The sequence below is a fragment of the Halopseudomonas laoshanensis genome (genome assembly GCF_008365385.1).
GTDB classification, from domain to species: Bacteria; Pseudomonadota; Gammaproteobacteria; order Pseudomonadales; family Pseudomonadaceae; genus Halopseudomonas; species Halopseudomonas laoshanensis.
This window is the reverse complement of record NZ_QOVF01000009.1, coordinates 1-57,671: the sequence shown is the minus strand read 5'-3', so window position 1 is coordinate 57,671 and position 57,671 is coordinate 1. Positions and strand designations below refer to the sequence as shown.

The 57,671-nt window shown below is 52.6% G+C and carries 50 protein-coding genes and 2 pseudogenes (1 of these 52 running past the window's edge); 9 read left to right on the top strand and 43 right to left on the bottom strand.

Features of this window, described 5'->3' with window-relative positions:
* From DT594_RS17690 to DT594_RS17555, 28 genes are all read right to left on the bottom strand, one after another.
* Positions 1 to 1,385, bottom strand: the 5' portion of a protein-coding gene (locus DT594_RS17690; protein ID WP_281290930.1) for a polysaccharide biosynthesis protein. Its footprint begins 595 nt before the window's first position; the window shows 1,385 of its 1,980 coding nt (coding positions 1–1,385); it begins with the start codon at positions 1,383 to 1,385; its stop codon lies beyond the left edge, outside the window.
* Between the two features lie 87 nt (positions 1,386 to 1,472).
* Positions 1,473 to 2,486, bottom strand: a complete 1,014-nt coding sequence (gene galE, locus DT594_RS17685) for a UDP-glucose 4-epimerase GalE (protein ID WP_149334356.1) — start codon at positions 2,484 to 2,486, stop codon at positions 1,473 to 1,475.
* 156 nt (positions 2,487 to 2,642) lie between these two features.
* Positions 2,643 to 3,389, bottom strand: coding sequence for a YdcF family protein (locus tag DT594_RS17680; protein WP_218574552.1), 747 nt, complete (start codon positions 3,387 to 3,389; stop codon positions 2,643 to 2,645).
* Between the two features lie 76 nt (positions 3,390 to 3,465).
* Complete coding sequence (locus tag DT594_RS17675) at positions 3,466 to 4,860, bottom strand: phosphohexomutase domain-containing protein (protein ID WP_149334354.1); 1,395 nt, start codon at positions 4,858 to 4,860, stop codon at positions 3,466 to 3,468.
* 608 nt (positions 4,861 to 5,468) lie between these two features.
* The gene (gene pgi / locus DT594_RS17670) at positions 5,469 to 7,115 is read right to left on the bottom strand and encodes a glucose-6-phosphate isomerase (RefSeq protein ID WP_149334353.1); all 1,647 of its coding nucleotides are present in this window, start codon (positions 7,113 to 7,115) and stop codon (positions 5,469 to 5,471) included.
* A gap of 2 nt (positions 7,116 to 7,117) precedes the next feature.
* Positions 7,118 to 8,413 (bottom strand): UDP-glucose dehydrogenase family protein, encoded by a 1,296-nt coding sequence (locus DT594_RS17665; protein ID WP_149334351.1) that lies wholly within the window; start codon positions 8,411 to 8,413, stop codon positions 7,118 to 7,120.
* An 11-nt stretch (positions 8,414 to 8,424) separates the two neighbouring features.
* On the bottom strand, positions 8,425 to 9,306 hold the full coding sequence (gene galU / locus DT594_RS17660; protein ID WP_096347511.1) for a UTP--glucose-1-phosphate uridylyltransferase GalU: 882 nt from the start codon (positions 9,304 to 9,306) through the stop codon (positions 8,425 to 8,427).
* Positions 9,307 to 9,488: 182 nt separating this feature from the next.
* Complete coding sequence (locus DT594_RS17655) at positions 9,489 to 10,064, bottom strand: acetyltransferase (protein ID WP_149334349.1); 576 nt, start codon at positions 10,062 to 10,064, stop codon at positions 9,489 to 9,491.
* Entirely contained in the window at positions 10,061 to 11,080 is a 1,020-nt protein-coding gene (locus tag DT594_RS17650; protein WP_149334348.1) for an MraY family glycosyltransferase, read from the bottom strand. The genes DT594_RS17655 and DT594_RS17650 overlap by 4 nt, the downstream gene beginning before the upstream one ends.
* Before the next feature lie 57 nt (positions 11,081 to 11,137).
* Complete coding sequence (locus tag DT594_RS17645; protein ID WP_178091575.1) at positions 11,138 to 12,094, bottom strand: UDP-glucose 4-epimerase family protein; 957 nt, start codon at positions 12,092 to 12,094, stop codon at positions 11,138 to 11,140.
* Positions 12,091 to 13,338 (bottom strand): glycosyltransferase family 4 protein, encoded by a 1,248-nt coding sequence (locus tag DT594_RS17640; RefSeq protein WP_149334344.1) that lies wholly within the window; start codon positions 13,336 to 13,338, stop codon positions 12,091 to 12,093. The genes DT594_RS17645 and DT594_RS17640 overlap by 4 nt, the downstream gene beginning before the upstream one ends.
* A gap of 55 nt (positions 13,339 to 13,393) precedes the next feature.
* Entirely contained in the window at positions 13,394 to 14,524 is a 1,131-nt protein-coding gene (gene wecB, locus DT594_RS17635) for a non-hydrolyzing UDP-N-acetylglucosamine 2-epimerase (RefSeq protein ID WP_149334342.1), read from the bottom strand.
* 12 nt (positions 14,525 to 14,536) lie between these two features.
* Positions 14,537 to 15,673 carry a UDP-2-acetamido-2,6-beta-L-arabino-hexul-4-ose reductase gene (gene wbjC / locus DT594_RS17630; protein ID WP_149334340.1) on the bottom strand — a complete coding sequence of 379 codons (1,137 nt, stop codon included), beginning with the start codon at positions 15,671 to 15,673 and terminating at the stop codon, positions 14,537 to 14,539.
* A 3-nt stretch (positions 15,674 to 15,676) separates the two neighbouring features.
* On the bottom strand, positions 15,677 to 16,711 hold the full coding sequence (locus DT594_RS17625) for a polysaccharide biosynthesis protein (protein ID WP_149334338.1): 1,035 nt from the start codon (positions 16,709 to 16,711) through the stop codon (positions 15,677 to 15,679).
* 9 nt (positions 16,712 to 16,720) lie between these two features.
* Positions 16,721 to 17,518, bottom strand: a complete 798-nt coding sequence (locus DT594_RS17620) for an AglZ/HisF2 family acetamidino modification protein (protein ID WP_149334337.1) — start codon at positions 17,516 to 17,518, stop codon at positions 16,721 to 16,723.
* A 3-nt stretch (positions 17,519 to 17,521) separates the two neighbouring features.
* Positions 17,522 to 18,136 (bottom strand): imidazole glycerol phosphate synthase subunit HisH, encoded by a 615-nt coding sequence (gene hisH, locus DT594_RS17615; protein WP_149334335.1) that lies wholly within the window; start codon positions 18,134 to 18,136, stop codon positions 17,522 to 17,524.
* Complete coding sequence (locus DT594_RS17610) at positions 18,133 to 19,278, bottom strand: N-acetyl sugar amidotransferase (RefSeq protein WP_149334333.1); 1,146 nt, start codon at positions 19,276 to 19,278, stop codon at positions 18,133 to 18,135. The genes hisH and DT594_RS17610 overlap by 4 nt, the downstream gene beginning before the upstream one ends.
* A 30-nt stretch (positions 19,279 to 19,308) precedes the next feature.
* On the bottom strand, positions 19,309 to 19,935 hold the full coding sequence (locus DT594_RS19165; protein ID WP_281290928.1) for a CatB-related O-acetyltransferase: 627 nt from the start codon (positions 19,933 to 19,935) through the stop codon (positions 19,309 to 19,311).
* Between the two features lie 13 nt (positions 19,936 to 19,948).
* The gene (locus DT594_RS17600; RefSeq protein ID WP_149334329.1) at positions 19,949 to 20,752 is read right to left on the bottom strand and encodes a hypothetical protein; all 804 of its coding nucleotides are present in this window, start codon (positions 20,750 to 20,752) and stop codon (positions 19,949 to 19,951) included.
* A 342-nt stretch (positions 20,753 to 21,094) separates the two neighbouring features.
* A complete protein-coding gene (locus DT594_RS17595) occupies positions 21,095 to 21,931 on the bottom strand; it encodes a 6-hydroxymethylpterin diphosphokinase MptE-like protein (protein ID WP_149334327.1) in 837 nt (278 codons plus the stop codon).
* 35 nt (positions 21,932 to 21,966) lie between these two features.
* Positions 21,967 to 23,028: a pseudaminic acid synthase gene (gene pseI, locus DT594_RS17590; RefSeq protein ID WP_149334325.1), complete on the bottom strand. Its 1,062-nt coding sequence runs from the start codon at positions 23,026 to 23,028 to the stop codon at positions 21,967 to 21,969.
* A gap of 5 nt (positions 23,029 to 23,033) precedes the next feature.
* Entirely contained in the window at positions 23,034 to 23,522 is a 489-nt protein-coding gene (gene pseH, locus DT594_RS17585; RefSeq protein ID WP_149334385.1) for a UDP-4-amino-4,6-dideoxy-N-acetyl-beta-L-altrosamine N-acetyltransferase, read from the bottom strand.
* A 35-nt stretch (positions 23,523 to 23,557) separates the two neighbouring features.
* Entirely contained in the window at positions 23,558 to 24,652 is a 1,095-nt protein-coding gene (pseG, locus tag DT594_RS17580; protein WP_149334323.1) for a UDP-2,4-diacetamido-2,4,6-trideoxy-beta-L-altropyranose hydrolase, read from the bottom strand.
* A gap of 5 nt (positions 24,653 to 24,657) precedes the next feature.
* Entirely contained in the window at positions 24,658 to 26,685 is a 2,028-nt protein-coding gene (locus DT594_RS17575; RefSeq protein WP_149334321.1) for an aminotransferase class III-fold pyridoxal phosphate-dependent enzyme, read from the bottom strand.
* A complete protein-coding gene (locus DT594_RS17570; protein WP_149334319.1) occupies positions 26,682 to 27,569 on the bottom strand; it encodes an aldo/keto reductase in 888 nt (295 codons plus the stop codon). The genes DT594_RS17575 and DT594_RS17570 overlap by 4 nt, the downstream gene beginning before the upstream one ends.
* A complete protein-coding gene (locus DT594_RS17565) occupies positions 27,547 to 28,089 on the bottom strand; it encodes a GNAT family N-acetyltransferase (RefSeq protein ID WP_149334317.1) in 543 nt (180 codons plus the stop codon). The genes DT594_RS17570 and DT594_RS17565 overlap by 23 nt, the downstream gene beginning before the upstream one ends.
* On the bottom strand, positions 28,082 to 29,242 hold the full coding sequence (gene pseC, locus DT594_RS17560) for a UDP-4-amino-4,6-dideoxy-N-acetyl-beta-L-altrosamine transaminase (protein WP_149334315.1): 1,161 nt from the start codon (positions 29,240 to 29,242) through the stop codon (positions 28,082 to 28,084). Before pseC ends, DT594_RS17565 begins: the two co-directional genes overlap by 8 nt.
* A gap of 30 nt (positions 29,243 to 29,272) precedes the next feature.
* Positions 29,273 to 30,517: a lipopolysaccharide biosynthesis protein gene (locus DT594_RS17555; RefSeq protein ID WP_149334313.1), complete on the bottom strand. Its 1,245-nt coding sequence runs from the start codon at positions 30,515 to 30,517 to the stop codon at positions 29,273 to 29,275.
* A gap of 268 nt (positions 30,518 to 30,785) precedes the next feature.
* Between DT594_RS17555 and DT594_RS17550 the strand changes: the two genes are divergently transcribed.
* Positions 30,786 to 31,043 (top strand): hypothetical protein, encoded by a 258-nt coding sequence (locus DT594_RS17550; RefSeq protein WP_149334311.1) that lies wholly within the window; start codon positions 30,786 to 30,788, stop codon positions 31,041 to 31,043.
* On the opposite strand, the pseudogene DT594_RS17545 reads toward DT594_RS17550, so the two are convergent.
* The 3 genes and pseudogenes from DT594_RS17545 to DT594_RS17535 form a co-directional block, all read right to left on the bottom strand.
* Positions 30,948 to 31,402: pseudogene (locus tag DT594_RS17545) on the bottom strand (glutamine--fructose-6-phosphate transaminase (isomerizing)); the annotation flags it as partial. The gene DT594_RS17550 and the pseudogene DT594_RS17545 sit on opposite strands and share 96 nt — an antisense overlap.
* 247 nt (positions 31,403 to 31,649) lie before the next feature.
* Positions 31,650 to 32,156 carry a transcription/translation regulatory transformer protein RfaH gene (rfaH, locus tag DT594_RS17540; RefSeq protein WP_149334308.1) on the bottom strand — a complete coding sequence of 169 codons (507 nt, stop codon included), beginning with the start codon at positions 32,154 to 32,156 and terminating at the stop codon, positions 31,650 to 31,652.
* 249 nt (positions 32,157 to 32,405) lie between these two features.
* On the bottom strand, positions 32,406 to 33,881 hold the full coding sequence (locus DT594_RS17535) for an MBL fold metallo-hydrolase RNA specificity domain-containing protein (RefSeq protein WP_149334306.1): 1,476 nt from the start codon (positions 33,879 to 33,881) through the stop codon (positions 32,406 to 32,408).
* Positions 33,882 to 34,144: 263 nt separating this feature from the next.
* Between DT594_RS17535 and DT594_RS17530 the strand changes: the two genes are divergently transcribed.
* The 7 genes from DT594_RS17530 (at position 34,145) to DT594_RS17500 (ending at position 42,038) form a co-directional block, all read left to right on the top strand.
* Positions 34,145 to 34,579: a low molecular weight protein-tyrosine-phosphatase gene (locus DT594_RS17530; RefSeq protein WP_149334304.1), complete on the top strand. Its 435-nt coding sequence runs from the start codon at positions 34,145 to 34,147 to the stop codon at positions 34,577 to 34,579.
* Between the two features lie 51 nt (positions 34,580 to 34,630).
* Positions 34,631 to 36,859, top strand: coding sequence for a polysaccharide biosynthesis tyrosine autokinase (locus DT594_RS17525; protein WP_149334302.1), 2,229 nt, complete (start codon positions 34,631 to 34,633; stop codon positions 36,857 to 36,859).
* Positions 36,860 to 36,965: 106 nt separating this feature from the next.
* Entirely contained in the window at positions 36,966 to 37,238 is a 273-nt protein-coding gene (locus DT594_RS17520; protein ID WP_149334300.1) for a hypothetical protein, read from the top strand.
* 89 nt (positions 37,239 to 37,327) lie between these two features.
* Complete coding sequence (locus DT594_RS17515) at positions 37,328 to 38,434, top strand: polysaccharide biosynthesis/export family protein (protein WP_149334298.1); 1,107 nt, start codon at positions 37,328 to 37,330, stop codon at positions 38,432 to 38,434.
* A gap of 19 nt (positions 38,435 to 38,453) precedes the next feature.
* A complete protein-coding gene (locus tag DT594_RS17510; protein ID WP_149334296.1) occupies positions 38,454 to 39,110 on the top strand; it encodes a YjbF family lipoprotein in 657 nt (218 codons plus the stop codon).
* On the top strand, positions 39,107 to 39,919 hold the full coding sequence (locus DT594_RS17505; protein ID WP_149334294.1) for a capsule biosynthesis GfcC family protein: 813 nt from the start codon (positions 39,107 to 39,109) through the stop codon (positions 39,917 to 39,919). The genes DT594_RS17510 and DT594_RS17505 overlap by 4 nt, the downstream gene beginning before the upstream one ends.
* Positions 39,912 to 42,038: a YjbH domain-containing protein gene (locus DT594_RS17500; protein WP_149334292.1), complete on the top strand. Its 2,127-nt coding sequence runs from the start codon at positions 39,912 to 39,914 to the stop codon at positions 42,036 to 42,038. The genes DT594_RS17505 and DT594_RS17500 overlap by 8 nt, the downstream gene beginning before the upstream one ends.
* Before the next feature lie 66 nt (positions 42,039 to 42,104).
* Here DT594_RS17500 and DT594_RS17495 read toward each other — a convergent pair whose 3' ends face one another.
* From DT594_RS17495 to DT594_RS17445, 11 genes and pseudogenes are all read right to left on the bottom strand, one after another.
* A complete protein-coding gene (locus DT594_RS17495; protein WP_149334290.1) occupies positions 42,105 to 43,025 on the bottom strand; it encodes a glycosyltransferase in 921 nt (306 codons plus the stop codon).
* Positions 43,026 to 43,033: 8 nt separating this feature from the next.
* Entirely contained in the window at positions 43,034 to 43,927 is an 894-nt protein-coding gene (locus DT594_RS17490) for a glycosyltransferase family 2 protein (protein WP_149334289.1), read from the bottom strand.
* A 114-nt stretch (positions 43,928 to 44,041) separates the two neighbouring features.
* The gene (locus tag DT594_RS17485) at positions 44,042 to 45,331 is read right to left on the bottom strand and encodes a rhamnosyltransferase WsaF family glycosyltransferase (protein ID WP_149334287.1); all 1,290 of its coding nucleotides are present in this window, start codon (positions 45,329 to 45,331) and stop codon (positions 44,042 to 44,044) included.
* A 4-nt stretch (positions 45,332 to 45,335) separates the two neighbouring features.
* Positions 45,336 to 48,308 carry a glycosyltransferase gene (locus DT594_RS17480; RefSeq protein ID WP_149334285.1) on the bottom strand — a complete coding sequence of 991 codons (2,973 nt, stop codon included), beginning with the start codon at positions 48,306 to 48,308 and terminating at the stop codon, positions 45,336 to 45,338.
* Positions 48,305 to 49,627, bottom strand: a complete 1,323-nt coding sequence (locus DT594_RS17475; RefSeq protein ID WP_342780312.1) for an ABC transporter ATP-binding protein — start codon at positions 49,625 to 49,627, stop codon at positions 48,305 to 48,307. Before DT594_RS17475 ends, DT594_RS17480 begins: the two co-directional genes overlap by 4 nt.
* 1 nt (position 49,628) lies before the next feature.
* On the bottom strand, positions 49,629 to 50,450 hold the full coding sequence (locus DT594_RS17470) for an ABC transporter permease (RefSeq protein ID WP_149334282.1): 822 nt from the start codon (positions 50,448 to 50,450) through the stop codon (positions 49,629 to 49,631).
* 2 nt (positions 50,451 to 50,452) lie between these two features.
* Complete coding sequence (gene rfbB / locus DT594_RS17465; protein WP_149334280.1) at positions 50,453 to 51,529, bottom strand: dTDP-glucose 4,6-dehydratase; 1,077 nt, start codon at positions 51,527 to 51,529, stop codon at positions 50,453 to 50,455.
* Entirely contained in the window at positions 51,522 to 52,406 is an 885-nt protein-coding gene (rfbD, locus tag DT594_RS17460; RefSeq protein WP_149334278.1) for a dTDP-4-dehydrorhamnose reductase, read from the bottom strand. The genes rfbB and rfbD overlap by 8 nt, the downstream gene beginning before the upstream one ends.
* Positions 52,399 to 52,974 carry a dTDP-4-dehydrorhamnose 3,5-epimerase gene (gene rfbC / locus DT594_RS17455; RefSeq protein WP_149334276.1) on the bottom strand — a complete coding sequence of 192 codons (576 nt, stop codon included), beginning with the start codon at positions 52,972 to 52,974 and terminating at the stop codon, positions 52,399 to 52,401. The genes rfbD and rfbC overlap by 8 nt, the downstream gene beginning before the upstream one ends.
* Positions 52,971 to 53,858, bottom strand: a complete 888-nt coding sequence (rfbA, locus tag DT594_RS17450; RefSeq protein WP_149334274.1) for a glucose-1-phosphate thymidylyltransferase RfbA — start codon at positions 53,856 to 53,858, stop codon at positions 52,971 to 52,973. Before rfbA ends, rfbC begins: the two co-directional genes overlap by 4 nt.
* A gap of 394 nt (positions 53,859 to 54,252) precedes the next feature.
* A pseudogene (locus DT594_RS17445) lies at positions 54,253 to 55,209 on the bottom strand (UDP-glucose 4-epimerase family protein).
* 306 nt (positions 55,210 to 55,515) lie between these two features.
* Here DT594_RS17445 and DT594_RS17440 point away from each other — a divergent pair.
* On the top strand, positions 55,516 to 55,896 hold the full coding sequence (locus DT594_RS17440; protein WP_149334272.1) for a VanZ family protein: 381 nt from the start codon (positions 55,516 to 55,518) through the stop codon (positions 55,894 to 55,896).
* Positions 55,897 to 56,052: 156 nt separating this feature from the next.
* On the opposite strand, the gene DT594_RS17435 is transcribed toward DT594_RS17440, so the two are convergent.
* Positions 56,053 to 57,372: a DEAD/DEAH box helicase gene (locus tag DT594_RS17435; protein ID WP_149334271.1), complete on the bottom strand. Its 1,320-nt coding sequence runs from the start codon at positions 57,370 to 57,372 to the stop codon at positions 56,053 to 56,055.
* Between the last annotated feature and the right edge of the window lie 299 nt (positions 57,373 to 57,671).

Here is a 57,671-nt window from a genome sequence, read left to right as displayed (position 1 = left end):
TGATTGACCGGCGCTTGCTCGCCCCACAAGTGTGGCGCCTGCTCGGCACTTAAAGCCTGTAATACCAATTCCGCCATGCGCTTAGTTGAACCCATCACGTTGGTTGGGCGCACGGCTTTGTCAGTCGAAATAAGTACGAAATTCTCAACGCGACATTTGATCGCGGCCTGGGCTGTGTTCAAGGTACCGAACACATTGTTCATGATGCCTTCAGCCACATTGTGTTCAACCATCGGCACGTGTTTGTAAGCTGCAGCGTGGTAGATCGTATTAATATCCCAGGCGTTAATCACATCCTGCAGCCGGCGATAGTTCCGGATAGACCCCAGGATAGGAATCAGCACCGTACTCAGGTTCTGCGTACGCAGGTACCCCGTCAGCTCGGAATGAATTTCATAGAGCGCGAATTCGCTATGCTCAAATAGCACCAGCGTTTTCGGGTTGGAAAGGATAATCTGCCGGCAGAGTTCGCTGCCAATGGAGCCACCCGCGCCAGTCACCATCACCGCCTTGTCTTTGATGCAACGCTCGAACAGCGACTGATCTGGCGGTACGGAATCACGGCCCAGCAGATCGGCAATATCAACCTCCTGCAGGTCATCAACCTTGACTTTGCCGCTTGCCAGGTCCATCAAACCAGGGATGGTACGCACATGCAGCGCATAAGCCTGCAGGGTGCTAAGCACTTCTTGACGACGAGCACGGGTGGCGGAGGGAATGGCCATAAATAGCTCTTTCACCCCTTTGTCGGCCATCATTATCCCGACCTGATCGGGCGAGTACACCGGCAAACCTGCGATCATGCGGCCAATGACACTCTCATCATCATCGACAAATGCTACCGGCCGGTATAGTTGACCTACACGCAACGACGCCAGCAGTTGATTACCTGCAGCGCCGGCACCATAAATCGCCACCGGCTTACCGCCGGGAGACTCATCGGCCTGTTGTTTCGAGGCGCCGGAGCCAAACCAGTCACCCATAAAATATTGCCGAGCCAGCAAGCGCAAACCGCCCACCAACATCAAGCACAGACTCCAATAAGAGAAGAACACCGAGCGAGGAAATAACACCTCAAATCCAGAATCCCGCAGCACCATCAACACCAGCATATACGCCAGAAAACCCAAGGTCACAGCCTTGAAAATCACCATTAGAGCATCGTTGCCGAAGTGCCGCATAACAGCGCGATACATACCCAGCCTGATATAAATCGGAATGGCTACAGCTGGAGCGATTAAAAACAGCCAGAGCTGATCACCTACAGGCAATACCCACCCTGCCTGGCTAAGGCGCAAATACAGCGCCGCCCACATAGCGATAGAGAGCAACACAAAATCTGCTGCGATCTGAATAATCCGCTTATGGCGGTAACTCAAATTAATTAATCGGTCCTTGACCACATCATACTCCTATCGTTATGTCAAAATGACATTATACCCTTAACCATCACCCAGTTGAGCAATGGCAGGTCAGTAACCGTCCGGGTTTTCGGACTGCCAGCGCCATGCATCGGCACACATGGCTTTGACGTTCAACTCAGCCCTCCAGTTCAATTCGTCCGCCGCTAATTGCGGGTCAGCGTAGCAACTGGCCACATCGCCTGGGCGGCGTTCGGCCAATTGATATGGCAACGACTTACCACAGGCCTGCTCGAAGGTCTTGAGCATATCCAACACCGAATAGCCCTGACCCGTGCCCAGATTAAACGCCTTGATCCCGCGCTGATGTTCCAACCACAGCAGCGCCTGCACATGACCGGCCGCCAGATCCATTACGTGAATATAATCTCGCACGCCAGTACCGTCTGGGGTGGGGTAATCACCGCCAAATACCGTCAAATATTCAAGCCGCCCGACCGCTACCTGTGCGATGTAGGGCATAAGGTTATTCGGAATGCCGGCTGGATCCTCACCGATCAGCCCGCTCGGGTGCGCGCCTACAGGGTTGAAATAACGCAGCAACGCGACATTCCACTCCGGATCAGCCCGGTGCAGATCCGTCAGCAGCTCTTCAATCATCAACTTGGAGCGGCCATATGGATTGGTCGCGCTGGTCGGAAAATCTTCGCGGATCGGCAGGCTCGCAGGATCACCATAAACTGTCGCGGAAGAGCTGAACACCAGGTTCTTGAGGCCCGCGCGCTGCATGGCGTCACACAGCACCAGCGTGCCACTGACGTTATTTTGATAGTAACGAAGCGGCTGCTGCACCGACTCGCCAACGGACTTCAGACCGGCGAAGTGGATCACTGCATCAATTGCGTGTTCAGCGAAAACCCGATCTAACAGATCACCATCGTTGATATTGCCTTCAACACAGACAGCCCTGTGCCCGCTAATCTGTTCCACTCGCCGGAGCGCTTCCGGCGAGCTGTTGCTGAAATTATCCAGCACCACCACCTGATATCCCGCTTCGAACAGCTTGAGGCAGGTATGAGTACCGATATAACCGGCACCGCCGGTTACCAAAATGGTTTGGCTCATAGGAAGGTCACCCATAAAAGCTGAAGGCTAGATCAAACAGATCTGGAATAGGACTGAGAGAGGAGATTGTAACACTGGGCAAGGTACAGGAGCATTGCGAAAGTCTCGCATTCCCTCGGGAAACATACAGCGCCTGAAAAACACTATCAGGACGTATCAACGGCCTGACCAACGTCCGACTAACTCTTTGAACACGTTGCCGCTGATATCCAAGGCTTTTGTATCCGGCAACCATAACCGCCAGGGTGGCATCGCAACGCTCTGGTAATCGGTAGCTGCAGCAACCACCTGCAAACCTTCCGACTCGAAAAGCGCCTTTGCCCGCGGCATGTGATATGCCGAAGTAATTAATACGATCTCCGAGACACCTCGCTTTCGTAGCAGAGCGGCAGTATTGACTGCATTTTCAGTGGTATTCAGGCTGCGGTCTTCCAGCAAGAGATAGCTATCAGGCACACCCAGATCCCACAAAAAGCCCTGCATAGCCTGCGCTTCAGATTCAACGGTACCCGCCGGCCGGCCGCCACTCAGGACGATAAGACCGGCTTTACCAGCGTGATAGAGACGCGCCGCGTGCCATATGCGATCCGCACCGGATTGCAGATTGGCAAAATCAGTCTGGCTCTCGGCAGGTGATATACCACCGCCCAGCACCACCACCGCACCGCTATTCGGAAGCGTTTGAATATCGACGCTAACGTAATCGGACTCCAACAAGCCTATCAACCAGAAACTGCTGGCGGGCAGCGACCAAACCCCGAGCCACACCAATGCCAGTGCGCCACTTACCGCCGCCAGACGTCTTCTACCAAAGCAGGCCAGCAACAACGCAAAGGTGCCAACGGCTAGCGACGTGCCCAGAGGAGAAATGAGCGCGATAATGAGTTTGGACAGAATAAACAAGTTTCTAACTACTCGCGGTCAATAGCTGAAGCTGCCTGGTTTAGCATGCGGGTGGCCTATCTGCCACGGGTAACGCCTATATCGACTTGATCGCGTCCAACAGCTTTTGCGTTTCCCGCTCCATCAGCGCCTGATCGCCCCGGCTCTCGACGTTCAGGCGGATCACCGGCTCGGTATTTGACGCCCGCAGGTTAAAGCGCCAGTCAGCAAAGCAAATGCTTACCCCATCTGTATGATCTACATCCAATGCATCTGGTGCGTATCTACCTTCAATCGCGTCAAGCACTGCAGGTGCGTCTGAGACGGTCAAATTGATCTCGCCCGAAGACGGATAACGCGCAATACGCTCGTCGACCAGTTCTGACATCGGCTTGCCCTTCACGCACAGCAGCTCGGCCACCAGTAGCCAGGGGATCATGCCGCTATCGCAGTAGGCGAAGTCGCGGAAGTAGTGGTGAGCGCTCATCTCGCCGCCGTATACCGCGTCTTCAGCGCGCATGCGTTCCTTGATAAAGGCATGCCCGGCCTTGGTCTGAATTGCTACGCCGCCGCCCTCTTCCACCTGTTCCACCGTGTTCCAGACCAGACGTGGGTCGTGGATGATCTTGGCGCCGGGTTCTTTCTGCAAAAAGGCTTCAGCCAGCAGGCCGACGATGTAATACCCCTCAATAAACCGGCCCTGCTCATCAAACAGAAAGCAACGGTCAAAATCGCCATCCCAGGCAATGCCCATATCCGCCTTGTGTTCCAGTACCGCATCGCGCGTCATGCCGCGGTTTTCGGTGAGGATCGGGTTGGGAATGCCGTTGGGGAAGCTGCCGTCAGGTTCGTGACAGATCTTGATCAATTCAACCGGAATCGCAAGCCGCTTGAACGCCGCTTCCAGCGCATCAATCGCCGGGCCGGCAGCACCATTGCCGGCATTGACTAGCAACTTTAGTGGCGTGAAATTGGCTGGTTCGATATAGCCCAGCAGGTGCTCAATATAGGCTTCGCGGGTATCAACCCGCTCATAGTTGCCGCGTTCTGCGTCTGGCACCGTTGGGTCACGACCGTCTACCAGATCATAGACATTGGCTTCAGCCAGCTCACGAATCTGCACCAAACCGGTATCGGCAGAGATAGGCCGCGAGCCTTCGCGCACCAACTTGAGGCCGTTGTAATCGATCGGGTTGTGTGAGGCTGTCACTTCGATACCGCCCTCTACACCCAGGTGGAAGGTGGCGAAATACACTTCTTCGGTGCCGGCCAGGCCGAGGTCCAGGACGTTAACGCCTTCATCGCGCAGGCCGTTGGCCAGGGCCATTTTCAATGCTTCGGAGGTGTCACGCACGTCGCCGCCGAGCACGATGCGGTCGGGCTTGAGCCACTGGGCGAAGGCCCGGGCGATACGGTAGGCGATATCTTCGTTGAGCTGCGTACCGAGCTGGCCACGGATGTCGTAGGCTTTGAAACAGGTGATCTCAGACATGGTCTTCCCCAGTTAAAAGAATTCGTGGCGCTTGAATGCAGTCCATGGCGCTAATTGATACAGACCGCAAAGGTCAAAATGGATTCCCGCTTTCGCGGGAATGACGGGAGTGAGTGACACCCCGCGACGTCCCCCTCACCCTCGCTCGCTCTGTCATCCCTCCGCCTCTTCTGCCATCCCCACGCCCTTCTGTCATCCCCGCGCGCCTTCTGTCATCTCCCCGCCCCTTCCGTCATCCCCGCGAAGGCGGGGATCCATGCGGTGGTTCGGTTGCCATGAAGGCCGAAGTAGACCCCCAAGTCCGATTGGATTCCCGCCTTCGCGGGAATGACGACGTTGTGGGGCGGGAATGACGAGGTGGACGGGAATGAGCAAGTGGGTGGACCTGACCGTGTAGGGGCCGGAATGAGGAAATGTGGGCGAGACTGGCGGCGCTATATGACCAGCACGGAAACCGGCAGGAAATACACCGCGCATCCCTACTCCTCCGTCATCCTCGCGCAGGCGGGGATCCATTTTTGCGATGCCCGTGTGCAACACCTCTCCACACCTCCAAGCCCGAAAGTCAAAATGGATTCCCGCCTGCGCGGGAATGACGGGAGTGTGTGTCACCCCCGCAGAATCTTCTCCAACAACCCCGCAGTTGACCCATCCGTGCTAGAAAACGCCGCACCCTCACCGCGGATCTGATCCAGCGTATCCACTGCAATCTTCTTACCCATCTCAACCCCCCACTGATCAAAGGGGTTGATATCCCAAATAACCGACTGCACAAACACCTTATGTTCATAGAGCGCGATCAGCGCACCCAAGCTATAGGGCGTCAGCTCATCTAGCAGCAAGGTAGAGCTCGGCTGGTTACCGCGGTAGCGTTTGCTACGCGGCATGTCATCCGCGCCTTTCACGGCGGCATCGCCCAAGGCAAGCAACCGGGATTGAGCCAAACAGTTGGCCAGGGCCAACTCATGCTGCGCCAGCAATTCGGGTGCGGCTTCGTCATGCTGCGCTTCAAGATAACGCCGTGCCGGCACGATAAAGTCGCAGGTCACGGCCTCAGTGCCCTGATGCAGCAACTGATAAAACGCATGCTGCGCGTTTGGCCCTACGTTGCCCCAGATAATGGGGCAGGTTGCGTACTCAACCGGTTCACCGGCGCGGTTAACGCTCTTGCCGTTAGACTCCATCTCCAACTGCTCAAAATAGTTCGGTAGCTCTTTCAAGCGGCCGTCATAGGGCAGGATGGCGTGGGCATTGATGTTCAGAATATTGGTATTCCACACGCCGATCATGCCCAGCAGTACCGGCAAGTTATCCATCCAGGGCGTGGTGCGGAAATGCTCGTCCATGTCATAGGCGCCAGCCAGCAGCTCGCGGAAGCCTTGCATACCGATGTTCAGCGCAACCGGCAGGCCGATGGCCGACCACAGCGAGTAACGTCCACCTACCCAGTCCCATAGATGCATCTGGTTCTGCGATGGGATCCCCCACTCGGTCATCTTACCCAGCGCTGAAGACACCCCGAGAAAATGGCAGTCCAGCAGTCCGGCCCGCGCCTCGCCCAATCCGCGCTGCAACCAATGCCGCGCGGTGGCTGCGTTGGTCAGCGTATCGATAGTGGAGAAGGATTTTGACGAGATGATGAACAGCGTCGAATGCGGACTGAGATTACCCAGCAACTGGGACAGCTGGCTGCCATCCATGGTGGAAGCGAAGTGGATGCTCAGCGGGGACGCAGATGGCAGGCGTGAATCGGTTAACGCGCCGTGGACCATCAATGGGCCTAGATCAGACCCGCCAACGCCGATGTTCACCACATCAGTGATCGCTTCCCCAGTCGCGCCACGCCACTGCCCGGCGCGGATCTGGCGGACTATCTGCTCCATGTGCTCTATCTGGGCATGCACCTTACCGGTGATGTCTTCGCCATCGACCTTACAGATCGCAGTAGCGGGCAAACGTAACGCCCAATGCATTGCCGCGCGGTCTTCGCTGTTATTGATGCGCTCGCCGGCGAACAGCGAATCAATCCAGCCCTGCAATCCTTGCGCTTCGGCCAGCTCCATCAGGTGGGTCAACGTTTGCTGCTCAACACGCTGTTTGGAAAAATCGAACAGAATCGGGCCCCACTGCCGGTGCAGTGTTTCGAAACGCTGGCTGTCCTGTGCAAACATGTCGGCCAGATGCTTGCCCTGCATTGCCTCGCCATGGCGGATCAACGCCTGCCAGCTGGCACCTTGAGGTTTAATGGTCTGCATGACTAGCGTCGCCCTATGCCGTAGTATTCAAATCCGCTTTGCTTGATAAAAGCAGGGTCCCAGACGTTCCTTCCGTCCAACAATAAGGGGCTGCTCATGTTCATCTTCAAACGCAGCAGGTCTGGGCTCCAGTAGGTTTTCCACTCGGTCACCAGCATCAGGGCATCTGCGCCAACTACTGCTTCGTAAGGGTCGGTGTGCAGTACCAGGTCTTCACGCTCGCCGGCCCAGTCTGCCAGCGCGCGCAGAGCGCGTGGATCATGCACATGCACCTCCACGCCTTGGGCCCAAAGAGCTTCAAGCAGTTTCAATACCGGGGAGTTATCAATTCGGGAGGATTCAGGTTTGAACGCCGCACCCCAGATCGCGACCCTACGACCGCGCAGGCTGGTGCCGTAATGCCGCCAAAGCTTGCGGAAAAGTGCCTCTTTCTGCCGCTCGTTGATATGCAGCACTTCATCCAGCAATTGTGCCTGCATGCCGCTGACCTGCAGCGTGGATGCCAGGCTCATTACGTCGCGGGAAAAACTCAGGCCGCCGAAACCGCAGCCCGGATACAGATAGGCCTCGCCAATTCGCTTGTCCGCGCCCATACCAAAGCGCACACGTTCAATATCCACGTCCAGGCTGTCGGCCAGGTTGGCCATGTCGTTCATATAGCTAAGCCGAGTAGCGAGCATGCCGGTGATTGCCAGCTTGGTGAATTCCGCTTCGCGGGGGCGCATATGCTGAATGCTGTCCTTGCGGCGGTTGAACGGTCGCAGCAGCTCGGCAACAAGGAGCCGCGCCCATTCCACATCAGCGCCCAGCAACCAGCTGCCCGCGCGCATAAAGCCTTGCAGCGCATCGCCTTCAGTCAGCAAATCAGGCAGGCTTACCACCGCGCTGCCGGTCGAACCTTCAGCTTCGTGGGTGGCCAATGCCTGCTGCAGTTCTTCACTACTGCCTACGGGGAAAGTCGACTGGTTGACTACCAGCCATTGGTGGGCTTTGTTGCTCGGGAGCGAGGAAACGATACTGTGTGCAAGGTAGATTGCATCGGGGCTTAACGCCAGCCAGATCACCTTGCTCTGCTGCGCCGGCGGTACATCCATCGCGGACAGTACCAAGCGCCCTTCCTGGCTTTGCTCAGCCATCATGTCGGCCAGGCCAGGCTCGCGATAGGGACACTCGCCCCGGGCCAACTGCTTGCCGATTGTGCCTTCCGGCACATGCAAAAAGACCTGATTGCCCGCGGAGGCAAGCGCAGTGGCGCTGACCAGCGCGCACAGGGTATCGCCATAAACGTCCAAGTACATAGCCGCTTCCTTTAACGCTGGTATCGAGCCAGCATAGCTTGAAAGTCAGCACCCAGCTGCGGGTGCTGCAGCCCGTAAGCGATAGTTGCTTCTAAATAGCCTAGCTTATTCCCGCAATCATAGGAGCGGCCACGAACATGATAGGCCTCTACGCCGGACTGCTGCATAAGTGCGGCAATGGCGTCGGTCAGCTGGATCTCGCCACCGGCGCCCGGGCGCGTTTTGGCCAGTAAGTCAAAAATACCGGCGGGCAATATATAGCGACCGACGATTGACAGGTTGGAGGGCGCATCTTCCCGCGCTGGCTTTTCTACCACGCTCATCATCGCAGCGTGCTTGCCGGGCTTAAGCTCAACGCCATTCAAATCCACCACACCGTATTGATGCACGCTGGCATAGGGTACCGGTTCGACCATGATCTGCGCGTGCCCGGTTTCAGCAAAACGCTCATTCATCAGATTCAGGTCACCAATACTGCCGGCCTGCTCCACCAGTACATCAGGGAGCATCACCGCGAACGGAGCATCGCCCACTACCTGGCGAGCACAAGCTACTGCATGCCCCAGCCCCAGCGCTTTACCTTGGCGCACAGCCGTGACCTTCAAACCGGAGGGTGCGGTATCCCTCAGAATCTCAAGCAGCTCATGCTTGCCACGGCGCTCAAGCTCGGCCTCCAGCTCGTAGTTCACATCAAAATGATCTTCAATGGCTTTCTTGCTGGAATGGGTTACCAACACGATCTCATTGATGCCGGCGGCCAGAGCCTCTTCCACCACGTACTGGATGACCGGCTTATCAACGACGGTCACCATTTCCTTGGGTATGGCCTTGCTGGCGGGCAAGAAACGCGTGCCTAGACCAGCAACGGGTAGTACGGCTTTGGTAACCTTCACAGCGACTCCTAAATTTTCGTCAAACGTCTGTCGTTAAGAGGCTCGGCGCTCCAAAGAGTTCAAAGCTACTGCGCCCGATAACGCTACCGCTCATCACAATGTAGTGTGTGAATCAAGCAGGAGTCGTGCCTTGAACAACAACAAAGCCTGATTTCGGAGGCAGTCGGCTTTACCTATTGCCGCTAAGCGCTCAGCACGGTCCCGGGCGCTAAAGTGGCCTCCGCTTCCACAACCACGTGATAACCGCAGCAACTGCCAGCCTGCAACCATGCACGCGCCCCAACCCGCACCCCTCCCGCGAGTTGCACGCCCACACCGATATGTGACAGCACTTCCATTACAGCGTCGTGATCAACCGTGGCATTGGCATTAATAATCGCCCCTTTCCCCACTGTCGCCGCCGTACCCACCACGGCACCAGCCATAACGGCGGTACCGGGCCCAACTTTCGCGCTGGGGCTAACCCAAGCCTTAGGATGAATGATCGAGACCAGCTCAATACCCGCCCGCTCAATCAACTCGATCCATTGCTCACGCACGGCGTTATTACCCACCGCAGCTATAGCACCATGGCACCGAGAAGCAACCTGGTCGATAGCGCCGACCTTCCCCACAACCTCGCAACCCAGAACCTGTGAATCCTGCGGGCAGTTATCATCCAGAAAAATGACTTCGCTCCAATCGCCACCCAGCAATGCCGACTCAGCAACTGACTTGCCATGGCCTCCGGCACCCAACACCAGCAAAGTCCTGGTCACGCGGCCACCTCCAACGCGCCTGCTTTGAAACGGACGGCCAGTACGGCTAACGGCACATAGGCAATAACCAAACCAAGCAGACCATCGACGTAACCTAATGCAACGGCACAAGCCCAAGGCAGTAGCCATACGATATTAATAGCCAGCACGGCCAAGGTTACCGGCAGATGAGCACCATAGTGTCGCGAAGCGTATTGGTATGCATGGCTGCGGTGCGCTTCGTAAATCTTGTCGCCACGTGCCAAACGGCGAAACAACGTCCAGGTGGCGTCAAGAATGAAAACGCCTAGCAGGATCAACCAACTCCATAGCAGCTGCGGCTCAACCATGGTTGCGGTGACGGTAAACAAGCCCAAGACCAAACCTAGAAAGCCACTGCCCGCGTCTCCCATAAATATACGTGCCGGCGGAAAATTCCAGTACAGAAAACCGGCAACAGCTGCGGCAAGAACGAGCAACATCGTTATCTGCTCGGTGTGACCCAACAGCCAGTAAATCAACGCTCCGCCCAAGCAGGTGGTAATGGCCTGAATACTCGCTAACCCATCAATTCCATCCATAAAGTTATAAAGGTTGAGCAACCACACCAGAAAGAATGCAGCTAACGCATACACAACCCAAACGATGTCGATGGAAAGACCGGCCAACTGCAAAACCAAAGAACCTTCCAGCCAGAATAGCGCCCACAGCGCGGCGCTAAAATGCGCGATTAACCGCCAACGGGCTGCAATATGCCCATGGTCATCCAGAAAGCCTACCATCGCAATTAGCAACCCACTACCGCCCAGAGCGATCATCCAAGCCCAAGGAAGCCCAAAAAGAAGCGGCATAACCACCAGCACACCAAGAAACACCATCACGATGGCCACGCCTCCCCCGCGGGGTGTTGGGATTGAATGAGAGCTGCGGGCGTTGGGAATATCAATCAGGCTATTCGTCAAAGCGTAACGGCGAAGGGTAAAAGTAAGAAACCACGAAATCCCGGCGACAGCCAAGACCAAAAGGAACAACAACATACAATCCCCTTACAGCATTTTGTAATCCCGCGACAACGGGAATCCAGTTCGGCTAGTTTAACGACGGGCGAGAAATGCATCCGCCGTCTTTTTTAAAGCATCATCCACCGACACCGGGGGCTTCCAATCGAGCGTGTCACACGTATGCTGTATATCCACCTGCATTGATCCGCAGAGCCGTTGAGCTACGGATCTTTTACCCAGAACACTCGCCGCAGACTCCAACAGACCTGATGGTACCGGCACCAATCTGGCCGGCTTCCTAAGAGCATGCGCCGTGCGCTTAAGCAACTCTGTGGTCGAGAGATCCTCCCCGTCGCTGGCCAGGAAGATCTGGTTGGCTGCTGCTGGATGGTTGATGCAGATGACAATCAGATCAACCAGGTTATCCAGCGCTACCATACTGCGCTTGTTACGGATTGCTCCGAAAGGCAGGGGAACGCCCTTATTCATCCAGCTCATCATGCTTTGGAAATTCGCTTTTACTCCCGGTCCATAAACAAGGACGGGGCGAATGATCACGACCTCCATTGCGGTCTCGGCCGCCAAGGCCTTTAGAGCTTCCTCGGCCTCAAATTTGGATATTCCGTATGGATCAAGCGGCTCGGGCGTATCCAAAGTGGTATAGGGTTTGCCCAACGCGGTCCCTTCGCCATTGACCTTGATCGAGCTGATAAATATGAAACGCTCAACCCCAGCAGCGGCCGCCTGGCGCGCCAGCGCTACGGTGCCCTCCACGTTAGCTCTCCGGAACTCAGACAAGGGGTCCGCTGCAGTTTCATCCATAACATGCACACGCGCAGCACTATGGATAACTACTCCAACTTCCGACAACGATTCGGACCAATCCGTATCTGCAGCCAGGCCTGGAATTACTCGGACCGTTGCTCGAGGGTCACAACCTCCAGGCGGCCTTCTGACAGCCAGAACCATTTCATGCTTGTCCTCCAGCAGCCGCTTTAATAGCGCGCTGCCCACAAACCCCGTCGAACCAGTCAATAGTATTCTGCTCATGATCTTCTCAAGCTGCCGTTTTTAAAGAGCGTCTCCAAGCGGTCAAACAGAATGTCTTTAGAGAACGATTCAAGATAATACTTTCGCCCAGCCACACCCATTTGTTCACGATCATCCGGTGAAAGCCGATACATTTTCCTGACTATCCCCGCCAGTCCATCTGCGTCGCCTGACTCGCAAACCATCCCCGCACCGGCTTCTTCAATAACACGCGCCGCCTCGCCATCGATCATCGCTATTACAGGCCTACCTGAAGCAAGGTAAGCTTGAACCTTTCCAGGTATGGTCTTGGCAAAAACGTCATTAGTCCGTAACGACACGAGAAGCGCATCAGCCACCGCAAACAATGGGGGCATTTTTTCCAAAGGATGTCGACCAAGAAGTAAAACGTTATCCATTTTTCGATGGGCAACGATTTCCTTCACCCAGGAGTATGCCCGCCCATCTCCAACTATGACCCACCGAACCGGTAGCTCACCGACGAGCGCTTCTGCAGCTCGCAGGATGGCGGGGAAATCCTGCGCCTCCCCGATATTGCCGGCGAAAACGATTGTAAAAACATCAGCATCTGGCTGCACCAAGGCGGAGACTGTTCCCCCCTCCGCTGAAAAATCATCTTCGGCCCAGCTTGGAAGATAAACGATGCGCTCCGGTGGAATTTCACGGGTAGAGTACACCTTGACGCTTTCAACAAAACCTTGAGACTGCACCAATATGTAGTCTGTTCTGTTATATATCCAGGACACCACCCTGCCGACCCAAGCCAAAGCCTTTTTACTCTTTACCACACCCACAGCGCTAAGAGTTTCAGGCCATAGGTCAAGAACCCACACATAAGTCGGCGCTTTCTTCAGCTTTCCGATTACCAGCGCAGGAATAGCGGCAAGGATAGGAGACACTGCGTAGACAAATACTGCATCGAACTTTTGGCCACGCAGCTTGTAAGCACCAATTGTAGATGCGCTGACAAAGAACGAAAGATAGTTGAGCGCGAGTGTGAGACTCCTCGATCCGCGGGGGATCAACGGAACGCGGAAAACCCGCGCGCCCGAATATTCTGCGAAGTTACCAGGGTTCGCCACAAAATCAGGAAACGTCTTGCCTTCAGGATAGTTCGGTACTCCGGTGAGCACCGTCACCTCATGACCTTTGCCCACCATCCCTTCAACCAGATCATTGATCCGCATATTCTCTGGCCAAAAATATTGAGTCAAAATCAGAATACTAAGCGGCTTGTCGATCATCAAATTCCCTCGAGATCACTATAAATATGCAAAACGTCGTGCGGAAAACTCTTACTTAATAAGTTTTCCAAACAGTCTGCATTACGTAATCCCGATAACTGTGGAGGATGCGAACAACCTTCTCGGCAACATTGGGCATGCTATAGTCGGCCACTAAACGCAGCGTCCTCTCATCACCTCGTCCTTGGTTTTCCAGAATGGCAAGACCCTGCAATACCCGCTCCTTTCCCAATCCGACCATCATGGCAGCAGCCTCTTCCATGCCTTCGGGACGCTCATGCGCTTCGCGAATATTGAGCGCAGGAAAATTGAGAATGGACGCCTCTTCATTGATCGTACCGCTATCAGACAGCACTGCCTTGGCACACAACTGCAGTTTATTGTAGTCCTTGAAACCTAGCGGTTTCAGAAGCCTGATGTTTTCGTGAAATTCGACACCCATCGCATCGACCCGCTTCTGGGTTCTGGGGTGGGTAGATACGATCACGGGATGGCCGTATTGCTCCGCAATAGCGTTGAGTGTCTCGACGAGAGAAAGGAAGTTTCTATCCGAATCAACGTTTTCTTCACGGTGTGCGCTCACCACGAAAAACTGCCCAGCCTCCAGCCCTAGCCGTTCAAGTACATCAGAAGCATCAATACCAGAACGGAAATGCGTAAGCACCTCAAACATCGGGCTGCCTGTCTTTATAACTCGGTCCGGCGGCAAACCTTCTCGCAGCAAGTAGTCACGAGCGATGGTGCTATAAGTGAGATTGATGTCCGCAGTGTGATCAACGATACGGCGGTTGATCTCTTCTGGCACCCGCATGTCAAAGCAGCGGTTACCAGCCTCCATGTGAAAGGTAGGAATTCTGCGGCGTTTAGCTGGGATAACCGCCATGCAACTGTTTGTGTCGCCAAGTATCAATAGAGCGTCCGGCTTAACCTCCGCCAACACTTTATCAACCGCAATAATGACATTGCCTATGGTCTCAGCCCCGGTGGAGCCGGCTGCGCTGAGAAAGTAATCCGGCTTGCGGATATTGAGATCCTGAAAAAAGATCTCGTTCAGCTCAAAATCGTAGTTCTGCCCGGTGTGAACTAGAATATGTTCACAATACTCATCCAGCTTGGCCATCACACGAGACAGGCGGATTATCTCCGGCCGCGTCCCGACCACCGTCATAACTTTCATTTTATTCATACATGTATCCAGTTAACTTTGATGGCCGGCTTCTTCTGCAGTTCCAACGGGACAAGCAAAAGTGTCCGGGTTTTGGCGATCATAAATTTCATTTGCCCAGAGCATGCAAACAAGCTCATCTTTGCCCTCATTGGTTATGTCATGGGTCCAACCGGGCACTGTCTCGACAATCTCAGGTTTGGTCCCGGAGGTCCGCAACTCGTGATATTCGCCGGTGAGCATGTGGCGGAAATGGAAGCATGCCTCACCTTTTATCACCAAAAACTTTTCAGTTTTCGAGTGATGATAATGGCCACCGCGAGTGGTGCCGGAATGGGCCGTGAAAAACGAAAACTGCCCGGCATCCGGTGTCTTGAGCATCTCAACGAATACGCCCCGCTCATCGCCGTGCTGCGGTACCGTATAGGTAAACAGCTCGGGAGGGAGATAACTCACATACGTGGAGTAAAGCGCTCGTGTAAGTCCTGTACCAACCGCTTCGGTAACGAGATGCTCCCGAGTAGCCTTGAACCGTTTCAACTGATCGGCAAGCTCGCCCACAGATATGTTATAAACGGGTTCAACTACTACAAAAGGCCCCGTGGTCGTTTGCGAGTCCAATAAACGGTCAAAGCTAGCAATGACGTCATCGATATACACCAATCGCATCGGCGCGCTAGCGTCGTTAACATGCACCGGGATATCTCGGGCAATATTGTGGCAGAAAGTGGCTACTGCCGAATTGTAGTCGGGGCGTGCCCATTTTCCAAAGACATTAGGCAGTCGGTAGATGTACACCGGGCACGTCCCGGAATCAGCTAGCTCGAGTAGTGCCTGTTCGGCGTCGCGCTTACTAGTACCATAATCATTATCTTGCTCCGCCTGGATAGATGAGGTGTAGACCACTGGAATACTCCGTCCAGCCTCTTTCAGCGCCTCACATAAAAATTGCGTGAGCCCGACGTTGCCACTAACAAATTCGGCGGGGTCTTGCGGGCGATTAACCCCCGCGAGATGAAACACCCAATCTACCTCCATAAGCAGACTCGGCAATTCTGCGGCGCTATGCTCTCGAGTGAACATAACGACCTCGAATCCGTCGCGCTCCCGCAAGCGCATTTGCAGATTCTTGCCGATGAACCCATTAGCTCCGGTTATCAATACACGCATGGGTTACTCCTCCAAATTGAGGTATTCACCGCGTTCTAATGCCCGAATGAACTCCAGCTTTCTCAACAAAATTTGCATGCCGGCAACATCAAGACGCTCAGTATTGTGAGAATTATAGTCCTCAGCATGTGAAATCTTCTCCTCGCCCTGGTCGATGTACTTTCCGTAATTCAGGTCACGCAGATCCGGTGGGATACGGTAATAACCGCCCATATCTTGAGCGCAAGCCATTTCCTCCCGACTGAGCAATGCTTCAAAGAGCTTCTCGCCATGCCGAGTACCGATTACGTTGATCTGATGATCAGGCTTGCCTAGCATCTCTGTTAGCGCTTTGGCCAACGTCGCGACTGTGGCTCCAGGTGCTTTCTGTACGAAAAGATCTCCATTAGAACCGTGCTCAAAAGCATAGAGAACCAATTCGACTGCGTCCGCTAGAGTCATCATGAACCGAGTCATATTAGGATCAGTGATCGTCAGAGCCTTCCCTGCGAGAATTTGCTCGACGAAAAGCGGAATCACGGACCCCCTCGACGCCATGACATTACCGTACCGCGTGCCGCAAATGACGGTCTTGTTGGGATCAACATTCCGTGATTTGGCGACCATCACTTTCTCCATCATCGCTTTGGAGATCCCCATAGCATTGATGGGATAAACCGCCTTATCTGTACTGAGACACACAACACGCTTTACGCTGTTTTGGATAGCAGCTTCTAGCAGATTTTCAGTACCGAGGACATTGGTCTTCACCGCTTCCATGGGGTGAAACTCGCACGATGGCACTTGTTTAAGTGCTGCGGCGTGGAAAATATAATCCACACCGCGGGTTGCGTTGAGGATACCTTGATAATCTCGGACATCCCCAATATAAAACTTGAGCTTAGCGTCGGCGTATCGCTTGCGCATGTCGTCCTGTTTTTTCTCGTCTCGGCTGAATATGCGAATCTCTGAGATATCGCTATCCAGAAATCGCTTCAATACAGCGTTACCAAAAGAGCCCGTGCCGCCGGTTATGAGTAGGGTTTTGTTGCTAAACATTTTAGATGGTCATCTCTGAGAATTAATAAGAAGCCCAGCACGACATATCTCATCACGCTGGATCGGATTAGGATAATTAATCAAAACCGCCCGGTACGGTCCCTTGAAAACAAACAGACTCCCCGCAGAGCAACCAACAACGCCGCATTCCCCAATTAGCTGCTGAATATCCCCATGAGAGCCAGCGCCGCCCAGTACCGTCAACGGAACTTTAAGCTCTTTACGCATTTTTGTTGCCAACTCAAGATCGTACCCTTTCATTTGGCCGTCACGATCAATAGAATTAAGCACAATCTCACCGGCCCCTGCTGCCTGCATTCGAAGAGCTAGCTCAAAGAGCTCCTCCTTCCGCGACTGTGTCCCGTTACGAATAAACACTTCATAACCTTTGGAAAACAACCCTGATTTCTTTTTCACATCGATTATTACCACAACACTTTGGCGGCCCACCTCGTCAGCTACACGCGAGATCAAAGACGGATCTTCCACCGCAGCGGAACTGATCGCGACCTTCTCGACGCCTAGGCCTATAATTTTTTTTGCCTGCTCGGCTGTTTTGACGCCTCCTCCGTAGCAAAGAGGCATACGGCACTCATAAGCCAAATTCGCTATCATGCGGTAGTCCGGCTCTTTATCTTTGGCAGTCGCATCTATGTCTAAAACAACCAACTCATCGGCTTCTTTCTCATTGAAGATTTTTACCGCGTTAATCGGGTCCCCTACATATTTCGGATTTTTAAACTCGACGGTCTTGACCAATCCGCCGTCCTGTACGAGTAAACAGGGGATAATTCGAGGTCTCAACATACGTCAGATATCCGCAAAGTTTTTTAGCAGGTTGGCGCCCCAATGATGGCTCTTCTCCGGGTGGAATTGAACGCCATACACATTTCGGTTTTGCACCGCGCAATCGAAATTAAAACCATAATCAGCACGAGCTGAGACATGTGACTTTTCGAGGCAATCAAAATAAAATGAGTGCAAAAAATAGAACCTCGCGTCTGCATCAAAGTCTTTAAACAGTGGCGACCCCGGGGCAGGCTTTACGTCGTTCCATCCCATATGCGGCATAGGCAAAGAGGCCGATGCGGAATTACTGGCGAACCCCCGAACGTGTGCGGGCACCCATCCCAGTCCCGGCGCCGTCCCCTCTTCGCTAAGATCTGCGAGCATTTGCATGCCCACGCAAATACCCAACACAGGAACACCGTCTTTGACGACAAGCTCTTCCAGTACCCCTCTCATACCTGATGCATTCAACAATTCCATCGCGTAGTCAAACGCCCCAACGCCGGGAAGAATTAATTTAGTAGCGCCTCGCAGGTCCTCAGCATTCTGGGCACGTTTGGTCGTAACTCCCAGCCGTCTATACATAGTGACAAAGGCTTGGGTGTTACCAAGTCCGTAATCGACAATATGAATCATCTGAACAACCTTCGCTCAAGCCCAAGCTTACTAAGCACATTCGCACCAAGGCCGATCAGCCAACGCTTGTTTCTGTAATCGCGATATGTTTTGTTCTCACCGTCAAATATTTTTTGCAATTCGGCGACGGTGAGGTCCAATTTATTAGCTACGTATTCAAACTCTTGTGACAAAAAGTGCTCGTCCATCTCAGGAGTAGCTAAGCGCTCGAGTGCGGCGTCGCGTGTCATCTGGCCGGTCATAATGAGACTTGAGAAATGCGCCCTGCGCTTGTGGTAGCCGAACTTTTTAGGCATCCAGTAATCTTCATAAAATCTCGTGAAGCGTGATTCATGATGTTTGTGCTGGAATTTTTCCCACCCAAAGAGGTCGTTCAGCTCTTTTTCCGCTTCAGATTTTATATAAGGCACAAGATTCAGCGGCTTTGCGATAGTCATGCCAATGACTTTCTGATAAAAGATCTTGTAGGTAAGAATGTCTATCAGAGGGAAGCTGTTGAGACTCCGAGCCCCATACTTCTTATGGATGTCATTAAAAAGCGACTTGTCGATTCCTGGATAGCCTCCCCATTCCTCCGGCTCTCTACAGCACTCGGTAGAATAGTTTGCGCCCGTAATTATGTATTTGATGCTATTCTTGCGCGCAAACTTATAAAGCCCTGAAAAAAAGGCTGCGTCTTGTGGCAAGTCCTGATCCGGGATTTGCGAACGCAAGAACGAGAGCTGCAAGTCTTTCATCTCCTGCCAGTTGATCACGTCGGTGTACAAATCGAGACCAAGCCCATCGACGAGCTTCTCAATATTCCCGACCGCCTGATCAGTGTTCCAACCAGCGTCTACATGGAATAGCAATGGGCGTAAGCCCATCTTTTCCTTCGCGACATATGCTGCGTAAGAACTATCAAGCCCCCCGCTAAGGCCGATAATGCAGTCGAAGTCTTTACCCTTCCCCTGTTCCTTGATTCGGTCAGCCAAAGCTAAGAGCTCAGTACGGCCTTGGGTACCGGTATCCCAGTTGGGCTTGATTTGGCTGTCGAAATTCTGGCAGTAATCGCAAAGCCCCTTTGAATCAAAAGAAATATTTGGATCACTGGTATCCATAATACAGCGCGAACATATTCGATACCTGCTTGCCTCAGCCATTCCACGCTCCCAATAAAATCTAGATAAAATCTACTTGGACGAATCCGATTGCACGACGCTCAAAAACTTCTCCACATCGTTAAAACACCCGCCAAGTTCTTTTAAGTGCGGCTCCGTAAACTCCCACCATTTGATCGACATTAACTCGCGGATAATTCGTTCCTCGAATCGATACCGAATAATCTTTGCAGGATTTCCCGCGACCACCGCGTAAGGAGGTACATTCTTAGTGACTATCGAACCAGCACCTACTACTGCGCCGTCACCGACTGAAACGCCGCTTAGGATAATCGCGGAGCGCCCAATCCAAACGTCATTACCTATGGTTGCTTTAGGTACCAGCTCCAATGGGTGCTCTGAGAATTTTGATTTGACACTGTCCCGACCTGAGTAAAACACAGGGGACATCCCGACCCATTCCATTGGATGCCTGGCACCTCCGATCACCACACCGTTCGCGATAGAAGTAAATGCTCCAATATTTGCTTGAAAAATATCGCAGTCATAACCGCAGAAACTATGTCGTGCTATCGTCGAACCAATAAATGAAGAACCAGATTCAATTTTAGCTGTTAAATCCACTTTGCTATGCCTAACGGAACATAACCTAGATTTTTTAATAACTTTTGAAAGAACATACTTTAATGTTTGAATCATGATATTTATTATCTCAATCTTTTCGAGGAGCATACTTCCAAAAAAGAAAAAAGTATAAGACGTAAAAAAAGTCTAGCAACGTTGGAAACAACAATGGATCTGTGGCAGCGCGAGTCAGAACCAAGCTTACTAATAAAAAAATCACGCTCTTATATATAAATGCTTTATTAGATACGAACAAAGAGAACGGAGAAAATATTATAAACAACAAACCAAACAGCCCATAATATGAATGCAATCGAATGTATGAGTTGTGTGGATTTCCGCCATAGGTGCTCTCTATGGATGTACCAGTATAGTCAGCGCCAAAAATCAAAGACCATCCTTCCATCTTACTCAAATAATCAGACAACATTGCGCCTCTATGTGAGTCTAAAAGTCCCGCGCTAAACTTAGACTGCTCAATCAAACTATTCACAAAACCGAAGTAACCAGCATAAGCAATACCGACAACCATCAAAACCAACATCACAAAACCAAAAAACCGGCGAGTCGATTCATTTTTTTCTACTAGGGAACTACTTGCAAAATAATTTACAAAGAAACTTATAACAATTATCAAAAAAGCAACAACTATAGAGCCCCGCCCGATTCCAAATAATGCTATAACGAGTGTTGCCATAGCCGGAAGTAGAGGAAGCTTGTTTTTTTCTAAGAAAACGGCAATTGAAAGCGCAACCTGAATTACTATCAAATAAGAAGGCAATCCATTAGTGCTTGAGCCTGGTATCACCTTACTCAATGGTTCTGGAGTTCCCCAATAGACAACTATCCCGCAAGAAAGGGCGAAAACTGAGAGCCAGAAAACGATTTCCAAACACTTTCTCAACTGTATTAACGGAAGAGAGCTAAAACTGTTTGCGGCAAGAATGACGAATATTGTCGAGAACAAATAAAATACAGGGACAAATCCGTGATCCTGTCTAAACAAGGGAATAAACGATATTAAAAGCAGTATTAAAAACCCAATTACTAAATCCACACTTACAGACGTATTCCGCCACGTCATGAACACATATACCAAACATAAGACTGCGCCGCAAACAAGCGACCAAGGCTGCTGCAGAGCAAAACTAAGCAATAGTATAGCCAAAAAAATAGAATGTGAAATCGTACTAAACATAAATTTTCACAGTGACTATTTTCACATAGATTTTGGTTAGCATTGCCCGAGAACTCCTTCTAGAGACTCACGGGGATAAGCATCCAAAAGGCTCCCTGGTGTTAAGTTTATAACTTTAATACCAGCGTTTTTGGCCAGCTTCGCCGTCAAGTAGTGGAATTCTGTAGTAATGGCATAAAACTTTAGGTAAAATCCTAGATTATATTTATTATTTTTTAGCTCATCTTTATCGTCGTAACAGTGGCCTGAACCGAAGTTGCAAAATGCATTGTAGTCGCACCCTAAAATATAAACCTCCTTAAACCCCATAAATATTGCCGCCAATACAGAGTATGTAACGCAGTTCATTGCTGCATAGACATTCCCTGTAATGTCTGCGCTCATCTCTTCTGTAGGATACTTTTTCGAATATATATATATGGGGTTATTTTCTGAAGCAATATCTTCAACAACGTATTTCGCGCGCGGGTCAGTGATAAAGACCGGGGGATTATGGAGGTATTTATTTGCTATTTCGCCGAAAGTAGGACTTAGACTCGTACTGTACAACCTTGCATCTTCCCAATATAGGTTGTCGATTAACGTATAGTATTTAGGAGTTATCTTATTTGCCAAAGTCGATTTGTATAGGGAATTTACGCCAAATACTATTTCTGTGCTAAGCCTCTCAATTTGATCTTCGCCGAGGCACGCGAGTGACGGACCAGTACCAAGAATAAAACATCGTTGTCCCGAATGAATATCTTTGTACGCAGCGTTTCTCCGAACGAGACTTTTCGATTGGAAGTTAAATCCAAAAATGATGTCTGAAAGGACGTTATAGGTCTTGTATATTAATGCATCAAGTTTATCTTTGGAATCAAATTTGCTCATTTTTTCTCACAAATCTACGTTAAAAAAAGCGTTGCTCAGTGGTTATCGAACAAGTCCCACGTCACCGGTGTTGCAAAAGCAACATCCCTATTAACCTTTTTACCGACAATCTCGTCCAAGTATTTAGGTGGCAAACCGAACCCCGGACGAACACTACGAATGCTATCCTTGGTTATTCTCTCGCCTGACTTAAGGGGTTTCACAAAGTATATTGATCTTCGAAACCGGACATTGCCTTGCTCACTAGATTTCCGTCCGTAATTAACTAGGCCCAGTGCAGCCCACGCCGTCTTAGAATCATTACACAATGCGCTAAGTTCTTTAGGCTCAAGTGAAAAACTATCGTCGGGACCACCCGCGCGTCTATCAAGTGTAAAGTGTTTTTCTACTATAGATGCACCTAGTGCGACGCTTGTGATCGCGGTAGTGTTATCGAGAGTATGGTCCGAAAGTCCCGTAACAAGGCCAAACCGCTGAATCATATCAGGTATTACATTAAGATTGTAATCAGACGCCGGTGCCGGATACCCACTGACGCAATGTAATATTGCGAGAGATGTACAGCCTGCTCCTAAGGCAGCGTCGATTGCTTCTTTAATTTCCACATCATTTGCCATGCCAGTGGAGATGATCATAGGCTTACCTGTACTAGCGACATACTTAATTAGTGGTAGGTCCACTGCTTCAAATGACGCGATCTTGTATGCAGGCGCATTTAAGTCTTCAAGCATATCTACGGCTGTGTTATCGAAGGGGGAACTAAAAATCGTAATGCTCAAATCTCGAGCACGATCAAATAATGGCTTATGCCAATCCCAAGGCATATGAGCTTGTTGGTATAGGTCGTACAGGCTTCTTCCATCCCACAGCCCACCTTTAATTTGAAAGTCCTCGGAGTCACAATTCAGCGTTATAGTGTCTGCTGTGTAAGTCTGCAGTTTAACTGCGTCCGCGCCTGCTTTTTTTGCTTGCTCAATTATTTTTAGCGCGGTCTCTAGTTTGCCGTTATGATTGGCTGATAGCTCAGCAATGATATAAGGCGGAGTATCTGTTGCAATACGGCGACCAGCGATAGAGATACTAGGTATATTCGACATATTTTTTACATTTCCTTATTCGTTGGCCAGTCTGCGGCGAGTAAACCAAAGCACATAACAGCGTGATATTTCTGTCCGTCAAAGAACTGATCGCGTAAAGTTCCCTCTTGCTCAAATCCAATCCCAAGATGAAACTTTATAGAACGCTCATTGAATGCCAGAGCTTGCCCGCATACTTTATGTAACCCTAATTCCGAAAAAGCATGCGTTAGGACGCAACGGCCCAAAAGCTGGCCACTCCCTTTCGGTGCATCGGGGGCTGCGTAGAACCCCCACTCCGCGATTCCCCCTACGGCTATTTCATGAATATTAATAAAACCTAGCGGCAATCCCTCACGCTCAAAAATCAGTAAGTGCCTGTCCAACTGTTTTGAAGCATGATCAAACCAACTAACGTGTTCATTCATTGTTATTTCATGCTGTGTGTACATGTAACGCCGTACTTCTGCATGATTTCGCCATTTTAGGACCTGCTCCAAGTCGCTGAAAGCCATTGGACGGACTTTGTGTATTTTCAACAGCTGCATCTCTATATCATATGCTTCGTTAATCGGTAGACCCCTTTACCGTCTGTTACGCTCGCGGCAGAGATACTCATGCGCATGAGCTTACACGGAGATTGTAAAAAGCGGCCTACTAGCGTTGGCACCATCTCTATAATCGCATGGGGCGCTGGCACCACCTCTGCTGCTTCAGCAGACCTGAGCCCAGAAGCTACAGCTTTTTGATTTGCAGCTAACACAATCATAATCGAAGGCAAACCAAGGCAACATCGCTCCCACGAAGTCGCTCCTGCCGCGCCGATAGCTAGATCGCTTTGAGCCATCAATTGGGCCATATTACTGACGGCCGATTTTACGACAGTAGTTACCGGCATGTTCGTCGCCTGCTTATTAATTGCATCAACCCAGGGGGCATTAGAGCCCATAACAACTGAAATAACACAGTCAGCGGGAAGAAGGGCAGACGCTAACGCAGATAAAACTTTACCCGTGGCGTTGTCCCGATCAACGCCGCCCATACTGACCAATATGTTCTCAATTTTCGCATCACGACGACGTTCGAGGCTATAGTGGCGATGCTCCGCGAATTCGGGACGTAGAAGTGCATACTCCGAACCGCACAAGAGCACGCATGAACCAGGAACCCTGGGTTCGTAATCAGCAATATCTCGACCAAGCGTCTGATCCAAGAGCAGATCGCAATCGTGGGCTCGATCTGCAAGGTCGTCGATAACTAACACACCCCCACAGCACGGTTTTATCATCTGCTCCCAACGAGCATCCAGAGCGTAATTATCGACTATCACCCAGCGGGGGCGGAGCCGTGCCAACACCTTCATGCACGCCTCCGCGTCACTCTCTTGAGTAGATCCCAGCCATGCTGCATGGGCTAGGGGAAGCGGTGGGGCAGATGCAGGATCGGCGCTATATTTCATCAAGCCGATCGAGGTAACCGCGTGGCCTTGGTTTCGAATAAACGAAATCAGGTTACCTGCGTGTTCGCGGCAAATGAAGTGGCATTTTGCTCCTTGCGCTGCGAGTTCGTTAGCCAAAGTTAAACACCGCATTACATGGCCGGTGCCCATTTCCAGCGAAGCATCTACGCGAAAAGCTACGTTCATGTCGACTAATTCAGACGCTTAAAGCCGCCGTGGCAAACCGGCCCCTTAAGCACCTCGCTTACTGGTCGACCTGCCTCGCATTCCTTGACCAGCCCAAAAACAGGATCAAGTGCAGCAAAATATGAGTCCACTACCTCAGGGGTATGCTGTGTGCACACGTAGACGCTAGTGCCTGCTAAGTAGCCTTTATTTAGCATTTCCTGCGTTATCAGAGTCTTGAATGCTAAATTATCTGGGTGATTAAAAGCAAAGCCCGTGAGTGACGGCAATCCGCTCGTGGTAATCGACAACTCGTGCTTACGGGCGAGCGCTTGCCACCTATTAGTTATATCCATGCCTGTCTGAGTTATGGTTTCCCAGGACTTCACTCGCTCCATCACCTCAAGTGTTTTGAGTGCTGCAGTAGGACCAATACGCTCAGTCCAAAAGGTGCTACTAATGAAAGTACTTTGAGCGGCCTCCATCACCTCGCGCCGCCCGATCGTAGCTGTAATTGCATACCCATTGCCCATTGCCTTGCCAAACATAGCCATGTCGGGCTCAACACCATACAGCTTGTGTAAGCCCCCGGATGTCTGGCGAAAACCTGAAGTGCACTCGTCGAATATAAGCACTATCCCATGCTGGGTAGCTAGTTCACGAACCTTGTGCAAAAAATTATCTTCAGGACCCCGGTTGCGGGATACTTCCATTTTAATCACGCCGATCTCATGGGCGTCGACCAGGGCTTGTAGTTCAGCAAAATTATTGTAATTGAAGGGGAATACCGTATTTCGAAGGTTGGCAGGTACCCCTTTTGGCTCCAGCCCGGGCAAAAGATGCCCTGCCAGATTCTTCTCATCCCCCAAATTGGCAGCAAGATACCAATCATGCCAGCCATGGTAACCACATATAGCTACCTTATCGCGACCCGACGCTGCGCGGGCAATCCTGATAGCAACCGCATTAGCTTCGCCACCGGAACGCGCAAAGCGCACCATATCGGCCCAAGGGTGAAGTTCAATAAGCTTCTCGGCCAAATAAACTTCTTCGGGGCAATTGAACGTAGACATATTGCCATTATCAATTGTTTTACGCACAGCGTCATCAACTTCGGGGTCGCCATATCCAAGTGTATTTGTCCCTATACCCATAATGAGCATGTCGATGTATTCGTTCCCATCTAGATCCCAAACTTTACAACCTTTCGCTTTACTGAAGTAAGCCGGCCACTGATCTGGCAAAAACATTTCTGCCCGTTTCGAGAGAAGCATGTTCCCGCCAGGAATGATCTGTTTGGCGCGTTTCCATAGTTTTTGACCGGTACCCATTGTAGCCCCTTCGTTTCGTTTATACTCGTGATTATCTGCGAACAACTGTGGGTGCGTGCGCTGTAGTTTCAGTATCCGCTGCCAAGAAAAATTTTTGTCGTCGCCGAAATGCGAAAACACTCGTTCGATGACATTGAAATCGGCTTGCTCATCCACCGTCCAGCGCAAATCCGAAAGATCTTCCTCATTCTCAATAGATATGCGAGAAAAATGCTCAGCTCTTCGCAAATAGGGCGTAACATGCTCTCGGTCAAACACACTCGACGTTTCCGCCGACGCCTTTTCCAAAGCTCCATATGTGAAAACTTCGACGTCCATTCCGTCAGGGTAGGTAGGCGGATTAGTGTTGCTGGCGTAATCCACCTCCGCCATCTTGAATTCCCGGATTATCTCGTCTACAAGAGCAGGATCTACGAACGGGCAATCTCCCGTAATACGCACTACTAAATCTGCGGCATGCGCACGCGCAGCTTGGAAATAACGCGCCATTACGTCGTTCTCGCTTCCTTGTTCACAAGCGAACCCAAGCTTACGAACATGTTCGATCAAGACTTCATTACGCGAATCGTCGGAAGTGGCTACGATTATTTGATCTATTTCCTCCGAACACGCAAGCCGCCCCAACAACAACTCGATCATGGGTACGCCATTGATCCTCTTCATTGTCTTGCCAGGTAACCTGCTCGAGCCCATTCGGGCCTGGACGATAGCCACCGTTTTCATAGATCACTCCAAAATGAAGGATTCAATAACTTCTCATCAGTACAACCCAATTCGACGGGGATCGGTGGACAATGACCGGCGGACGCGCGGAGGATATCGCGCCATTGACTCGAAGAGTCTATCCCAACCACTACACGCTCTATCTGCGCATCGCCCAATGCGTGAAGCAGACAAGCCTCCAAGGGCGAACACTTCACCTCTTTTAGCCATCGGTCCCACATAGACCATTGAGATGCCCAGCGATCAAATTTCGAGGGGCGATCTTTAGCCGCCATTAGAAGAAGCCCCTGCATAAATACAGAGCGAACGTGCAACGCCGTGCCTTGAAGCTGTAAACGCTCAAGCCAGCCCGAGAGTAACAGACGCCTGTCTAGCACGCTAAAAGGCGCTTGCACCAGATCGAACCGAAAAGCCTCGCAAAGGTCTTCCAGTTCTCCGGGGCCGTATACGGACACACCAATTCGCGTCACTTTCCCCTGGGTTCGCTGGGACCGCATTGCGCGATACAGGTCCTCTCCGTGCGACTCTAACAACTGGCCCGGCCGATGCAAAAGTAAGGCATCTATTGTTGATACGCCAAGACGTTCTAGCGAAGCGTCCAACTCAGCTTCGACCCAACTCGCTATATCAGAGCAGCCGAGAGGCACCGCCGGCAACTTGGTAATAATAGAAAAGCCCCGCAGGTTCTGGGCACCAAGAACGCGCTCACTTTCCCCGTATGCAATAGCGGTATCCAATGTCATTGCACCCGCATTGCGAGCATCGTCTAGTATTTGCGCTACATCCTCGACTGATACCTGTCCCGTCTGGTTCGCCACGCCGTAAGAAGAACCGAACTGCGCCGTCCCCACGGCTAGCTTGCTAAGCTTGCTCTGGATATTCACGAGCCAGCACTCCTAACCAAAAACAACCTGTGCGTCGCCCGTCTATGACAACGTGATCCCGCATAAAACCCTCGACAACGTAACCCGCTTTCAGAAACACTCGCAACGACGCGAGGTTGTCCTCGTAGCAGCCCGCCTCGAGACGATGCAACCCTAAACGCTCAAAACCGTAGACAGTAAGCCCTCTAACAAGCTCACTCGACAATCCCTGCCCCCACAGCTGCTTTTCCCCAATGAATAGACTAAGTTGGCCACGATGGTAGCGATGATTAATAAACCCGATCTTCGCATTCCCAATATGCTGACCGTTTTCCTTATCAAACACACCAAACAACTCACTGCAAGGGTCGGAATTGCACTGGAGAATAAAATCACGACAGGAAGCCCGCGTCTGCTTAACGTGGCGAGTCTCAAGATAACGATTCACCTCCGGATCATTCATCCAGCCAGCATAGGTATTAGTAGCATCGGCCGGTTCCAGATGGCGCAGCTGCAACCTAGGGGTCTCAAGTTCAAACATCGAGGGCCTCTCTGAGAGCATTGATTACCTGACGCTGCTCGTCTTCGCTCATGGTCGGATACATTGGGATACTGATAGCCTCCGCGTAATATTTCTCAGACTCAGGGAACAGCCCCACCCTGAAACCCATTTTTTGATAATACGGCTGAGTGTGTACCGGGATGTAATGAAGATTAACCATTATTTCCCTCGCGCGCAGCGCTTCGAAAACCTGCAGGTGTGTCGCACGGGTTTTATCAAGCTGCAGACGAATAACGTATAGGTGGTATGCCGAATAGCTATCCGGGTGCTGCCAAGGCAGTGTAAGGGGGAAGTCAGCTAAGAGTTCGTTGTACCGAGCTGCAATCTCGTGGCGTTGAGCAACATATTGGGTAAGACGGGTCATCTGGCTGACCCCTAGCGCGGCTTGCATATCGGTCATGCGGTAGTTAAAGCCTAGGGCAACCTGTTGGTAGTACCAGGGACCATCCATAGGCTGTGTCATAAGATCCGGATCCCGTGTTATGCCATGGCTGCGCAGCAGACCAAGCCGCGTGGCAAGGTCATCGTCATTGGTTAGCGCCATGCCACCCTCTGCGGTCGTAATAATCTTGACGGGGTGAAAACTAAAAACGGTGATGTCACTAAATTGGCAGTTTCCAATGGGCTCCCCTTGGTAGGCGCCACCGATGGCATGGGAGGCATCCTCAATTATCTTGAAACCGTATTTTTGGCTCAACGCAAATATCGCCTGCATGTCACAAGGCTGACCGCATAGGTGAACCGGTACCACTATCTTTGGGAGCCGGTTTTCCCTGGCAGCCTCTACGAGCTTGGCTTCAAGCTTCAAGGGACAGAGGTTGTATGTGCGCGGATCGATGTCCACGAAGTCAACACTCGCACCGCAGTAGAGAGCACAGTTTGCTGAAGCCACGAAGGTGTTCGGTGTGGTCCATAACCAATCGCCTTGACCAAGTTCCAGTGCGAGGCAAGCTATATGCAAAGCCGAAGTTGCGCTATTAACCGCTAGAGCGTGTTTAGCACCGGTGTATTCCACAACGCTCTTTTCAAACTGAGGAATGCTAGGACCTTGAGTGAGGTTAATTGACTTCATTACGCCGATAACGGCGTCTATATCAGACTGCGTGATATCTTGTTGACCATAACGGATCATGAGAATTAGCTCGTTAATTAATTAATCGTTTTAATAGACCGTCTTCGGCTTGCGATCCAAGTTCCTAAGTTGCGCATATGCAACGCCTTTCCAAGCAAGGATTACCGCAAAAGAGAAAACCAGTCCCATTGGCACAGCGAAGACCGGTGAATACTTACTAGCTATCCAAGTCGCCAAAACAAATACAAACAGAGCTGCGACATGGCTACGAATAATCGGCCTGTCTTGCCCTCTTGCATATAGCGCATAGTGGGGCACCATGCTAAGAGCGTTAATGGTCATTGCCAATAACAGGTAGGGGTACAACCTAATCGCACCAGAGTAAACAGAATTATCAATCCAAACCAGTAGATAAGGCAGTAGCAACCAACTCACCACAGCGAATATGGCTGAAGCGAGTACTGTCAAGAAAAGCATTTTGCGAACTATCTCATGCGCGACATCATGTTTCTGCTCGTGATTCAACTTAATTAGCACAGGATAATTAAAAGCGAACAAACCCGCATCAAGAAAAGTCAACAAAGTTCCCGCTACGCCGAAATATAGAACGTAAGCGGCGACAACTTCGATTCCATTTAAATACTCAAGCCAATAGCGGTCAAAAGTATTGATACCACGGAGTGCTAGCGTTGCCAAAAGAAACCCAGCACTCACAGCAATACCCTTGCGCACCCAATGCAGATCCACTGTTTGCCTCCAGCCGCCTAGATTAAGCGTCCGTATCTTCCAGACGCCTGCTACGGCAGCACCAAGACCTGCAACACCCCACAATACCATAACAGTCTGCAAATGCCTGCTTAATGGGTCCCAGGACATGAGCGCGACGAGTAATAAGGCCCAACTACCCTGCCGAATAAACAACAACATGCTGGCACTGACAGGCTCCGACAAAGCGATCAAGAGTCTATATATTTCTTGATTTAGGTGCTCTAAAACCAGGATCGGAAAAAACCACCAAACTAGCTGCTTAGGCAAATCCGAATGAGATAGAACCAGCAGAGCCACCGGTAGAAAAATCATATACAGGAACAATGAAAGTAGCGCCTGACCCTTCAACAGGGTGCCGCGCTTCTCAGAGGTCGCTTTTAACAATTCGCGCGACACGTAAATATAAAAATCGAGCCCGACCAAATACAAACTGTACGCGATTGCGACAGTAAACAACCCGTAATAGCCGACCAAGGCGGGGTCCAGAAACTTGGCCAAGAAAAAGATTAGGAGAAAGCGAGTGGCCAAAGTAGCCCCTTGCACCCCTATATTGAATATACGGCTCACGTTACCAACCAAACTAGCAACCTCATTTCGTAAGTATTAGCTCTATCAGTAAAACCTGAACTAGCAAATCTCATAGCCCAGCCGTCATAGCCTATATGTTACCAAATCGCGAAAGCAATGTTTCTTCCTGACTCGGCCTTGTCTGTCAGACAGAATCGAGTCACCAGTGGCGCGCGGAAATACAGACCCGCGTGCCGCGGAGGCGTTGGCGTTGGCGTCACGCTATCGCCCCAGAATTTGAGGTCAGATTCTTTAGGACACACCAAGCATGCATTGCCCTGGCACTCATATGGCGCCGATAGGCATTCTTCGATGCCTGTTCGTACCGGTTACTACCACACGCGATGTATTGCGTATGGTAACTTTTGCCGACCAACAAGCTGTGCCGGTGCAAAGCAATATAGTCAAAGGAATCAAGGCGCGTCTAAGTATCTGCGAGGGTGCTGCGCAGCGCGCCGCGCATGTCGTCGTTCTTGGCGTAGTAGTGCGCCAACAGGTGGGCGACCACTTCGGTACCGGTATCTGAGGTGAATTCGTAGCCCAGATCCTTGAGTTTGTTTCTCAGGCTATGGTGGTTTCGATGATGCCGTTGTCTACCACTGCCAATCAGTCCGAGATATGCGGGTGGGCGTTGCGCTCGGAGGGTCTGCCGTGGGTGGCCCAGCGGGTATGGGCTATACCAAGGTGGCCTTCAGCCGGGTTGAATTCGAGGGCCGTTTCCAGTTCGGCTATTTTACCCATTGCGCAGATACGTTTTATGCCGTTGCCGTCGGCGGGGACGGCTACGCCGGCGGAGTCGTAGCCGCGGTATTCGAGGCGGCGCAGTCCTTCGATGAGGATCGGGGAGATGTTGCGTAGTGAGACTGCGCCTGCTATTCCGCACATGTTTTGGGTCGTCCGTGGCTGTAGATATAAGGTCAAAAGCGGTCGAGATGGGACTCGACCATTCCCGGCAAACCCAGTCGAGGTGGAACTCGACAATTCCCAGGGGGTGTTTAGGCACGCTACCGCCCCAAGATTTGCAGTCAATTTCTTGAGGACGTGACAATCATAAGTTGTCCGGCCACGTTGTGACGGGCCGGTCGGCATTCTTTGATGCCTGTTTATCGTGGTTTGTTCTGTTGGCCTGAGTTCAGGCGATGGCTCTGAGCGCTTTGAGAGGTATTCTGAGTTCGTGCTGTCTGTGCATCAGGTTAAGCAGAATGATTGCGCGCTCTTCCCCTTCTAGGCTGCTAAAAATGGCTTCCAGATCGCGAAAAGGTCCTTCGGTGACTGCGACTGCATCGCCGTGTGCGAATAGCGACTTGCCTTTGTCGCAGGTACTCAGACGTAGTTTGATCCCTTCAACAATGCTGACTGCGACGGGTAAGGTCTTGTTGGCGAAGGTGACCATACGCAGCACGCCGCGAGTGGACCGGATTGGGTGCCAGCTTTCGGTGAATTCGCAGAGATTGATAAACAGATAGCCGGGGAACAGAGGCTCGTCGAGCGTAACACGCTTGCCATGACGGATCTTTTCCACCGGATGCATAGGGGCATAGCAGGTAAATGACTGATTACGTAAGTTCTCCAGCGCCCGGGTTTCCTGTCGCGGTTTGCACTGAATGAGATACCAACTGCCCGATCCTGTCTCTGACATCCTGGCCTTCAATCACGCCTTGCTCGCGCGTGTTTAGGTTAAGTATGACGCGGAATAATACAGGCCCGACCCGCAGGCAGACAAGGACTGATTGGTGGGGACCGGCTCGAAGTTGTTTCTGCCGGAAGGAGAAAGATGAAGATCAAAATGGGTTCCCGCCTTCGCGGGAATAACCATGGCCAGCGGCAAAATGGATTGCCGCGTGCGTGTAAATGTCGGGGTCGGGGAAATGATAATTAGTTGCCGTTTTCACGGAATGGTTACGCACATATCGTGATAGCGCTCGGTGGCTTTTGACTTCAGAAGCGCCGCCAGGGTTATTTTGGCTTCGTCATCTCCGTGAACCAGGCGTACTTCAGCTGGCCAGCGGCGCATGCCGGTGATGAAGTTGACCAGGCCTGCCTGGTCGGCGTGCGCAGAGTAGCCGCCGATAGTGTGAATGCCTGCTTTTATTTCGTAGCGTTCCCCGCCCAGCTCGACGTAGCCGCCTCGCGGTCCGTATTTCTGGATTTGGGAACCGGGGGTACCGCGTGCCTGGTAGCCGACGAAGACGACGGCGTGGCGGGGATCGTTAAGCATGGCTTTAAGGTAATTGACTACTCGGCCTGCATTGCACATTCCGCTGCCGGTGATGACGATTGCTGGCTGCTTAGTATGCGCGAGGCGATTGACCATGGCCCGGTGTTGGACGTGGGTTTCGACTGTCAGGAGTTGCTCGAAGCCCAGGGGTTGACGGCCGTTGATTACGCGTTTCACGGCTTCCGCGTTCCACCAGGGTCTCAGTTGGCGGTAGAGCTTGGTAAAGCGGGTTGCCAGGGGGGCGTCGAGGATGATTGGGATCTTTTGCCAGGGGCTGCTGGAGGCGAGAGACCGCTCGTTCTGGTTCCCGGCGGTGCCGCCGGCCCCACCGAGAGAAGTGATCCGGGTAGCTCGGGTGATGATGTCTTCTAGTTCGTAGAGAAGTTCCTGGGTGCGCCCTATGCTGAAGGCGGGGATTATTACGGTGCCCCCGTCTTCGAGGGCCTTTTCGAGTACTCTCTGAAATCTTGCGCGCCGGGTTCTGCGGTTCTCGTGCAGGCGATCGCCGTAAGTGCTTTCCAGCACTACGACGTCAGCTTTGTAGGGTGGCTTGGGTGCGGGGAGCATTGGGGCATGGGGTGCGCCGAGATCTCCGGAGAAGACGATCCGGCGGGTTCGATTTTCTAAGGGGTAGGTTATGTCGCACTCCACGTAAGCGGAGCCAAGGATGTGGCCAGCGCGCTGAAAACGTATGCGACAGACAAGATCATCGCGATGAAGCAAGGTAATCCATTGTTTGTACGGATGACCTTCGAGCATGCCTGCCACCTTTTCTACAAAACGGCTTGCCAGTGCTTTATCACGTTTTACACCCACAATGAAGGCATCTTCCAACACGGTCGGCAGCAATAATGCCGAGGGCTCAGTGCAATGGACTTTCTGCTTGAAACCGGCGGCTATCAACCAGGGCAAGCGGCCGATATGGTCTATATGGACGTGGGTAGCTACAAGAGCACAGACGGAGTTCAAGGAGAACTCGATTGCGAGGGCATTCGCTCCCGCGCCCCTAGCGGACGCTTCTGCGCCTTGAAATAGGCCGCAGTCTATTAGCAGGCTATCGTTGTCGGATAGCCATAGCTGATGACATGAGCCGGTAACACCATCGACGGCCCCATGATGTTGGATGCGCGGAAATTCGTATTCCATGTGCAACTCCCTTTGCGAGCCACTACTTTAGTCTGGCCTGCGGCAAAATTCAGTGAACTAATCCACATTTTGCCAACCGATTCAGTTTAGAATGTCGTCTTGCTGACTGACCGGACTCAATCAGCTTCCTGCGTCAATTCAATGGCATGCATGTCACTTTTATGTCTGATACTGACTCTGAGCCTTGACCGGCATTGACGCAGAAACTAAAGTTGCGGCTCTAACTTACCGCCCCGACACAGCTTTGGATGGCTCAGTACCGAATGATCAAGTCAATTCTTGTTGTCTGCGTGGGCAACATCTGCCGCAGCCCTACCGCTGAAGCACTCCTCCAGGCCAAACTTGGCAATAAAGGAATCAAGGTCAGCTCGGCCGGCCTCGGCGCGCTGGTAGATAAGCCCGTGGATGCTACCGCTACCGAAGTCATGTCCGCCGCTGGCTACTCGCTGCCTGTGCACAAGGCCAGGCAACTGACACCCGCGATGCTGCGGGAGGCGGACCTGATACTAGCGATGGAATCCAGGCATATTCAGTCGATCCATGCAATGGCACCTGAGTCGCGTGGTAAAACGTTGCTGGTAGGCAAATGGCTGGATGGTCGTGAAGTCCCCGACCCCTATCGCCAACAGCTGCCAGCCTTTGAACATGTATTCAAAATGCTCGACCAGGCAACTGACGCCTGGCTGCCCTACCTTTAAGCGCTGAGCTATGAACACCGAATTTTATTTTGCAATGGAAGAACTCGTTTAATGCAGAACACACCCGCTACGCCCACCACTGAATCCAATGACGAGATCGACCTGCTGGCGCTTCTGGGCGCTCTGATTGATCGCAAAATGATCATTATTATCTGCACGGCGCTATTTGCACTGGGTGGGATTGCGTATGCCCTGCTTGCGACACCGATTTATTCTGCCAATGCAGTAATTCAAATCGAGGAGGAGTCTCCTGGGATTGGGGGGATGCTTGGCGACACTCCGGGAGGGGAAATGTTTTCCCAACCGTCTGCCGCAACAACCGAGATTGAGCTATTGAAATCCCGCCGAGTAATCGGCGAGGCCGTAGAGAACCTGAAGCTTGATGTTGTGGTCGAACCCAAACTCTTTCCTGTTATTGGGTCTTTTTTTTACCGGCGCTTCAACCCCAGCACAGACCAACCAGTCGCGGATCCTCTATTCGGGCTTAACAGCTTCGCGTGGGGCGGTGAGTCACTGGACATTTTCCAACTCGAGGTACCCTCCGCACTGGAAGGAGAGGAATTGGTCCTCCAAGCTGGTAATGACGGAGCATTCAGTCTGCTTGACGGCGACAATAGCCTCTTAGCTAGTGGAAAGGTTGGCGTGCCCTTAGCGGATGGTGACCTGCGCGTTCAAGTTGCAGGCATGGTGGCACGCCCTGGAACAGAATTTATGGTGGTGAAGCAAGGCGCACTGAGAACGACGCTTCAATATCAACGCCTGGTCGGGGCCAGCGAACGGGGTAAAGACTCCGGAATTATTTCGTTGAGCCTGGAAAGCCCCGATCCGCTGGCGGCGGTGGCAACACTGGACGAAGTTGCCAGACTTTACGTGCGCCAGAATGTAGAGCGGAAATCCGCAGAGGCACAGCAAAGCCTTGAGTTTCTTGAACAGCAATTGCCGCAAGTTCGTTTGCAACTGGAGAGGGCAGAATCAGCGCTAAATACGTATCAGAACGAGGCAGGTTCAGTCGACATCACCATAGAGACGCAAGCGCTGTTGGATCAGGTAGTCGAACTCGATACAGCCATCTCTGAGCTGGAACTTGAGCGTTCAGAAATGGAGCGTCGGTTTACCCGCGAGCATCCGAATTTCCGAGCCATGAGCCAACAGATGGCGCAACTTGAGAGCCGCAGGGACAAACTCATCGAGCGGGCCGGAGGGTTACCTGAGACCCAGCAGGAGCTTCTTCGCTTGGCTCGCGACGTAAAAGTCAGTACTGAGATTTACACTGCGATGCTAAATAATGTTCAGGAGTTGGACATCGTCCGCGCTGGGACGGTTGGCAACGTACGCGTTATCGACGAAGCCATTGTCGATATATCGGAACCAGTCAAGCCGAAAAAAGCCTTGATAGTTGTGATTGCTACGCTGCTCGGCGCAATGCTCGGGGTAGCAATCGCGCTTCTGAAGCATGCACTCAATAGAGGCATCGAGAACCCCGAGGTAATCGAACAGCTTGGCCTGCCGGTGTATGCCACCGTCCCGTTCAGCAAGGACCAGAACATTCTGGAACGCAGCTTCAAAGGAAAGCCATCCCATGTAAGAGGCTCTCATTTGCTGGCCGCCACCAACCCCGCCGACCTCGCCATCGAATCGCTCCGGAGCCTGCGCACAAGTCTGCATTTCGCGATGCTGGAAGCGAAGAACAACGTGTTGATGATTTCCGGCCCGAGCCCAAGCGTTGGTAAATCCTTCGTTTCCGCCAATCTGGCAGCCATCGTGGCACAGAGTGGGCAGCGGGTGGTGTTGGTGGATGGCGACATGCGCAAAGGGTACGTGCACAAGCTCCTGAATTGCGAGCCTGAGCCTGGGTTGTCTGCGCTGCTGGCAAACACCCATACACTCGCAGACGTTATTCATAAGACTGAGGTCGAGAACCTGCATTTCATCTCGAGGGGTCAGATACCGCCAAATCCTTCTGAGCTGCTGATGCACGCCAATTTCGGGACCCTGTTGGAGCACTTGAGCAAGGCCTATGACATGGTGATTGTCGACACCCCACCGATCCTTGCGGTAACCGACGCAGCCCTCGTCGGACGGTTCGCCGGCACCAGCCTGATCGTTACCCGCTTCGGCCTGAATCCAGCAAAAGAAATTCAAGCCACGCTGCAACGATTCCGTAATAACGGTATCGAAATAAAAGGTGCTATCTTTAACGCGGTCGAGAAGAAAGCGTCTGGGTACGGATATGGGAACTACGGCTACTATCAATACGAGTACAAGTCTGATACAAAATAGGTCAGATGCGTGCAGTAATACGGCTTAAATACACCTTCTGGGCTTTCATTAAATGCCTGTAGGGGTATAATCGATGGTGAATTTGCGTCTATCAAGGAGACGATTTATGAAAAAACAAGTATTTGCATTGGTGGCCAGCGGCTTGCTGCTCGCTTCCGGCGCGACTTTCGCGCAATCCGAAACTGAACAACAGCAGGCTCCAGCACAAGCTGCAGCTGGCACTTCTGGCGCTGGCACTAGCGAGGGCGTCATCGGCGGTCTTTCCGGTGCTCAGATTGCCGTAGCGGCGGCCATCGTTGGCGGCGCTGCAGCAGCAGCTTCTGACAGTGGCGGCGGCGGTACTTCTACTGGCACCAGCACTACTACTAACACCAACTAAAATTGGTGGTAGTACTCAAGCCACCTGAAACGTTGTTTTAGGTGGCTTTTTTATGTTCACTCCAATAACACCAAGGCAAGCCCGCTACCATGACTCGTTACCCCCTTTTAGCCTTGGGCGCTTCTGCCCTGCTCCTCCAGGCCTGCATGTTTTCCCCCGGCATGCACATGGACACGGATCGTCTGATCAGCCAGGACTCTGCGGAGAACAGCATGGTCGAGATGGTACAGATCACCCCGAAGCTGATCGCCCAGGAACAGGCCGTCAATCGAAGCATGCATATTCCCGAGCCCCTGCTGCAATACGAACCTGAAAATTACGTTATCGGGCCAAATGACGCACTGTTTATTACGGTTTGGGACCACCCGGAACTGACGGTTCCTGGCGGGCAACAGCAGGCGGAAGGTGCTAACGCGCGGGTAGTTCGGGATGACGGCACGCTGTTTTATCCCTTCGTGGGGAGCGTGAAGGTTGCGGGCATGACGCTAGAAGAGCTGCGCGAGGTCATCACCAAGCGGCTGTCTCAATACATCGAGCAGCCTCAGGTAGACGTAAACGTTACCGAATACAACAGCCAGAAGATTATCGTCAGCGGCGCTTTCGAGAACGCAGGCTTTCTGCCGGTAGATTCGCGGCAGCTTACTCTGCTGCAGGCGGTAGGCATGGCGGAGATAGACGAGGAGCGCGCGGATCTGTCGAACCTGGTTTTGATCCGCGACGGTGTGACCTACTCGCTGGATTACGATCGACTGACCAGCAACAACAGCAATATCGGTCAGATTTATATGCGTGCCGGGGACAAGCTGCATATGGGTCTGAACGATTCTCGTAAGATATTTGTCATGGGAGAGGTCGGAGACCCCAGGCCCATCCCCTATCGCACCAGTCGCATGACCCTGACTGAAGTCATTGGTATAGCGCAGGGCCCCTCGCCAACCTCAGCTAGCGGCAAAGAGGTCTACGTGATCCGCGGTGTAGAAAATCTGGCTACGGAGAAAGCCACGGTGTTCCAGCTGAATGCGGAATCGCCCTCAGCGCTGATTCTAGCTAATCAGTTCGAGATGCAGCCACAAGACGTGGTGTTTGTTGGCGCTGCCGGCATTACGCGCTGGAACCGTTTTGTGAGCCAGCTTTTCCCCTCAGCCAGCATCATCCAGGCTGGAGCAATAACAGGCGACAGTCTGCGCGGTAACTAAATCACTGAAAGGAATCGCCGTGAACAACCTGTTGCGCTCCGGGATCTGTGGCCTGGCCGGCTTATTGCTGGCTGGCTGCAACTCCATGACGGCCACCTCGTACGACACTCTCAAGCTTGCGATCAGCGGGCCTGAGTCCGTTATTACCACTGATGTGATCAACAACCTTGGGCGGCCTGCGGTGATTGCTCGATTGGGGCAGAGCGAGGCGCTGTTGGTGCGCGCATCGCAGTTTGACCGCACCAGCGAATGGGTTGGCCTCCAACAAGGCCTGGTAACCCGTAACGGCAGACTTGTACAGACAGCGGGCTTGCCGGAAAACAGCGACCTGCTGGCGCCATTGCTGGCTGACGATCCCTTCCTGGGCGATTTGCGCCAAGCAGATGGTCTAGAAGTCATTCGGCTTATCGATATGCCCGATCGCTATCTAACAGGCGTCGCGCAACAGGCCCGCTACCGTGTAGGCAAACTGGAAGCAGTAGAGATCATGGGCGTGGATCAACAATTGCAGCGTGTTGAAGAAGTCATCCGCATGCCGGCGCTGGGTATCAAGGCGACCAACTATTATTGGCTAGATCCTGCCAGCGGACGCGTGATTGCCAGCAAGCAGTTTCTGGTGCCAGAGCTGCCGCCGCTTTTCCTCACCGAAGTAGACTCGGCAGGGAACAAACAATGATGTCCCGAATTAAAGTATCCCGCTTTAACAGCATCTTGGCGGCGATGGCGTTCACACTTGGTTTAGCCGCTCAATCCAGCGCTGCCTTCTCTGCAGACATGATTGAGGTAGAAATAAGCGGCGCTGTGCTCAAGCCTGGCACTTATCAATTTGAACGAGGCGCTCGGCTGAATAGCGCGGCAGTAGCAGGCCAGGTGAGCGCAAGTGCCTGGTTTCTGGGTGCGGCGCTGCTTCGCTCCAGCGCTATCGCCGATCAGACTCGGCTGAAAGCTGGCATTTTGTTCGAGCTCAAAATGAACACCGTGCATGCCCAATCGAATAATGATGACGCGCTAGTGGCGCTGCTGGCACGGTATTACCAGGCGATCGATGCGATGCCTGTGACCGGGCGCGTCCAGACCGAGATGGATCCTTTAAGCCAGCTGTTCCCCCCGAATAACGACCTGTTAGAACTCGGCGATAACTTGATATACCCCACCAGACCCAACCAGGTGCGAGTCATCGGCGCCGTGGTGGAAGACTGTATTCTTCCCCACGACGGTGCGATGCAATTGCACGATTACATCAGTGATTGTCGTCCTCACCGGCTCGCGGACCGAGATACTGCCTACGTGATACAGCCTGATGGGAATGTCAGCCAGCATGGGCGGGCTTACTGGAACCTGGAGGAGGCCAATGTTGCGGTAGGCGCGGTGATCTATGTGCCGGTCCGGGAAGCCGTGCTCTCGGCCCAAACTGCCGACTTGAACGCAGACGTCGCCGCCATGCTTGGCACCCAGTATCAGTTGGGGGGTCGTTTCGATGAGTAATCTGGTAACCGTGCGATCCGGCTGCCTTGTCAGCGTCTTAGTCTTATCCCTAGCTGGGGCAAACAGTGCTAGCGCCGACCGCTACCGCACCACTCAGCACAATTTTGGCGGCGTAGGCCTGTTACAGACACCGACCGCACGCATGGCCCCCGAAGGGTCCTTCAGCTTCAATGCGAACCGCACAGAGCCGTACAGCCGCTATAGCATTTCCATGCAGCCCCTACCCTGGATGGAAGGGACATTGCGCTATATCGCCATTACCAACCGCGACTACAGCGACAGTGAGGAATTCAGCGGCGATCAGAGCTACAAGGACAAGGCAATCGATTTCAAATTTCGCTTGCTGAAAGAAGGCTACTGGTTACCTGACCTCTCGGTTGGCTTTCGCGACCTTGCGGGTACTGGCCTGTTCTCAAGCGAATTCGTGGTCGCCAACAAGCGCTTCTACGATCTGGATTTCAGCCTGGGGGTGGCCTGGGGCTATATCGGTAACCGCGGCGACTTCAGTAATCCATTGACGCTGATCGGTGATGATTACAACGAACGGAATGCCGCCACCGTCGGCACTGGTGGCGATTTCAGTATCGATAACTACTTTCGTGGTCGGCCAAGTGTGTTTGGCGGCGTTGAATACCAGTCCCCCTGGGATCCGCTGAGATTCAAGATCGAGCTGGACGGCAACGATTATCAGACAGAACCATTCGATAATAACCAGGAACAGGATTCGCCACTCAACTTCGGCGTAGTGTACCGGCTGACCGATACCGTGGATGTCACCGCGGCGTGGGAACGCGGTAACACGGCGATGTTTGGCATCACCCTGCACACCAATCTCAAGAGCAATCCGTTTCCTCCCAAGCTACTGGACCCCAAGCCGGTCGAACGCCAGCCGCTACCCACCGGGGTAAGCGGTGAAGCCGTGGATTGGGCAAAGGTGAGTGGGCAGTTGGAAAACAATGCCGGCTTTGCGGTTGAACACGTCAAGGTCCGCAAGCGCGAGCTTATTGTTACGGGTGAGCAGACGAAGTATCGCGATCAGGCGCAAGGCCTGGGCCGCGCGAGCCGTATTCTGGATAACGCCACTGGCGACAGCTACGACTGGTACACGCTGGTCAACAAGCCACGGGGTATTGCGGTGTCAGAGGCCAGTATTGACGCCAGCAAGTTGCGCGATCTTGAAGAGAACCGGATCGATGAAGACACGATGCGACGCTCCACCGTGCTTGCCGCGCCGAGCGAGCTTGATACGCAGACGCTGCATACCGAACCGCTGGATAAGTTCACCTACGGGCTCTCACTGGGCTACAACCAGAACGTCGGTGGGCCCGATGACTTCATCCTCTATCAGTTTCTTGCGCGCTTGACCTCGGAATACCGCTTCAACCGCAATCAGTGGTTGCACGGGAGTCTGGGTGTCAACCTGCTGAACAACTTTGACGAGTTCGATAACCGGGGCACCAGTGAGCTGCCCCAGGTACGTACCAACATCCGCGAATATCTGATTACCTCGAACGTCGTGCTGGAGAACCTGCAGTACACCCAGACCAAGCGGTTGTCCCGGGATGTTTACGCGATAGGTTACGGCGGTCTGCTGGAGAGCATGTTTGGCGGGCTAGGCGGCGAGGTCCTGTACCGACCCAATGGCGGCAATTGGGCGTTGGGCGTAGATGCCAACTGGGTACGCCAGCGCGGCTTTGAACAGGACCTCAGCTTCCGTGACTACTCCGTGTTTACCGGGCACGTAACCGCGTATATGCAGACCAATATCTACGATGTGTTGGCCAAGGTAAGCGCAGGCCAGTATCTGGCTGGCGACCGGGGCGGCACTTTGGAGCTGGCCCGCAGCTTCGACAATGGCGTTACGGTAGGCGCCTGGGCGACACGCACCAACGTGTCTGCTGAGCAGTTCGGTGAAGGTAGCTTTGATAAGGGTATCTACTTCACGATACCGTTCGACGCGTTCTTTGCCCGCTCTACGCTGTCCAAGGGCACTATTTCCTGGAGCCCGCTGACACGTGACGGTGGCGCACGCCTCAGTCGCTATTATCAGCTGTACGACCTGACCAGCGCCTCGGATACTAATCGGTTCAATGACGGGTTCAATACGTTGAGAGATTGAGACTCAAATGCGATAGCTCTGGCCGGGGATCACCCCCGGCTGAGGTCGCTGTGATACAACAGTTCTTTAAGGGTTCAACACCCACATAACTGCCATGATCACACCCATAAAGGCTGCGTCGCTGGCCTTACGGCGGCAGCGAAAAACGTTCTTCATCAGATGCAAGTAGCCCATTCGCCTGCCGGGAGTGATCCAGGGCCTGACGAATGCGTCATTCTGCAGATCAAGGATGCGGGCAATAGTCCGCGCCTGACCCAACCACCAGCCATTGCCGATATTTCTGCAACGTGTAATCACTGCTTTTATCCCGGTATTAACGCCCACCTGGTTGCTGCTGTGCTGGCGGTAAAACATTTTGGGTTCTGGATCGATAAACCAGGCAAAGCCCCTGGAACGGGCAAATGCATAAAAAAACCAGTCGTGAAGATAAACGCTTTTCATCTCAGAACTATGTGACCGTACAAATTCGCGCAGAGCGTTATAGAAAGCTGGCGTGAATACGTAAGTGCAGCCTGGGCCTGCAGCCTCAAATAAAAAATCCCACTCACGCTGAGGCTGAGACTTCTCAATCATTTTTTCGTGCCCGTCTTCCCATACTGCCCGCACATTGCCCGAGTAAGCATCTATATCCTTCTGCTTGATAGTCATGACCGCATGCTGCAGCTTGTCAGGTAGCCAGATGTCGTCCTGATCAGCGAAGGCGACATGTTCAGCATCACCAGCGGGCACTTCGGCAATCAAACGGAAAAAATTACCGGCTGCCCCGCCCTCGTGCTGGCCCTGAGGTAAAACACTGATGCGTTCATCCTGTTGCGTCAGCTCAGCAAACCAGGCCTCCGAGCCATCCTCCGAAGCATCTACGCTGACTATCAGCGAGACGTCCACGCCCTTCTGAGCGAGAATCGAATTGACCTGCTCTTCGGCCCAACGCATACCATTATGCGCGGCCAACAGAACGACAACTTTTGGCAATAAAGAGTTATTCAAACGCGTGTTCACCTCATTTTAAAGGGCCCGTAGACGCCAGCAACGCCGTCTCGTACCGCTTTAAAGTAATAGAAAAGGTAGTCCTTTGGCTTGGATTCGAATGCGATGAGGATTATTTGGTGGATCAGACCGAATACCACCTCGCGCACCGCCATCAGCTTGGGCACATGATTCATACGCAGTAGATGAAAAGCGTTTCTGATGCGGAAGTAGCGCCGCAGCGGACTGTGTACTGGCACCCTGAAGCCAGCGAAAGACAGCGATTTGTCGCCAATTGAATGGGTCATGCTGGCGGTGGGAATGATCCGTATAGCGATACCCTGTGCCGCACAGCGCAAGCACCATTCAGTATCAACATAGTCAATAAACAGACGTTCATCCAGCAGCCCTACGCGCTCGAATACCGAACGCCGAATGAGCATGCCGGATGAAATGGCGACTGATATGTCGACAGGGCCGTTGAGGGTTCCCGGCAGGTATTTCCTGCGCCGGCCGGAGGGCAGAATATCTACCAGCGGGTAGCCAAAACCACGCTGTTCATCATAGAAGACCGGGGCTACCACGCCCACTTGGGGATCTACCAAGCCCTCGCTGAGGTTAGCGATAAATTCGTCACCTATGGTGCTGTCCTGATCGAAGAACACCACTGCATCACAGCCCTGCTGAAAAGCCAAACGCAGCCCGGCATTCTGGCCTGCGGCAATGCCGCTGTTCTCATCCAGACAATGCACTGTCAGGCGCTCCAGGTGCAGCTCAGACAACGCTGACTGTACTTCCGCACTAGAGGCGTTATCGACCACTACCACACCAGCGACTTGGGCAAGTAGCTGCGTTAGCAGCGCTTGTAAGCGAGGCATGGTTGGGTTGTAGGTGACGATGACTGCCGTGATATGCAAACTCATCGCTCAGTCAACCCAGCAAGCATGCACAGAGGTACGAGCTATCAAAACAGGCTACATCCTGGAACGAAGTGCGGTTGATCAATGTGAGAGGACTCTGCATTGGCGAGCCGCCTATCAGAGGCGATTTTCATCAACCCATGCCCTTAACCAGCGGAAGTCTTGGTCCGAATCTGTGTATGTAGTCAACTCCGGATAATCACCCGCCAAAGAGCGCGGGGTGGAAGGGAGATCGTAAGCCTGGGCCAAATCGCCCAGTAAACTGGCCACGCTTTCAGGCGAAACGAAATCGACAGTGCTTATATCCGGGCTGAACTGAGCAAGATCCTTGGATTTGTATTTATTGGTAATCACCTGCACCCCGAACGCACTCATCTCCAGGGGCGGATAGCTGGGGTGCGGCGAGATCATTAGTGAAACACCTATGAAGGCGGAGCTTAACTCTGCGGCGTAGCCTTCAATGGATAACTTACCTAGAGAAGTCAAAGTGTAGCCCCCACCCAAATCGACCGGAGGATGCGCTTCGCCTGCAGAAACAATAGTCCAGCCTTCTGGTTTGGCCTCGGCTATCCAGTTCTTCAAGGCCATGACAATAATGGGAAAAGCGTTCCGCTCTACGCCGGGGCGGCCGTATATGATGATTTTCTTCTGCCGCTTTGCCGAAGGATCGGATGGCAATCGAATTTTGAGCTGGGGATGCAGCGTTGGCTCAAAATGCGTCGCCAAGGGAAACTCATACCCCTCCGATTGGAAAAAGTCTTTCAAGATGCTGGTGTTGAAGATCGCCAGGAAATTTTCAGCTTTGTGGTATGTCGCTTCAGCCAGCGCATAGCGGGCCGACCAGGGGTAGAACCCCGGCTCATAATCCTGAATGAGATAGATATATTTCTGAGGCTTAGGCAGTAAGAACATCGTTTGCTGCTCTGCCTGTATTCTGGCTGCAATTGATGTTGTCCACCATGAGGTCGTGACAAACACATCACCCGCACAGATAGGGAGTGTTTTACTCCACCGATCCCCAGCGGGAACAATTACCTTACCTTCGGCATCGTCGTCATCGAGCTCTTTGATGCTCCACCCTGAAAAGGCTGGATTTTTGTCATGAGTAAACCCTGCCTCATCTGTGAGGACTATGCGCAGATTGGTGTAAGACTCACCAATAGCGGTAAATACCTGCAACGCTGTTGCTATGCCGCCAAACACATGTTGGACGGATAAAGCAGGCACGAGCAAGGTAAGACGAGAGAACTCCTGATCTGAGCGGCGTGTGTCGATTGGAGTAGCTTCAGGCACCGCTGTGGCTGGATGCGTTACAGCATCCGCGGCACTGCGCACTTCACTGTACAGCCTTCTCAGATAGGCGTTGATCTTTGGCTGGCGCAGAGCAAAGGATACAATTTTACGCATCGGCCTACTCCACCAAACCGGGCTTGCAATGCTGCAGAGACAGGTTGGGATTATAGAACGGATCTACCTTCTCACGCTGGTACGGAGCGTACTTAAGCACCGACTGCTCGAAATCCCCATCCGGCACATGCGGGCTGCGGGTTTTCGATTCATAGTGGTAGAGCTTCACTTCTCCGCACTGGACGTTGTAATAACCTTTTTTCCAGGCCCTGAGTCCCAACTCCACGTCACTACCACAAATTATGAAAGCTTCGTCGTAGCGCCCCAGCTCTTCAAACTTCGCGCGAGTTATAGCAGTACAGGCACCAGTGACCGACAGTACGTTGCGAGTCAAAACTGGCGATACAAATGGGCTAGAGGGATCGTGCGCATTTGGACTGGTGCGATACACGTGATCGGCCCACCCCCCCATGCCGACAACGACGCCCGCATGCTGAATAGTACCGTCCTCGAATAGGAGCAGACCGCCGACCAATCCGACGTCAGGCAAAAACGCGTAACCCGCAAGGCTTTGCAGCCAGTCAGGCGCAATGACCACGGTGTCGTTATTCAGAAAAACGAATAGATCCCCCTTCGCTAGCTCAGCACCTATATTGTTAAGCCGAGACCAATTGAAAGGTTCATCTATTCTTTTAACGGTTACTCTCGCGTCGCGCCGGGTTATCTCGGTAAAGTAAGCGTGGCTTTCCTCTTCAACTGAACCGTTATCGATAACGATAATCTCAAGATTTTGCCAGGTAGATACACCTAGTATGCTATCGATACACATGCCAAGCAGATCTACCCGATCCCGGGTGGGGATAATGATTGAAATCAGCACGTCTTGCGGTTGTTTGAAGACCGCCTTGTAGGTGAACAAGTCTTCCCTTTCGGCCATCTGTATATTGGCTTGAGGGTAGTAGTTTTCAACAAACCGCTGAACAGCCAGCCGACCTGCGTCATGTGCATAAGGCTTAGCGGCAGAATGAGATGCGGTGCTACCCGCATGCATGCGCCAGTGATAAAGCACTTTTGGTACATGAATGATGGGCTCTTTCTGCGCAGCAACACTCAGCCAGAGTGCATAATCCTGTGCGCCTTCCATGCCAACAGTAAAGCCACCCACTTTAGTCAGTAAGTCCCTTCGAATGCAGCATAGGTGACCAACATAGGCTTGACTCAAGGCTAGGTGAGGCGACCAGTCTGGTTTGAAGAATGGGCATTGGCGACGACCGGAAGCATCAATTTTGTCTTCGTCGGAGTAAATCATGCCTGCGGTCGGATTTTCCGCCAGCGCATGTACTACCCAAAGTAGAGCGTGTTTTGCCAGAAGATCATCGTGATCAAGCAGTGCTACCCAATCACCTGTCGCAATGTCGAGTGCGCTGTTAGATGCTGCGGAGATGTGGCCATTTTCTGCCCGGAATACTACTTTGATCCGTGGATTGCTCGACGCGTAATTCTGCAAGATCGTTCGAATACGGGGATCAGAAGAAGCATCGTCAGCGATGCATAGCTCCCAGTTATCATATGACTGACCGATAACTGAATCGATTGCCTCACATAGCCAATCCGGATTCGGATTATATGCAGGGATGACAACGGAAACCAAAGGCGGCTCCATTGCTGCGTTGATGCGTTCAAACATCGAGTGACGCTCAGCTTCGGCCAAAACATCATGCCGCTGGATCCAGGCTGAATAATCGTCTGTACTCCCATGCGACATTCCGGACTGCTCGAGCACTGGCTGCAGCCTGCGCTTTAGCCCTGGCAGGCCTTCGGTCCGTGCTACATGGACGACTTTCCTCGCAACGCCCATAGCGCCCATATCCTTGAGCGGCTTGCGGGCTACACCGGTCAAACGCCGTAGACGCAGTGCACTGTTACCCAGGAAACGCAATGGCTCGGTTACACGCCAGCTGGTAGAAGATCGCACTTCTAATAATTCGTCTTCCAGTTGAGCTAGTCGGGCCTGACTTTGCTCGCATTCGGCGTTCAATTGCTCATGCTCTTCCTGAGAGGCAGAATACGTAGCAGACTCTAGTTCCAGAGAGGCTTGTTTGGCCAAAGCCAGATTCAAGCTCAGTTCCATCTCCGCCAACTGAGTGAGTTGCTCATCCAATTTCGTCTGCAGTACTTGGACCTGGCTGCGGCTATCTTCAAGCTGCGACTTCTGATCAAGCCACAGCTCATCAATGCCCTTAGGCAATGCTGTCCAGGGGTTTTCTGACTGACTCACGCTTATGGCTAATTCGCCATGCTTACCCGCTATAGCTGGCACAGCCTTGGCTTGCGTGCCGGCGATGAACCGAGAGCCTAGTTGATTGGCTGTTTTAGGCGCCTTGCGCACTATACAAATAGAGTTAACAAACTCTATTGAGTGCACAGTGGCGAGCACAGCCGCGTCGAAAGGCGCGTCAAATGCTGCAGTAAAGCCTTCGAGAATGTCAGTACTGGCTTTGTCTACGCCCCAGTGTTGCTGATTGACTACATCCGCGAGACGCTTGAAAAAAGCTACAGAAGAATACGGGGCATAGAGTCCCCCGCCAAATTCCTGCCAATAGCTGCAGTGCAAATCTTCTACGACGTACAAACCACCGTCATTGAGGCGAGAAAAATAACGTGAGAACGTTCTGACAATATCTATTGAGGTATGCGAACCATCGTCGATGATCAGATCAAACCGCTCGGAATGAGCAAGCACTTCCGCCTCAGCTTCGCTTGTATTGGCGTCACCTATCACCAGGGCAATGCGCGGATCGTCGTAGCTCAGCTGGGCACAATCGGGATTGATATCGCAACCGATCAGCTTTTCAGCATGCGGGAAATACTTGCTCCAGATGTCCAGCGAGCCACCATTCTGGATACCGATCTCGAATAGCCTGACCGGTTTGGCGCGATACGCAGAAAACAACCGATCATATTCGGCAAGATACAAAGTCCACTTGTCCGACACTTTGCCTTCATGCTCTTGATAAAGCTCTAGTAATGATTTCATGTGAGTTTTTGTAGCACCACTTCATCAAAAGGCACACCTACCAGGCCCCAGCGGATGGTGCTGGACGACACGTTGAGTATCAAAGCGTCATGTAACCAGTGATGTTGCACATTGTTGTACAAGTCTCCGTTTGCCAGTGACGTCATCACTACGTACTGCCCATTGGGTAGCATCGGCAAGCGGAATGTGAAATAGGCCTCAAACACCTCGCCAGCAGCGACCGGCATGGGCTTGATATGAGTAAAGGCTAGCGTGTTTTCGCCAAACAGATCCTGCCCGAGGCGGTCGCGGAGCAAAAAGCCTAAAATTGGCTGATCGAAAGCGACATGTGCTACCGCGCGGATCCTTATACGGACCGTCTCACCGCCTACGTATACGTTTTCAGACACGCCCGACAATGATTCCAACGATGCTGATAAAATCTCCCCTGAGCCGCTCTTCCAGCCGTTGGCGTCGTTAAGGTTGTCAGAGACCTGCATCTGGCTATCGTAATTCAGGAGCGCGAAGTCAGTAGGCGTGTCGGTTTCTTCTGCCCTCTCAACATTTTCACCTGGCTCGTCACTGATACTTTTGAGCGAGGCGTTATCGCCGTAGACTTCCTGCAAGGTATATTGCAAATAGCTTTCTGCGATCTCTTTAGCTGGGCCGGCCTGTCGCAAGTTGCCTTGATGGAGCCAGATGGCATGCTGGCACAGGTTCAACACTGAGCTCATGTCATGGCTGACAAACAATAGGGTGCCGTTCTTCTTGAAATTACGGATAAAGCGCATACATTTCTGGGTGAAGACTGCATCACCTACGGCTAAAGCTTCGTCAATCACGAGAATGTCGGCGTCTACATGAGCGATTACAGCGAAAGCCAGCCGCACGTACATGCCGCTGGAGTAGTTTTTCACTGGCTGGTCGATATGCTCTCCAATATCGGCGAAAGCCTCAATTTGAGAATAGCGATCGTCGACCTGCTGCTTGGTCAGGCCATAAATCGAAGCCGACATGTAAACATTTTCGCGCCCGGTAAACTCTGGGTTGAACCCGGACCCCAGTTCAAGTAGTGCCGCCACTTTGCCGTTCGTCGTGATCTCGCCGGAAGTGGCGTTCAAGGTGCCACAGACTAGCTGAAGCAATGTGGACTTGCCGCTGCCATTACGCCCAATAATACCTACTGTCTCGCCGCGCTTTACTTCCAGACTCACGCTATCAAGCGCCCAGAACTCTTTGTAGTATTGCCGCTTACCACGAAACAGCATCTGCTTGAGGCGATCCTGAGGACGGTCGTAGATCAGATAGCACTTGCTAAGATTTGAAACCTTGATCGCCACGTCAGAGCACATCGGCGAACCCCTTGCGTGTCTTCTGAAATACAACAAATCCGGCGTATCCAATGATGAGGCTTGCTACTGTGTAGTAACCGAGCCCCGACCAATTCGGCTCTGCGCCCTGAAGCATAACGGTGCGAACCTGTTCAATCACAAACGTCAGCGGGTTCACGTGGTAGATCCATAAAAACTTTTCACTGACACTCGAGAGTGGGTAAAAAATCGGGCTAAGAAACATCATTGCGGTCAGGATCGGGGCAATAAGCTGTCCGATGTCACGCAGGTATACTCCTAGAGCGGAAAGACCCCACGTCAAACCGAGGACCATCACTGCAAAAGGCGCAAAAACAATCGGTACCCAGAGCATGTTCCAGGAAAATTCCCAGCTGGACAATGTCATCAATATCAACAGAATGATGTAGCCTGCGACCAGATGAAACAGTGCTGCGAGCATTGTAACCAAGGTAAGAACTTCTAAAGGAAACACCACCTTTTTGACGTAATTGGCGTTACCAATAATCAGGTTAGGCGCACGCGCCAAGCACTCAGAGAAAAAGTTGAACAACAGCAGGCCCGCAAATAACGCAACAGCAAAATCGAGTGACCCGCTCTGCGCGCGCTCGCCCCACCGTGCTTGAAATATCTCACCAAAGACGAAGGTGAAAACCGTGAGCAAGAGTATTGGTGTGAGAAAAGACCAGAAAATCCCTACAAAAGAACCGCGGTAGCGACCCACGACCTCACGCTTCGACAAGTTGTAAATGAGCCGTCGCTTCTGCCATGTTTCTCTTACCAAACCAAGGGGCGATATGGAAAAGTCCCTCATGGTTAGTTGGCGCTCCCCAGTCTTTCTCGCTGGTAACTGCCATCCTGCACCCGCTGGCACCAGGCCTGGTTATCCAGGTACCACTGTACGGTTTTGCGGATACCGCTTTCGAAGGTTTCTTGCGGTACCCAGCCGAGCTCGCGCTGAATCTTGCTGGCATCAATGGCGTAGCGCATGTCGTGGCCAGGGCGATCCTGTACGGTGGTGATCAGATCCTTGTAGGTGCCTTCCGCACGCGGGCTCAGCTCTTCCAACAGATCACAAATGGTGTGAACCACTTCGATATTCTGCTTTTCGTTATGGCCGCCAATGTTATAGGTTTCACCGATTGTGCCTTGGGTCGCAACCAGCACTAGGGCTCGGGCGTGATCTTCGACATATAGCCAGTCGCGAATCTGGTTACCCTTGCCGTACACCGGCAGTGGCTTGCCCTCCAGTGCATTGAGGATCATCAGGGGCACCAGCTTTTCGGGGAAGTGATAGGGGCCGTAATTGTTCGAGCAATTAGTCAAAACGGTTGGCAAGCCAAAGGTACGATTCCAGGCGCGGACCAGGTGGTCAGAACCGGCCTTGCTGGCCGAGTATGGAGAGCTTGGCGCGTAAGCTGTGCTCTCAGTAAACAGTGGTAACTCACCGGACTGCTCTTCCGGGTGAGGTAGATCACCGTAGACTTCATCGGTCGAAATATGGTGAAAGCGGAAGCCGGCTTTTTTCTCGGCATTCAGCGTCTGGAAGTAGGCTCTTGCCTGATCCAGCAGGACGTAGGTGCCGACCAGGTTAGTTTGAATAAACTCGCCAGGGCCGTCGATGGAGCGATCCACATGGGATTCAGCTGCCAGATGCATGATCAGATCCGGCTGGTGCTGTTCAAGCACCAGCTTCACTTCAGCTGCGTCGCAAATATCGACCTGTTCAAATGCGTAGCGCGGGTCATTGCTGACAGAGCTCAGGGATTCGAGGTTGCCTGCGTAGGTCAGCTTGTCGAGATTAACCACAGAGTGCTCGGTCTCGTTGACCAAATAACGTACGACGGCGGAGCCAATAAAGCCGGCTCCACCAGTAACCAGAATTTTAGACATGCGAATCGGCCTTGATTTGTTCCAGGCAAACCAACAGCGAATCGCGCCAATAGGGCACGCTCTCGCCAGTGGTTTGTTTGAATTTTTGCTTGCTCAACAGGCTGTAGTGCGGCCGAGCTGCGGGTGTGGGGTAGTCTTTGGTTTCGATCGGTTTAACCTGGCATTCAACGCCTGCCAGTTCAAAAATTGCCTTGGCGAAGTCGTACCAACTGCAGACACCTTCGTTGCTGTAATGAAAGACGCTGCAACCTTCAACAGGGTTACTTTCCTGTTGCTGGACCAATGCCATTATGGCGGAAGCCAGATCGGTCGCGTAAGTCGGGCTGCCAACCTGGTCATCGATAACGGTAAGAGCATCACGCTCGCGCCCCAGGCGGAGCATGGTCTTGACGAAGTTGTTGCCGTGCTGAGAATACACCCAACTGGTGCGTACTATGCAGGCGTTCGCGCCACTCGCCTGAATAGCCAATTCGCCGTTGAGCTTGGTTTGGCCGTAATTGTTGACCGGTGCGGTGGGGTGGTCTTCAGCATAGGGTTTGTAATGACAACCATCGAAGACGTAATCAGTACTGACATGAATCAGATAGGCGCCCTGCGCTTTGGCTGCCTTCGCTAGCGCCGCCACGGCGTGATGATTGACCTGTTCGGCCAGCTCCCGTTCCTGCTCGGCCTTGTCCACAGCGGTATAGGCGCCGCAGTTAATGATGTAGTCATACTGATGCTTTTGCAGATAATCCATGACCTGTTCAGGAGCAGCAAGGTCCAGCAACGCGCGATTGACGAAGGTGAATTCAACATCGGTGTTCTGCTCGGCCAAGTCCTGCAGGCTGCGGCCCAACTGGCCGGTAGAGCCGGTAACCAGTACCGTTTTACGCATAATAATTCACGCCATGTTCAAACATATTGCCAAGGGTAGCGAGCGTTGGCTGCCGAGCGTCCTTGTCCGACAGCTTGATATCCTGCTCTGGCACCTGCCAATCAATGTTCAGGTCTGGATCATTCCAGGCCAGACCGCGATCGCATTCCGGCGAATAGTAGTTATCGACCTTGTAGGCAAAAATAGCCTGTTCACTGAGGACCACGAAGCCGTGAGCAAAACCGCGCGGAACGAATAGCTGATGCTTGTTCTCTTCAGTCAGCTCTACTGCCACGTGCTGGCCGAAGGTGGGGCTGCCCTGGCGGATGTCTACAGCCACATCCAGGACGGCGCCTTTGATAACACGTACCAGTTTGCTCTGAGCATGCGGCGCCAGCTGAAAGTGCAAGCCGCGCAACACTCCGCGGCTGGAGCTGGACTCGTTATCCTGAATAAACTCGACCTTGTAGCCGGCGGCTTGATCGAACACGTCCTGGCGAAAGGTTTCCGCGAAGTAACCGCGTTGATCACCATGAACCTTGGGTTCGAAAAGGATAACGTCCGGAATCGCCTGAGGGGTGAATTTCATGGAATGGGGCCCTCTTCTGCGCACTTGATCAAGTACTGGCCATATTGATTTTTGGACAACTGCTTGGCCAGCGTCAGTAGCTGATCTTTATCGATATAACCCATCTGGAAGGCAATTTCCTCCAGGCATGCAACTTTGAGTCCCTGGCGTTTCTCGATAATTTCGATGAACTGAGCGGCTTCCAGGAGGCTTTCATGGGTACCTGTGTCCAACCAGGCATAACCGCGGCCCAGCAGCTCGACTTTCAAGCGGCTGTCGTCAAGATACATCTGATTGACCGTTGTTATTTCCAGCTCGCCACGGTCGGAGGGTTTAACCTCCTTGGCCTTTTGCACTACATCGTTGGGGTAAAAATACAGGCCAGTAACAGCATAGTTTGATTTGGGCGCTTTGGGCTTTTCTTCCAGGCTCACCACTGTGCCATCTGCATCAAACTCAGCTACGCCATAACGCTCCGGATCGTGGACGCGGTAGCCAAATACCGTTGCCTTGTTCTCTTGCGTGACGTTTTTGACCGCATTGGCCAACACCTGAGCCAGACCATGGCCGTGGTAAATGTTGTCGCCCAGCACAAGGCAAACATCGTCTTCGCCAATGAATTTTTCGCCGAGAATGAACGCCTGCGCCAGGCCATCTGGAGATGGCTGAGCTACGTATTCAAAGTTGATGCCCATTTCCGACCCATCACCCAGCAGACGCTGAAAACTGGCTTGTTCGTCTGGGGTGGTGATGATCAAAATATCTTTAATGCCCGCAAGCATCAGTACCGAGATGGGGTAGTAGACCATTGGCTTGTCATAGATGGGCACCAATTGCTTGGAGACGCCCTTGGTGATGGGATAAAGCCGCGTGCCGGAGCCGCCCGCGAGAACAATACCTTTCATTAGTACCTCAGCATGTAAGTGACGCTATGTAAGCTCGATTGCACCGCGAAAGACGGGGTCAATCAATCCGACGAATGTCTGCACTTTTATACCGACGTTAGAACAGCATCATCAAGAGCACACCCGAGAGCAGCTCAGCGTCAATGCGAACATCCGTGTAATTAAAATCAAATGGCAAATCGTGGGACTGCTTGGAGCGATAAACGCGCATGTTAACTGCACTGATTTCTGACAACAACAATGGCATTTCAGTATTATTTCGGTTTCATGAAATTAACGCTCTGCAAGCGCCGACTGCTGGGGCTTGACCTGTACAGCGGTCCGACAAATGGCATGTATGCTGCTGCCTTTGCTGGGAAGACTGAGCTTACGACTGAATAATCAAACTGAAAAATCAAGAGCGCTGGGTTCGCAAAAACTCGTCTGCTGTCTGTTTCAAACCCTGGCTCAGGGACACTGGCGGCCGCCAATTCAGTGTTGTGCAGGTCTTTGTCATATCCACTCTGAGGGATGCGCAGAGGCGCTGCGCCATCGCACTTCTGCCCAGTAGCTTTGCTGCGCGCTCAAGTATTGAGGCCGGTACCGGTATCAACCTGGCGGGTTTAGACAAGGCAACTGCCATCTGCTGCAGTAACTGGGTGGTAGATAAATCTTCGCCGTCGCTGACAAGAAATACTTGATTGGCTGCAGCAGGGTGCTGAACGCAGGTGACAATAAGGTCGAGCAGATTGTCCAATGCGACAAGACTGCGTTGGTTATGTATGGCACCGAGCGGAAGCGGGATTCCCTTGTATAGCCAATTCATCATGATATTGAAATTGCCTTTTACTCCGAGGCCATAAACCAAGACGGGGCGGATAATCACTATTTCCATACCGGTGGTACGGGAGAGTTCTCCTAGACCCTGCTCTGCCTCTCATTTGGACATGCTGTAGGGGTCCGCTGGCGCAGGCGCGTCATCTGCGGTGAATGCGCCACTGGCATGCGTGGCTTCTCCATTGACCTTGATAGAGCTCAGGAAAATAAATCGCTTTACTCCGGCTTTCGCAGCCTGACGCGCGAGCGCCAATGTACCGTCTACGTTAACCTGTCTATATGCGGTCAACGGATCCGTGGCGGTTTCGGACATGACATGCACTCGTGCGGCGCAATGAACGAGCACGTCTACCGACGCCAGTGCGGCTGCCCAGGCATCATCAGGGCCGAAGCCCTCGATCACAATATGCTCATCCGCGGCGCTTTCAAATGGTCTTCTGGAGACGCCGCAAACTGAATAATTTCCGCTGCAAGACAGCATAGTAGTTAATGCAGATCCTACGAAGCCGTTAGCGCCCGTCACCATTACCTTCATCACTACCCCAACCTCGGTACTTGAGCTCAATTTCCTACTACGTCCTGCAACGGCCTGCAGCGCCGAAAGGCATACATGGGGCAGAGGCTGGCTTGATTGGCGAATGGTAGCACTGAGGTTTGACGCTGCCGAGCACCAATTGGTCTAACGTCGACTCGGATTTAATGTCGCTTCAGGTTATGATCCAGCGCTATAAGCGGTCAGTAGAATCATCCGATTGCAACTGAACGCCGCGCAATAACGTCAACCCATGCCGTCGTGAGCATGATCAGACCAACGTGGGTTGAATAATTTATTGGAGTGTTTATGTGGCTGAGCACTGCGCGCCGGTGGGTGCGCTTGCGGGCAATGTTCAAGGTTCTATTTTTTATTGTGCTTCTCTTGGCTTTGTATCTTGGGCTAAGACCCTCACCGACCCCTGTCACCTATAATTGGATGAGCGATCTTTACCATGCAGGCGGGCTTTTTGTTTTGATGCTGCTGAGCTATCTGAGCTTCCCACGCTGGCGTTGGTGGGCACGGGGGCTAATGATCTTCGCGCTCGGTGCAGGCATCGAATATGTTCAGTCCTTTCATCCGCTGCGCGTAGCTGACTGGTCTGACCTTGGGGCTAACGGTGCGGGCGTATTGAGCGGGTGGGTGGTGATCTTTCTGTTTCGTCAGGGTAGTAGAGGTGCAGATGATTAATCTACGCGGTATGCGGACCTTAGATGGATCCCCGCGTTCGCGAGGATGACGGGAAAGATGCGCGGATGACGGGATTGGTGCGGGAATACTGGGCACAGTGAGGGGTGACTGCAGTACATGACACCCCGCTTTCGCGGGGCGTCAAAGAATCTGTAATCAGCTGCGCTTCTTTGGCGGGCCGAATCCATCTGAACTTGTCACGACCTGGCCTACCGGCGCAGCGGGCTTACGTTTAGCCGCTGGTTTGGACTTCGGGCGCTTCTTGCCATCTTTCTTCTTGTCATCTTTCTTTTTCTTGCTGCCTACCGGCTTGCCGGATGACTTGGTCTTTTTTGGGCCCTTGTAGCTCCCGGGTAGCTCTTTAACCAGGCGCCGCTCGAACTGCCTACGTAAATAGCGCTCGATGCTGGACATCAAATTCCACTCGTGCGGCGCGACCAGCGAAATGGCCACGCCTTCCGCCCCTGCCCGTCCGGTACGGCCTACGCGGTGCAAATAATCATCACCACTGCGCGGCATGTCAAAGTTGATGACCAGGTCCAGCTCGTCGATATCCAGACCGCGAGCGGCGACGTCGGTAGCGACCAGCACGCCGACCTGCCCTTGCTTCAAGCGTTCGATGGCCAGTTTCCGGTCTTTCTGGTCTTTTTCGCCGTGCAACACATAGACCCGCAAATCCATCGCCCGCAACACGCCGTTAAGCCGGTCAGCCATGACTCGGGTGTTGGTGAATACAATGGCCTTACCGGGGCTCTCGTTGATCAGCAGCCACTTGAGCAGCGCTTCCTTATGGGTCTGGTCGTCGGCGGCGATGACCTGCTGGGTGATCGCCGGGGTATCGTCGCGGACGGTGCTGAGTTGCAGCAGGTGTGGCGTGCGCTGCACCTCCTCTACGACACGCTTTAGTGCCGCGCTGCCTTTCGTAGCGGAGAACAGCATGGTCTGTCGTTCTGGCGGGCAGGCATTGGCCAGTTTCATGACGTCTTCGGTAAAGCCCATATCCAGCATGCGGTCGGCTTCATCCAGAACCAGCACTTGGATGGACGAGAGGATCAGGCTGTTGGCTGCCAGATGCTCGAGCGCGCGACCAGGGGTGGCGATGATGATGTCCGGATTCTTGCGCATCTTCGCTGACTGAACTTTGAAGTCTTCACCGCCGGTGATCAGTTCAGCCTTGATAAAGGTGAACTTGGCGAAGCGTTGTACTTCGCTGAGGATCTGCCGGGCCAGTTCGCGGGTGGGTAGCAGGATCAACGCACGTGGCTCGAGGGCCTGGCTTTCTTCGGTCATTAACCGCTGTAGCAAGGGCAGCACAAAGGCGCCGGTTTTGCCGCTGCCGGTCTGGGCGATGACATGCAGATCGTTGCCTTCGATGGCCAGGGGGATGGCGGCTTCCTGGACCTGGGTCGGGGTATCGAACTTGAGTTCTTCAAGACCTTTGAGCAGACGTTCGTGCAGGGCAAATTCGCTAAACAAGGATGCTTACCTCGGGGGACGGCGGTGATTGGGTTGAATGGTGGGTAGTGTAACACCCTGATGCCTGATGGAAGGTCAAAATGGGTTCCCGCGTTCGCGGGAATGACGGAGGTGGGCGGGAATGACATGGAGGTGTGGGAATGACTGAAACCTGGGTTTGGATTTGGGTACGGTGCGCACCCTGGCTGTTGTATGGATTAGCCCGCGCCCCACCCCGTCATTCCCGCGCAGGCGGGAATCCATTTTGACTTTGGGTTTGGGTAGCACTTCTTGGATTTGATAGTCCGCTTGGATTCCCG

Excerpts from the sequence above, each read along its gene's own strand:
- DT594_RS17525 (WP_149334302.1), top strand. The coding sequence starts at position 34,631 with ATGCAGAACACACCCGCTACGCCCACCACTGAATCCAATGACGAGATC.
- pgi (WP_149334353.1), bottom strand. The coding sequence starts at position 7,115 with ATGCAGACCATTAAACCTCAAGGTGCCAGCTGGCAGGCGTTGATCCGC.
- DT594_RS17665 (WP_149334351.1), bottom strand. The coding sequence starts at position 8,413 with ATGTACTTGGACGTTTATGGCGATACCCTGTGCGCGCTGGTCAGCGCC.
- pseG (WP_149334323.1), bottom strand. The coding sequence starts at position 24,652 with ATGAACGTAGCTTTTCGCGTAGATGCTTCGCTGGAAATGGGCACCGGC.
- rfbC (WP_149334276.1), bottom strand. The coding sequence starts at position 52,974 with ATGAAATTCACCCCTCAGGCGATTCCGGACGTTATCCTTTTCGAACCC.
- pseI (WP_149334325.1), bottom strand. The coding sequence starts at position 23,028 with ATGTCGAATATACCTAGTATCTCTATCGCTGGTCGCCGTATTGCAACA.
- DT594_RS17575 (WP_149334321.1), bottom strand. The coding sequence starts at position 26,685 with ATGAAAACGGTGGCTATCGTCCAGGCCCGAATGGGCTCGAGCAGGTTA.
- DT594_RS17480 (WP_149334285.1), bottom strand. The coding sequence starts at position 48,308 with ATGAAATCATTACTAGAGCTTTATCAAGAGCATGAAGGCAAAGTGTCG.
- DT594_RS19165 (WP_281290928.1), bottom strand. The coding sequence starts at position 19,935 with ATGATTCAAACATTAAAGTATGTTCTTTCAAAAGTTATTAAAAAATCT.
- DT594_RS17565 (WP_149334317.1), bottom strand. The coding sequence starts at position 28,089 with ATGTTTGAACTTGAGACCCCTAGGTTGCAGCTGCGCCATCTGGAACCG.
- rfbB (WP_149334280.1), bottom strand. The coding sequence starts at position 51,529 with ATGTCTAAAATTCTGGTTACTGGTGGAGCCGGCTTTATTGGCTCCGCC.
- rfbD (WP_149334278.1), bottom strand. The coding sequence starts at position 52,406 with ATGCGTAAAACGGTACTGGTTACCGGCTCTACCGGCCAGTTGGGCCGC.
- DT594_RS17520 (WP_149334300.1), top strand. The coding sequence starts at position 36,966 with ATGAAAAAACAAGTATTTGCATTGGTGGCCAGCGGCTTGCTGCTCGCT.
- pseH (WP_149334385.1), bottom strand. The coding sequence starts at position 23,522 with ATGGCTTTCAGCGACTTGGAGCAGGTCCTAAAATGGCGAAATCATGCA.
- pseC (WP_149334315.1), bottom strand. The coding sequence starts at position 29,242 with ATGATCCGTTATGGTCAACAAGATATCACGCAGTCTGATATAGACGCC.
- DT594_RS17490 (WP_149334289.1), bottom strand. The coding sequence starts at position 43,927 with ATGAGTTTGCATATCACGGCAGTCATCGTCACCTACAACCCAACCATG.
- DT594_RS17650 (WP_149334348.1), bottom strand. The coding sequence starts at position 11,080 with ATGTTGTTGTTCCTTTTGGTCTTGGCTGTCGCCGGGATTTCGTGGTTT.
- hisH (WP_149334335.1), bottom strand. The coding sequence starts at position 18,136 with ATGATTCATATTGTCGATTACGGACTTGGTAACACCCAAGCCTTTGTC.
- DT594_RS17610 (WP_149334333.1), bottom strand. The coding sequence starts at position 19,278 with ATGGCTGAGGCAAGCAGGTATCGAATATGTTCGCGCTGTATTATGGAT.
- galE (WP_149334356.1), bottom strand. The coding sequence starts at position 2,486 with ATGAGCCAAACCATTTTGGTAACCGGCGGTGCCGGTTATATCGGTACT.
- DT594_RS17625 (WP_149334338.1), bottom strand. The coding sequence starts at position 16,711 with ATGTTTAGCAACAAAACCCTACTCATAACCGGCGGCACGGGCTCTTTT.
- DT594_RS17535 (WP_149334306.1), bottom strand. The coding sequence starts at position 33,881 with ATGGAATACGAATTTCCGCGCATCCAACATCATGGGGCCGTCGATGGT.
- DT594_RS17595 (WP_149334327.1), bottom strand. The coding sequence starts at position 21,931 with ATGAGCAAATTTGATTCCAAAGATAAACTTGATGCATTAATATACAAG.
- DT594_RS17440 (WP_149334272.1), top strand. The coding sequence starts at position 55,516 with ATGTGGCTGAGCACTGCGCGCCGGTGGGTGCGCTTGCGGGCAATGTTC.
- DT594_RS17675 (WP_149334354.1), bottom strand. The coding sequence starts at position 4,860 with ATGTCTGAGATCACCTGTTTCAAAGCCTACGACATCCGTGGCCAGCTC.
- DT594_RS17500 (WP_149334292.1), top strand. The coding sequence starts at position 39,912 with ATGAGTAATCTGGTAACCGTGCGATCCGGCTGCCTTGTCAGCGTCTTA.
- DT594_RS17515 (WP_149334298.1), top strand. The coding sequence starts at position 37,328 with ATGACTCGTTACCCCCTTTTAGCCTTGGGCGCTTCTGCCCTGCTCCTC.
- DT594_RS17530 (WP_149334304.1), top strand. The coding sequence starts at position 34,145 with ATGATCAAGTCAATTCTTGTTGTCTGCGTGGGCAACATCTGCCGCAGC.
- DT594_RS17470 (WP_149334282.1), bottom strand. The coding sequence starts at position 50,450 with ATGAGGGACTTTTCCATATCGCCCCTTGGTTTGGTAAGAGAAACATGG.
- wecB (WP_149334342.1), bottom strand. The coding sequence starts at position 14,524 with ATGAATAAAATGAAAGTTATGACGGTGGTCGGGACGCGGCCGGAGATA.
- DT594_RS17505 (WP_149334294.1), top strand. The coding sequence starts at position 39,107 with ATGATGTCCCGAATTAAAGTATCCCGCTTTAACAGCATCTTGGCGGCG.
- DT594_RS17620 (WP_149334337.1), bottom strand. The coding sequence starts at position 17,518 with ATGTTGAGACCTCGAATTATCCCCTGTTTACTCGTACAGGACGGCGGA.
- wbjC (WP_149334340.1), bottom strand. The coding sequence starts at position 15,673 with ATGCGTGTATTGATAACCGGAGCTAATGGGTTCATCGGCAAGAATCTG.
- rfaH (WP_149334308.1), bottom strand. The coding sequence starts at position 32,156 with ATGTCAGAGACAGGATCGGGCAGTTGGTATCTCATTCAGTGCAAACCG.
- DT594_RS17645 (WP_178091575.1), bottom strand. The coding sequence starts at position 12,094 with ATGAGCAGAATACTATTGACTGGTTCGACGGGGTTTGTGGGCAGCGCG.
- DT594_RS17485 (WP_149334287.1), bottom strand. The coding sequence starts at position 45,331 with ATGCGTAAAATTGTATCCTTTGCTCTGCGCCAGCCAAAGATCAACGCC.
- rfbA (WP_149334274.1), bottom strand. The coding sequence starts at position 53,858 with ATGAAAGGTATTGTTCTCGCGGGCGGCTCCGGCACGCGGCTTTATCCC.
- DT594_RS17550 (WP_149334311.1), top strand. The coding sequence starts at position 30,786 with ATGCATTGCCCTGGCACTCATATGGCGCCGATAGGCATTCTTCGATGC.
- DT594_RS17640 (WP_149334344.1), bottom strand. The coding sequence starts at position 13,338 with ATGATCGACAAGCCGCTTAGTATTCTGATTTTGACTCAATATTTTTGG.